The sequence below is a fragment of the Mycobacterium hippophais genome, from assembly GCF_027529605.1.
In the GTDB taxonomy this organism is placed as follows: Bacteria; Actinomycetota; Actinomycetes; order Mycobacteriales; family Mycobacteriaceae; genus Mycobacterium; species Mycobacterium arseniciresistens.
The window spans coordinates 56595-111587 of the sequence record NZ_JAPZPY010000014.1; the positions used below are offsets into that span (position 1 = coordinate 56595).

Annotated in this window: 61 protein-coding genes and 1 pseudogene (1 of these 62 cut by a window edge); 36 read left to right on the top strand and 26 right to left on the bottom strand. The window is 70.9% G+C overall.

All coding sequences use genetic code 11. The features are described from left to right. The 5 genes from O6P37_RS24105 to O6P37_RS24125 form a co-directional block, all read left to right on the top strand. Positions 1-305: the 3' end of a YifB family Mg chelatase-like AAA ATPase gene (locus O6P37_RS24105; RefSeq protein WP_269896447.1), read on the top strand. 1207 nt of this gene lie to the left of the window's left edge; 305 of the gene's 1512 nt are visible here — the last part of the coding sequence; the start codon falls outside the window, past its left edge; the stop codon is at positions 303-305. Beyond that, positions 302-1423: a DNA-processing protein DprA gene (gene dprA, locus O6P37_RS24110; RefSeq protein ID WP_269896448.1), complete on the top strand. Its 1122-nt coding sequence runs from the start codon at positions 302-304 to the stop codon at positions 1421-1423. Before O6P37_RS24105 ends, dprA begins: the two co-directional genes overlap by 4 nt. A gap of 64 nt (positions 1424-1487) precedes the next feature. Beyond that, positions 1488-2363: a siderophore-interacting protein gene (locus O6P37_RS24115; protein ID WP_269896449.1), complete on the top strand. Its 876-nt coding sequence runs from the start codon at positions 1488-1490 to the stop codon at positions 2361-2363. A gap of 46 nt (positions 2364-2409) precedes the next feature. Further along, the gene (locus tag O6P37_RS24120; RefSeq protein WP_269896450.1) at positions 2410-3570 is read left to right on the top strand and encodes a lactate 2-monooxygenase; all 1161 of its coding nucleotides are present in this window, start codon (positions 2410-2412) and stop codon (positions 3568-3570) included. Positions 3571-3613: 43 nt separating this feature from the next. Next, positions 3614-4516, top strand: a complete 903-nt coding sequence (locus O6P37_RS24125) for a tyrosine recombinase XerC (protein WP_269896537.1) — start codon at positions 3614-3616, stop codon at positions 4514-4516. A gap of 36 nt (positions 4517-4552) precedes the next feature. On the opposite strand, the gene O6P37_RS24130 is transcribed toward O6P37_RS24125, so the two are convergent. The 3 genes from O6P37_RS24130 to O6P37_RS24140 are packed head-to-tail and all read right to left on the bottom strand — an operon-like array spanning position 4553 to position 6388. Then, entirely contained in the window at positions 4553-4852 is a 300-nt protein-coding gene (locus O6P37_RS24130; protein ID WP_269896451.1) for a hypothetical protein, read from the bottom strand. A gap of 48 nt (positions 4853-4900) precedes the next feature. Further along, positions 4901-5860, bottom strand: coding sequence for a TIGR03621 family F420-dependent LLM class oxidoreductase (locus O6P37_RS24135; RefSeq protein WP_269896452.1), 960 nt, complete (start codon positions 5858-5860; stop codon positions 4901-4903). 39 nt (positions 5861-5899) lie between these two features. Beyond that, entirely contained in the window at positions 5900-6388 is a 489-nt protein-coding gene (locus tag O6P37_RS24140) for a M23 family metallopeptidase (protein ID WP_269896453.1), read from the bottom strand. A gap of 293 nt (positions 6389-6681) precedes the next feature. Between O6P37_RS24140 and rpsB the strand changes: the two genes are divergently transcribed. The 3 genes from rpsB (at position 6682) to O6P37_RS24155 (ending at position 9860) form a co-directional block, all read left to right on the top strand. Further along, a complete protein-coding gene (rpsB, locus tag O6P37_RS24145; RefSeq protein WP_269896454.1) occupies positions 6682-7554 on the top strand; it encodes a 30S ribosomal protein S2 in 873 nt (290 codons plus the stop codon). An 11-nt stretch (positions 7555-7565) separates the two neighbouring features. Beyond that, the gene (gene tsf, locus O6P37_RS24150; RefSeq protein WP_264015334.1) at positions 7566-8381 is read left to right on the top strand and encodes a translation elongation factor Ts; all 816 of its coding nucleotides are present in this window, start codon (positions 7566-7568) and stop codon (positions 8379-8381) included. A 66-nt stretch (positions 8382-8447) separates the two neighbouring features. Beyond that, positions 8448-9860 (top strand): amidase, encoded by a 1413-nt coding sequence (locus O6P37_RS24155; protein ID WP_269896455.1) that lies wholly within the window; start codon positions 8448-8450, stop codon positions 9858-9860. Here the strand turns inward: O6P37_RS24155 and O6P37_RS24160 are convergent. The 3 genes from O6P37_RS24160 to O6P37_RS24170 are packed head-to-tail and all read right to left on the bottom strand — an operon-like array spanning position 9857 to position 12371. After that, on the bottom strand, positions 9857-10966 hold the full coding sequence (locus tag O6P37_RS24160) for a glycerate kinase (protein WP_269896456.1): 1110 nt from the start codon (positions 10964-10966) through the stop codon (positions 9857-9859). The genes O6P37_RS24155 and O6P37_RS24160 overlap by 4 nt on opposite strands. Continuing rightward, complete coding sequence (locus O6P37_RS24165) at positions 10963-11922, bottom strand: 2-hydroxyacid dehydrogenase (RefSeq protein WP_269896457.1); 960 nt, start codon at positions 11920-11922, stop codon at positions 10963-10965. Before O6P37_RS24165 ends, O6P37_RS24160 begins: the two co-directional genes overlap by 4 nt. Positions 11923-11948: 26 nt before the next feature. Beyond that, positions 11949-12371: a MarR family winged helix-turn-helix transcriptional regulator gene (locus tag O6P37_RS24170; RefSeq protein ID WP_269896458.1), complete on the bottom strand. Its 423-nt coding sequence runs from the start codon at positions 12369-12371 to the stop codon at positions 11949-11951. Between the two features lie 45 nt (positions 12372-12416). Between O6P37_RS24170 and O6P37_RS24175 the strand changes: the two genes are divergently transcribed. Beyond that, positions 12417-13112, top strand: coding sequence for a class I SAM-dependent methyltransferase (locus O6P37_RS24175; protein WP_264015340.1), 696 nt, complete (start codon positions 12417-12419; stop codon positions 13110-13112). Positions 13113-13121: 9 nt separating this feature from the next. Here O6P37_RS24175 and O6P37_RS24180 read toward each other — a convergent pair whose 3' ends face one another. Then, a complete protein-coding gene (locus tag O6P37_RS24180) occupies positions 13122-13562 on the bottom strand; it encodes an SRPBCC family protein (protein ID WP_269896459.1) in 441 nt (146 codons plus the stop codon). A 160-nt stretch (positions 13563-13722) separates the two neighbouring features. Between O6P37_RS24180 and pyrH the strand changes: the two genes are divergently transcribed. Genes pyrH through O6P37_RS24195 form a run of 3 tightly spaced genes read left to right on the top strand, consistent with a single transcriptional unit; the run spans position 13723 to position 15949 of the window. Beyond that, positions 13723-14466, top strand: a complete 744-nt coding sequence (gene pyrH / locus O6P37_RS24185) for a UMP kinase (protein ID WP_264015342.1) — start codon at positions 13723-13725, stop codon at positions 14464-14466. Positions 14467-14513: 47 nt separating this feature from the next. Next, positions 14514-15071 carry a ribosome recycling factor gene (gene frr, locus O6P37_RS24190; RefSeq protein WP_264015343.1) on the top strand — a complete coding sequence of 186 codons (558 nt, stop codon included), beginning with the start codon at positions 14514-14516 and terminating at the stop codon, positions 15069-15071. Next, positions 15071-15949: a phosphatidate cytidylyltransferase gene (locus tag O6P37_RS24195; RefSeq protein ID WP_269896460.1), complete on the top strand. Its 879-nt coding sequence runs from the start codon at positions 15071-15073 to the stop codon at positions 15947-15949. Before frr ends, O6P37_RS24195 begins: the two co-directional genes overlap by 1 nt. Here the strand turns inward: O6P37_RS24195 and O6P37_RS24200 are convergent. Then, the gene (locus O6P37_RS24200) at positions 15857-16819 is read right to left on the bottom strand and encodes a DMT family transporter (protein ID WP_269896461.1); all 963 of its coding nucleotides are present in this window, start codon (positions 16817-16819) and stop codon (positions 15857-15859) included. The two genes, O6P37_RS24195 and O6P37_RS24200, sit on opposite strands and share 93 nt — an antisense overlap. Positions 16820-16897: 78 nt before the next feature. On the opposite strand from O6P37_RS24200, the gene rlmN reads away from it, so the two are divergent. Continuing rightward, positions 16898-18022, top strand: coding sequence for a 23S rRNA (adenine(2503)-C(2))-methyltransferase RlmN (gene rlmN, locus O6P37_RS24205; protein ID WP_269896462.1), 1125 nt, complete (start codon positions 16898-16900; stop codon positions 18020-18022). On the opposite strand, the gene O6P37_RS24210 is transcribed toward rlmN, so the two are convergent. From O6P37_RS24210 to O6P37_RS24225, 4 genes are all read right to left on the bottom strand, one after another. Continuing rightward, complete coding sequence (locus tag O6P37_RS24210) at positions 18001-18441, bottom strand: nuclear transport factor 2 family protein (protein ID WP_269896463.1); 441 nt, start codon at positions 18439-18441, stop codon at positions 18001-18003. The genes rlmN and O6P37_RS24210 overlap by 22 nt on opposite strands. Then, positions 18438-19928 carry an aldehyde dehydrogenase family protein gene (locus O6P37_RS24215; RefSeq protein ID WP_269896464.1) on the bottom strand — a complete coding sequence of 497 codons (1491 nt, stop codon included), beginning with the start codon at positions 19926-19928 and terminating at the stop codon, positions 18438-18440. Before O6P37_RS24215 ends, O6P37_RS24210 begins: the two co-directional genes overlap by 4 nt. 77 nt (positions 19929-20005) lie before the next feature. Next, positions 20006-20551 carry a TetR/AcrR family transcriptional regulator gene (locus O6P37_RS24220; RefSeq protein ID WP_264015349.1) on the bottom strand — a complete coding sequence of 182 codons (546 nt, stop codon included), beginning with the start codon at positions 20549-20551 and terminating at the stop codon, positions 20006-20008. Between the two features lie 81 nt (positions 20552-20632). Continuing rightward, entirely contained in the window at positions 20633-21769 is a 1137-nt protein-coding gene (locus tag O6P37_RS24225) for a phosphotransferase (protein ID WP_269896465.1), read from the bottom strand. Positions 21770-21880: 111 nt separating this feature from the next. Between O6P37_RS24225 and O6P37_RS24230 the strand changes: the two genes are divergently transcribed. Both O6P37_RS24230 and O6P37_RS24235 read left to right on the top strand, forming a co-directional pair. Then, positions 21881-23059: a CaiB/BaiF CoA transferase family protein gene (locus O6P37_RS24230; protein ID WP_269896466.1), complete on the top strand. Its 1179-nt coding sequence runs from the start codon at positions 21881-21883 to the stop codon at positions 23057-23059. Positions 23060-23208: 149 nt separating this feature from the next. Continuing rightward, positions 23209-24444, top strand: a pseudogene (locus O6P37_RS24235) (cytochrome P450). A 9-nt stretch (positions 24445-24453) separates the two neighbouring features. Here the strand turns inward: O6P37_RS24235 and O6P37_RS24240 are convergent. Genes O6P37_RS24240 through O6P37_RS24250 form a run of 3 tightly spaced genes read right to left on the bottom strand, consistent with a single transcriptional unit; the run spans position 24454 to position 26502 of the window. Next, a complete protein-coding gene (locus tag O6P37_RS24240; protein ID WP_269896467.1) occupies positions 24454-24828 on the bottom strand; it encodes an NYN domain-containing protein in 375 nt (124 codons plus the stop codon). A 26-nt stretch (positions 24829-24854) separates the two neighbouring features. Continuing rightward, positions 24855-25667, bottom strand: coding sequence for a thioesterase family protein (locus tag O6P37_RS24245; protein WP_269896468.1), 813 nt, complete (start codon positions 25665-25667; stop codon positions 24855-24857). Beyond that, positions 25660-26502 carry an SMP-30/gluconolactonase/LRE family protein gene (locus O6P37_RS24250; protein WP_269896469.1) on the bottom strand — a complete coding sequence of 281 codons (843 nt, stop codon included), beginning with the start codon at positions 26500-26502 and terminating at the stop codon, positions 25660-25662. Before O6P37_RS24250 ends, O6P37_RS24245 begins: the two co-directional genes overlap by 8 nt. A 95-nt stretch (positions 26503-26597) precedes the next feature. Here O6P37_RS24250 and O6P37_RS24255 point away from each other — a divergent pair, with 95 nt between their 5' ends. Genes O6P37_RS24255 through O6P37_RS24285 form a run of 7 tightly spaced genes read left to right on the top strand, consistent with a single transcriptional unit; the run spans position 26598 to position 33476 of the window. After that, positions 26598-27302 (top strand): NIPSNAP family protein, encoded by a 705-nt coding sequence (locus tag O6P37_RS24255; RefSeq protein ID WP_264015356.1) that lies wholly within the window; start codon positions 26598-26600, stop codon positions 27300-27302. A gap of 5 nt (positions 27303-27307) precedes the next feature. Then, entirely contained in the window at positions 27308-28534 is a 1227-nt protein-coding gene (locus O6P37_RS24260; protein WP_269896470.1) for a cytochrome P450, read from the top strand. A 2-nt stretch (positions 28535-28536) separates the two neighbouring features. Next, positions 28537-29505 carry a zinc-binding dehydrogenase gene (locus tag O6P37_RS24265; protein ID WP_269896538.1) on the top strand — a complete coding sequence of 323 codons (969 nt, stop codon included), beginning with the start codon at positions 28537-28539 and terminating at the stop codon, positions 29503-29505. Continuing rightward, a complete protein-coding gene (locus tag O6P37_RS24270) occupies positions 29502-30284 on the top strand; it encodes an HpcH/HpaI aldolase family protein (RefSeq protein ID WP_269896471.1) in 783 nt (260 codons plus the stop codon). Before O6P37_RS24265 ends, O6P37_RS24270 begins: the two co-directional genes overlap by 4 nt. After that, positions 30281-31012, top strand: a complete 732-nt coding sequence (locus O6P37_RS24275) for an SDR family NAD(P)-dependent oxidoreductase (RefSeq protein ID WP_264015359.1) — start codon at positions 30281-30283, stop codon at positions 31010-31012. The genes O6P37_RS24270 and O6P37_RS24275 overlap by 4 nt, the downstream gene beginning before the upstream one ends. 11 nt (positions 31013-31023) lie before the next feature. Further along, positions 31024-32520: a flavin-containing monooxygenase gene (locus O6P37_RS24280; RefSeq protein ID WP_269896539.1), complete on the top strand. Its 1497-nt coding sequence runs from the start codon at positions 31024-31026 to the stop codon at positions 32518-32520. A gap of 5 nt (positions 32521-32525) precedes the next feature. After that, positions 32526-33476 carry an alpha/beta hydrolase gene (locus O6P37_RS24285; RefSeq protein WP_269896472.1) on the top strand — a complete coding sequence of 317 codons (951 nt, stop codon included), beginning with the start codon at positions 32526-32528 and terminating at the stop codon, positions 33474-33476. On the opposite strand, the gene O6P37_RS24290 is transcribed toward O6P37_RS24285, so the two are convergent. Beyond that, positions 33458-34462, bottom strand: a complete 1005-nt coding sequence (locus O6P37_RS24290) for a 1-aminocyclopropane-1-carboxylate deaminase (RefSeq protein ID WP_269896473.1) — start codon at positions 34460-34462, stop codon at positions 33458-33460. The genes O6P37_RS24285 and O6P37_RS24290 overlap by 19 nt on opposite strands. An 86-nt stretch (positions 34463-34548) precedes the next feature. Here O6P37_RS24290 and O6P37_RS24295 point away from each other — a divergent pair, with 86 nt between their 5' ends. Then, on the top strand, positions 34549-35214 hold the full coding sequence (locus tag O6P37_RS24295) for a GntR family transcriptional regulator (RefSeq protein ID WP_269896474.1): 666 nt from the start codon (positions 34549-34551) through the stop codon (positions 35212-35214). 19 nt (positions 35215-35233) lie between these two features. Here the strand turns inward: O6P37_RS24295 and O6P37_RS24300 are convergent, their stop codons facing one another. Continuing rightward, a complete protein-coding gene (locus O6P37_RS24300; RefSeq protein ID WP_269896475.1) occupies positions 35234-36052 on the bottom strand; it encodes a MerR family transcriptional regulator in 819 nt (272 codons plus the stop codon). Between the two features lie 101 nt (positions 36053-36153). Between O6P37_RS24300 and O6P37_RS24305 the strand changes: the two genes are divergently transcribed. The 4 genes from O6P37_RS24305 (at position 36154) to O6P37_RS24320 (ending at position 39952) form a co-directional block, all read left to right on the top strand. Beyond that, positions 36154-36516: a nuclear transport factor 2 family protein gene (locus tag O6P37_RS24305; protein WP_269896476.1), complete on the top strand. Its 363-nt coding sequence runs from the start codon at positions 36154-36156 to the stop codon at positions 36514-36516. Positions 36517-36519: 3 nt separating this feature from the next. After that, positions 36520-37368: an SDR family NAD(P)-dependent oxidoreductase gene (locus tag O6P37_RS24310; protein ID WP_269896477.1), complete on the top strand. Its 849-nt coding sequence runs from the start codon at positions 36520-36522 to the stop codon at positions 37366-37368. A gap of 126 nt (positions 37369-37494) precedes the next feature. Continuing rightward, positions 37495-38337, top strand: coding sequence for an alpha/beta fold hydrolase (locus tag O6P37_RS24315; protein WP_269896478.1), 843 nt, complete (start codon positions 37495-37497; stop codon positions 38335-38337). A gap of 49 nt (positions 38338-38386) precedes the next feature. Beyond that, positions 38387-39952, top strand: coding sequence for a GMC family oxidoreductase (locus O6P37_RS24320; RefSeq protein WP_269896479.1), 1566 nt, complete (start codon positions 38387-38389; stop codon positions 39950-39952). On the opposite strand, the gene O6P37_RS24325 is transcribed toward O6P37_RS24320, so the two are convergent. From O6P37_RS24325 to O6P37_RS24340, 4 genes are all read right to left on the bottom strand, one after another. Next, positions 39949-40419, bottom strand: coding sequence for an SRPBCC family protein (locus O6P37_RS24325; RefSeq protein ID WP_269896480.1), 471 nt, complete (start codon positions 40417-40419; stop codon positions 39949-39951). The genes O6P37_RS24320 and O6P37_RS24325 overlap by 4 nt on opposite strands. Positions 40420-40498: 79 nt before the next feature. Beyond that, entirely contained in the window at positions 40499-40792 is a 294-nt protein-coding gene (locus O6P37_RS24330; RefSeq protein ID WP_269896481.1) for an NIPSNAP domain-containing protein, read from the bottom strand. A 20-nt stretch (positions 40793-40812) separates the two neighbouring features. After that, positions 40813-41706 (bottom strand): SDR family NAD(P)-dependent oxidoreductase, encoded by an 894-nt coding sequence (locus O6P37_RS24335; RefSeq protein ID WP_269896482.1) that lies wholly within the window; start codon positions 41704-41706, stop codon positions 40813-40815. 31 nt (positions 41707-41737) lie between these two features. After that, positions 41738-42523: an SDR family NAD(P)-dependent oxidoreductase gene (locus tag O6P37_RS24340; RefSeq protein ID WP_269896540.1), complete on the bottom strand. Its 786-nt coding sequence runs from the start codon at positions 42521-42523 to the stop codon at positions 41738-41740. Between the two features lie 92 nt (positions 42524-42615). On the opposite strand from O6P37_RS24340, the gene O6P37_RS24345 reads away from it, so the two are divergent. Continuing rightward, positions 42616-43194 (top strand): TetR/AcrR family transcriptional regulator, encoded by a 579-nt coding sequence (locus tag O6P37_RS24345; RefSeq protein WP_269896483.1) that lies wholly within the window; start codon positions 42616-42618, stop codon positions 43192-43194. A gap of 72 nt (positions 43195-43266) precedes the next feature. Then, positions 43267-44445, top strand: a complete 1179-nt coding sequence (locus O6P37_RS24350; protein WP_269896484.1) for an acyl-CoA dehydrogenase family protein — start codon at positions 43267-43269, stop codon at positions 44443-44445. Here the strand turns inward: O6P37_RS24350 and O6P37_RS24355 are convergent. After that, positions 44440-45372 (bottom strand): LLM class flavin-dependent oxidoreductase, encoded by a 933-nt coding sequence (locus O6P37_RS24355; RefSeq protein ID WP_269896485.1) that lies wholly within the window; start codon positions 45370-45372, stop codon positions 44440-44442. The genes O6P37_RS24350 and O6P37_RS24355 overlap by 6 nt on opposite strands. Positions 45373-45478: 106 nt before the next feature. On the opposite strand from O6P37_RS24355, the gene O6P37_RS24360 reads away from it, so the two are divergent. After that, positions 45479-46399 (top strand): LLM class F420-dependent oxidoreductase, encoded by a 921-nt coding sequence (locus tag O6P37_RS24360; RefSeq protein WP_269896486.1) that lies wholly within the window; start codon positions 45479-45481, stop codon positions 46397-46399. Here O6P37_RS24360 and O6P37_RS24365 read toward each other — a convergent pair. Further along, a complete protein-coding gene (locus tag O6P37_RS24365) occupies positions 46396-47094 on the bottom strand; it encodes a DUF427 domain-containing protein (protein ID WP_269896487.1) in 699 nt (232 codons plus the stop codon). The two genes, O6P37_RS24360 and O6P37_RS24365, sit on opposite strands and share 4 nt — an antisense overlap. A gap of 118 nt (positions 47095-47212) precedes the next feature. Between O6P37_RS24365 and O6P37_RS24370 the strand changes: the two genes are divergently transcribed. Next, a complete protein-coding gene (locus O6P37_RS24370; protein ID WP_269896488.1) occupies positions 47213-48646 on the top strand; it encodes a WS/DGAT/MGAT family O-acyltransferase in 1434 nt (477 codons plus the stop codon). Positions 48647-48779: 133 nt separating this feature from the next. Next, positions 48780-49358, top strand: coding sequence for a hypothetical protein (locus O6P37_RS24375; protein ID WP_269896489.1), 579 nt, complete (start codon positions 48780-48782; stop codon positions 49356-49358). Between the two features lies 1 nt (position 49359). Here the strand turns inward: O6P37_RS24375 and O6P37_RS24380 are convergent, their stop codons facing one another. Continuing rightward, positions 49360-49614, bottom strand: coding sequence for a DUF2631 domain-containing protein (locus tag O6P37_RS24380; RefSeq protein WP_264012916.1), 255 nt, complete (start codon positions 49612-49614; stop codon positions 49360-49362). A gap of 105 nt (positions 49615-49719) precedes the next feature. Further along, positions 49720-51069 (bottom strand): cryptochrome/photolyase family protein, encoded by a 1350-nt coding sequence (locus tag O6P37_RS24385; protein WP_269896490.1) that lies wholly within the window; start codon positions 51067-51069, stop codon positions 49720-49722. Positions 51070-51132: 63 nt separating this feature from the next. On the opposite strand from O6P37_RS24385, the gene O6P37_RS24390 reads away from it, so the two are divergent. From O6P37_RS24390 to O6P37_RS24405, 4 genes are read left to right on the top strand one after another with little or no spacing between them, the layout of a single operon-like run. Then, positions 51133-52014, top strand: a complete 882-nt coding sequence (locus O6P37_RS24390) for a TIGR03619 family F420-dependent LLM class oxidoreductase (RefSeq protein ID WP_269896491.1) — start codon at positions 51133-51135, stop codon at positions 52012-52014. 31 nt (positions 52015-52045) lie between these two features. Continuing rightward, positions 52046-52954, top strand: coding sequence for an allantoinase PuuE (gene puuE, locus O6P37_RS24395; RefSeq protein WP_269896492.1), 909 nt, complete (start codon positions 52046-52048; stop codon positions 52952-52954). A gap of 37 nt (positions 52955-52991) precedes the next feature. Continuing rightward, positions 52992-53468 carry a histidine kinase gene (locus O6P37_RS24400; RefSeq protein ID WP_269896493.1) on the top strand — a complete coding sequence of 159 codons (477 nt, stop codon included), beginning with the start codon at positions 52992-52994 and terminating at the stop codon, positions 53466-53468. 23 nt (positions 53469-53491) lie between these two features. Next, positions 53492-54295 carry a DUF4097 family beta strand repeat-containing protein gene (locus tag O6P37_RS24405; protein WP_269896494.1) on the top strand — a complete coding sequence of 268 codons (804 nt, stop codon included), beginning with the start codon at positions 53492-53494 and terminating at the stop codon, positions 54293-54295. 82 nt (positions 54296-54377) lie between these two features. Here the strand turns inward: O6P37_RS24405 and O6P37_RS24410 are convergent, their stop codons facing one another. Continuing rightward, positions 54378-54968, bottom strand: a complete 591-nt coding sequence (locus tag O6P37_RS24410; protein WP_269896495.1) for a fasciclin domain-containing protein — start codon at positions 54966-54968, stop codon at positions 54378-54380. Positions 54969-54993 lie beyond the last annotated feature (25 nt).

The window sequence follows — 54993 nt, forward strand, 5'->3', positions numbered from 1 at the left end:
CCACCGGCGAGGTGCGGGCGCGCGTGGCCGCCGCTCGTGCCGCGGCCGAGGACCGGTGGCGAACGCACGGAATCCGTACCAACGCCGAGGTCAGCGGCGCGCTTCTGCGCCGCAGGTTCCGGTTGTCCCCGCCGGCGATGAAACCGCTGCGCACCGCCGTCGACAGCGGCCGGTTGTCCATCCGGGGGATGGACCGCACATTGCGGGTCGCGTGGACGCTGGCCGATCTCGCCGGCCGCGCCTCTCCGGAGATCGACGATGTCAGCACGGCGCTGGGCTTCCGCCAGTTCGGCGGTGCGCGATGAACGCCGACGCCCGCGCCTGGGCCTACCTGTCGCGGGTGGCCGAGCCGCCGTGTCCCGAGCTCGCCGATCTCGTCACCCGCGTCGGCGCCCGGGAGGCGGCCGACCGCGTTCGCCGCGGCGCAGTCGGCGAACGGTTGGCGTTCCACACCGAGGCGCGCCGCGACATCGATTGCGCGCAAGACGATCTCGATGCCGTCGAACGGCTGGGGGGCCGCATCGTGACGGCGCGCGACGACGAGTGGCCTGCGCTCGCATTCTCGGCGTTCGGCCGATCGGCGCGGCCGCGGGAGTGCCATCCGCCGCTGGTGCTGTGGGTGGTGGGGGAGGTCCGCCTGGACGAGGTGCCCGGCCGGGCCGCCGCGGTGGTCGGGACGAGGGCGGCGACGGCCTACGGGGAACACGTGGCCGCCGACCTCTCCGCGGGGTTGGCGGCCCGCGACGTGGCCGTGGTCTCCGGTGGCGCGTACGGCATCGATGGTGTGGCCCACCGGGCGGCGCTGGCGTCCGACGGGCTGACGGTCGCGGTGCTGGCCGCGGGCGTCGACGTGCCCTATCCGGCGGGCCACACCGCGCTGCTGCGGCGGATCGCCGAGGAGGGCCTGGTGGTCAGCGAGTACCCGCCGGGCGTGCGCCCCGGCCGGTTGCGGTTCCTCACCCGCAACCGGCTGGTGGCCGCGCTGTCGGGCGCCACCGTGGTCGTCGAGGCCGGCGCCCGCAGCGGAGCCGCCAGCACCGCCGGGTGGGCACGGACACTCGGCCGGACGGTGTGTGCGGTGCCGGGACCCGTCACGTCGTCGGTGTCGGTCGGCTGTCACCGGCTGCTTCGCGACGGGAATGCCGAGCTGGTCACCCGGGCCGAGGACGTCGTCGAACTGGTGGGCCGGATGGGCGAGCTGGCCCCCGAGGAGCAGCGGCCGACGTCGCCGCTGGACGGGCTGGACGAGGCGCAGCGGCGGGTGTACGACGCGCTGCCCGCCCGCGGCGCCCGCACCCTCGACGAGGTCGCGGTGGCGGCGGGCCTGCCGGGGCCGCGCGTCATCGGCCCACTGGCGGCGATGGAGATCGCAGGCCTGGTCACGCAGCGCGACGGCCGCTGGAAACTGGTCCGCCATCGGTAGCAGGCCGCAGGGACGGGCACGCTCGTATAGTCGAGGCGACCGCAAGACGTAGTGGAGGAACACAGTGGCTGGACGTCCGATACACACCTTCGAGGTGGTGAGCAGCGAACAGCTGTCACCGCACATGGTCCGAGTGGTGCTGGGCGGCAACAACACCGATGGCCGAAACGGGCAGAGCCGCGGCTTCGGCACCTTCACGCCCGGCGAGAACACCGACTCCTACGTCAAGCTCGTCTTCCCGCCGTCCGGCGTCGACGTGTCGGCGCTGGAGACCCCGCTGACGATGGACAGCTTCTCCGCGCTGCCTCCCGAGCAGCAGCCCACCGTGCGGACCTACACCGTGCGCCGGGTCGACGCCGAGCGCGGCGAGATCACCATCGACTTCGTCGTGCACGGCGAACACGGCGTGGCGGGCCCGTGGGCGGCCGCGGCCGAGCCCGGCCAGCCGGCGTACCTGATGGGGCCGAGCGGGGCGTTCTCACCGGACCCGGAGGCCGACTGGTACCTGTTCGCCGGCGACGAGGCGGCGCTGCCCGCCATCGGCGCGGCGCTCGAGGCGTTGCCCGCCGACGCCGTCGGGCGGGCGTACATCGAGGTCGCGGGCCCGGACGATCAGATCGAGCTCACCGCGCCCGAGGGGATGTTCGTCATCTGGGTCTACCGCGGTGGCCGGGCCGACCTGGTGCCCGAGGAGAGGGCGGGCGACCACGCGCCCCTGATCGCCGCGGTGAAGGAGACGCTCTGGCTGCCGGGCCAGGTGCAGGTGTTCATCCACGGCGAGGCGCAGGCCGTGATGCACAACCTGCGGGCCTACATCCGCAAGGAGCGCGGCGTGGACGCGAAGTGGGCGTCGTCGATCTCCGGGTACTGGCGGCGCGGCCGCACCGAGGAGACCTTCCGGCAGTGGAAGGCCGAACTCGCCAAGGCCGAGGCCGGCTGACACCCGGGCTGGCCGACGGCCTGCACCGGCTGGCACGCTGGCCGCCATGACCTTCGGTAACTACCAGTTCGAGATCTACCTGCAGGGCCTGTCCGGCGTCCTGCCGACGATGCCGATGACGTTCGCGGACTGGGAGGCCAAGGCCGAGGCCGCGATGCCGCCGTCGGTGTACTCCTACGTCGCGGGCGGCGCCGGCGACGAACGCACCCAGCGCCTCAACCGCACCGCGTTCGACAACTGGGGACTGATGCCGCGGATGTTCCGCGCGACCCGCGAACGCGACCTGTCGCTCAACCTGTTCGGACTCGACCTGCCGTCCCCGGTCTTCATGGCGCCGATCGGCGTGATCGGCATCTGCGCCCAGGGCGGCCACGGCGACGTGGCCACCGCCAAGGCCGCGGCGCGCACCGGCGTCCCGATGGTGGTCTCGACGCTGACCGAGGACCCGCTCGAGGACGTGGCCGCCGAATTCGGCGACACCCCGGGCTTCTTCCAGCTGTACTGCCCGACCGACCGCGACCTGGCCGCCAGCCTGGTGCACCGGGCCGAGGCCGCCGGCTACAAGGGCATCATCGTCACCCTCGACACCTGGGTGCCGGGCTGGCGGCCCCGCGACCTGTCCACGTCGAACTTCCCGCAGCTGCGCGGTAAGTGCCTGGCCAACTACACCAGCGACCCGGTGTTCCGCGCCGCCCTGGCGCAGACGCCCGAGGAGAATCCCCAGGCCGCCGTGCTGCACTGGGTGTCGCTGTTCGGCAACCCGGTCACCTGGGACGACCTGCCCTGGCTGCGCTCGCTGACCGACCTGCCGCTGATCGTCAAGGGCATCTGCCATCCCGACGACGCCCGGCGCGCCAAGGACGGCGGCGTCGACGCCATCTACTGCTCCAACCACGGCGGCAGGCAGGCCAACGGCGGCCTGGCCGCCATCGACTGCCTACCCGACGTCGTCGCCGCGGCCGACGGGCTGCCGGTCCTGTTCGACTCGGGCATCCGCAGCGGCGCCGACATCGTCAAGGCGCTGGCGCTGGGGGCCACCGCGGTCGGCGTCGGCAGGCCCTACGCCTACGGCCTGGCGCTCGGCGGGGTCGACGGCGTCGTGCACGTGCTGCGGTCACTGCTGGCCGAGGCGGACCTGACGATGGCCGTCGACGGCTATCCGACGCTGGCCGATCTCACTCCGGACACGCTGCGGCGCGTCGGCTAGACACCTGCGGGCGCTCTGCGACGGTAGGGGCGTGACGGCCACGATCGATGAGGTCCTCGACGAATTCGACGAGTACCTCGAACTGCAGTGCGGGCGCTCGGCGCACACCCGCCGCGCCTACCGTGGCGACCTGCGATCGCTGTTCGCCTTCCTCGACCGGCGGCTGCCCGGCGCCGGTGTCGCCGGGCTGAGCCTGCCCGTGCTGCGGTCCTGGCTCGCCGAGCAGGCCGGCGGCGGCGCGGCCCGCACCACGCTGGCTCGGCGGACGTCGGCGGTCAAGACATTCACCGCGTGGGCTCTGCGGCGCGGCCTGCTCGCCACCGACCCGGCCACCCGGCTGCAGCTGCCCAAGGCCCGTCGCACGCTGCCGTCCGTGTTGCGCCAGGACCAGGCGCTCGACGCCATGGCGGCCGCCACTTCCGGTGCGCAGCAGAATGATCCGCTCGCCCTGCGGGACCGGTTGATCGTCGAGATGCTGTATGCGACCGGGATCCGGGTCAGTGAGCTGTGCGGCCTGGACGTCGACGAGGTCGACACCTCGCGACGGCTGCTGCGGGTGCTCGGCAAGGGCGACAAGCAACGGACGGTGCCGTTCGGGGAGCCCGCCCAGCTGGCGCTCTCGTCGTGGCTGGCCGACGGCAGGCCCGCACTGGCCACTGCCGACTCCGGGCCCGCTCTGCTGCTCGGCGCCCGCGGCAAGCGGCTCGACCAGCGGCAGGCGCGCACGGTCGTGCACCAGACCGTCGCGGCGGTGGACGGCGCACCCGACATCGGCCCACACGGTCTACGGCACAGTGCGGCAACGCATCTGCTGGAGGGCGGTGCCGACCTGCGCATCGTGCAGGAGCTACTCGGCCACTCCACGCTGGCCACGACGCAGCTCTACACGCATGTCACCGTCGCGCGGCTGCGCGCGGTGCACGACCAGGCGCATCCACGGGCGTGATCCGCGCCCGGTCCGATCCAAGCGGCGGTGGGTCGCCTAGGCCGACTGTTCGACGGCGTCCGGCGGCATCCACCGCACCACGAGCTCGCCCCAGTTGACCGGAGCGCTCCACCGCTCGCCGATGACGGAGAACGACACCCGCTGGAAATCGCGGACCTCGCGGTAGCTCTCGTCGGGCTTCATGCTGCGGAAGATCAACCAGGGTGCGTCATCGCCGACCTCGACGCGCCAGCCCGTCATGTCGGCGGTCGGGGAGTCGATCGTCAACCACCGGAAACCCTCGTCGTCGGGGAGGTATTCGATGGGCAGATCGATGTCGGCCTCGTGCTCCGTCATGATCGCCGATTTTATCGGTGTCGCGCGCGAGGGATCGGCGCCGCCCTGTCAGCGCAGCAGGGCGATGACCTCGGTCAGGTCCGGCATCGCCGACGGCCTTCCCGGCCACTCGTCGAACACCGTCCAATAGCTGATGCCGAACCGGTGTTGGCGTTCTGTCAGCGCTTCCGCCATCTGTTCATGGGTCCCGATCAACACGAACGGCGACTCCAGCAGCGGATCGGCCGTCAGGCCGAACGGTGCGGCGAGTTCGGCCGCCGCCGCGGCGCGGTCGTCGGAGCGGACCACGAACTGGATCAGGCCGTTGAGCTCGATCTCGGGGAACCGGTCACCCGCCGCGTCGCGCACCACCGCGATGCGGTCCAGCACGCCCGCGGCGTCGAAGTGACTGAGCCGCACCGCAGTCGCGTCGCGATTGTGACTGATGCCCGCCAGGCCGGCGATGTCGGCGAGACGACCGGCCAGCGCGAGCACGCGGGTTCCGTTGCCGCCGATCAACAGCGGCACCGGCGCAGGCGGCGCGGGTGCGAGTTCCCCGGCGCCGGCGTGCACCCGGTAGTGGGCGCCCGCGACGTCGACGGCGTCACCGCGCAGCAGTGCCCGGATCACCGCGGCGGCCTCCTCCAGCCGGTCGACGCGGACGCCGCCACGGTCGAACGTCAGGCCTGCGGCGTCGTACTCCGACTTCATGTGCCCGGCACCGAGACCGAGTTCGAAGCGGCCACCGGAGATGTCGGCGATCGTGACGGCTTCCCGCGCGGTGTCGACCGGGTGCCGGAAGTCGTTGTTGAGCACCAGGGTTCCGGTGCGCAGCCGCGAAGTGGCCGCGGCCGCCGCCGACGCCGCCGCGAACGGGGACAGCGACGCGACGAAGTGGTCCGGCACGGTCAGCACGTCGAAACCGGCCCGCTCGACCGACCGCGCGAAGTCGGTGAAGTCGCTGCCGCGGGGCAGTGCGGTGTGCAGCCCGAAGCGTGGCCGTCGTGATTGGTGGGCATCCGTGGTCACGGTCTCGACGTTAAGCGCACTCCCGCTCGCCGGGGGAGGTCAGCCGGCGACCGGCTTGAGGCGGATCGCCGTGCCCGCCAGCAGACCGAGCGGATCGACGTAGTCGGCACGCGCGGCCGGACCCCACATCGCGCCCCAGTGCAGGCACGCCGCGGCCGGGCAGCCCGCGTGGCCGGCGTCGAGCACACCGACCGCCGTACCCTTCGCGACGAGTTGGCCGGGCCGCACCGTCGCCCGCACCGGCTCATAGCTGGTCCGCAGGCCGCCGGGGTGGGCGATGGACAGCAGCGGGCGGCCCGCCAGCTCACCGGCGAACACCACGGTGCCCGCCCCCGCGGCGTACACCGTCGCGCCGGGCGCGGCGGCCAGGTCGACACCGCGGTGCCCGCGCTGCCAGTTGGGCGACGGCGCGTCGAACACCCGCACCACCGCGGGGCGCGGCCGCAGCGGCCAGTCAAGGCGTCCGCCGTCGGCGTGCGAGGGCGCGGCCAGGGTCAGCGCCACGACGATCAGCATCAGCCACCGCATCGGTCCAGCTCAGCGCATGACACGCCCGCTGCGCCAGGCCCCTCGCCGAAGCTGTGGATGGCCAGGTCACCGTGGCAAAAGCACCCCGTCGGACGGTGTAAACTGCTAACCGCAGCTCGCTTGCGCGGGCTGACTTCGCGTGTCTGCACAGGCCGCCCCATGGCGGTTCTACCCGGATGCCGGCGGTCCCGTCCCGAAGTTCACTTCGGCCGGGTCCGGCAACCAGCGGGCACCAGGGCCTGGCATCACCCCGACGCCGGGCGACAACCGACAAGTAAAGGCTGGGTACACCCATGGCCGTCGTGACCATGAAGCAGCTGCTGGACAGCGGCACCCACTTCGGGCACCAGACCCGTCGCTGGAATCCCAAGATGAAGCGGTTCATCTTCACCGACCGCAACGGCATCTACATCATCGACCTGCAGCAGACGCTGACCTACATCGACAAGGCGTACGAGTTCGTCAAGGAGACCGTCGCCCACGGTGGCTCGATCATGATGGTCGGCACCAAGAAGCAGGCGCAGGAATCGATCGCCGCAGAGGCCACCCGCGTCGGCATGCCCTATGTGAACCAGCGCTGGCTGGGCGGCATGCTCACCAACTTCTCCACCGTGCACAAGCGCCTTCAGCGGATGAAGGAGCTCGAGACCATGGAGCAGACCGGTGGCTTCGAGGGTCGCACCAAGAAGGAAATCCTGATGCTGACCCGCGAGAAGAACAAGCTCGAGCGCAGCCTCGGCGGTATCCGCGACATGGCGAAGGTGCCGTCGGCGATCTGGGTCGTCGACACCAACAAGGAGCACCTCGCGGTGGCCGAGGCGCGCAAGCTCAACATCCCGATCATCGCGATCCTCGACACCAACTGCGATCCCGACCTCGTCGACTACCCGATCCCGGGCAACGACGACGCGATCCGGTCGGCCGCACTGCTGACCCGCGTCATCGCCGCCGCGGTCGCCGAGGGGCTGCAGGCCCGGTCCAACGTCGGCCGCACGGGTGACAAGCCCGACGCCGACGGCGCCGCCGAGCCGCTCACCGAGTGGGAGCAGGAGCTGCTGGCGTCAGCCACCGCGACCGCCACCGCGTCGCCGACGGCCGCGGGCGCCGAGCCCGGCACCCCCGAGGCCGACATCCAGACCGAACCCACGATCGCTCAGAACCCCTGAGGAAGGCTGAAATGGCGAACTACACCGCTGCCGACGTCAAGCGACTTCGGGAGCTGACCGGCGCCGGCATGCTCGCGTCGAAGAACGCGCTCGTCGACGCCGACGGCGACTTCGACAAGGCCGTCGAGTTGCTGCGCATCAAGGGCGCCAAGGACGTCGGCAAGCGTGCCGAGCGGGCCACCGCCGAGGGCCTCGTCGCGGCCAAGGACGGCGCCCTGATCGAGCTGAACTCCGAGACCGACTTCGTCGCCAAGAACGCCGACTTCCAGTCGGTGGCCGACCAGATCGTCGCGGCGGCCGCCGCGGCCAAGGCCACCGACCTCGACGCGCTCAAGGCGGCCCCGGTCGGCGACACCACGGTGGAGCAGACGATCGCGGACCTCAGCGCCAAGATCGGCGAGAAGCTCGAACTGCGCCGCGTCGCGTACTTCGACGGCACCGTGGAGACCTACCTGCACAAGCGGGCTGCGGACCTGCCGCCCGGTGTCGGCGTGCTCGTCGAGTACACCGGTTCGGACAAGTCGGCCGCCCACGCGGTGGCGCTGCAGATCGCGGCGCTCAAGGCGAAGTACCTGTCCCGTGAGGACGTCCCCGAGGACATCGTCGCCAACGAGCGTCGTATCGCCGAGGAGACCGCCCGCAACGAGGGCAAGCCCGAGCAGGCGCTGGCCAAGATCGTCGAGGGTCGGGTGAACGGCTACTACAAGGACGTCGTCCTGCTCGAGCAGCCGTCGGTGTCGGACAGCAAGAAGACCGTCAAGGCGCTGCTGGACGATGCCGGTGTGACCGTGACGCGGTTCGTCCGCTTCGAGGTCGGCCAGGCCTGACGGCTCACCACAGCTGACGCGACTCAACTCTCATGCGCCGGCGGTACCACTTGGTACCGTCGGCGCATGAGTCGTATCTGGGCCTTCGGCGACGACGCCCTCGGTGACCACGACGCCGTCGGCCTGGTCGACGCGCTACGGGCGGGCCGGGTGTCGGCCGCCGAACTCGTGGACGCGGCTATCGCGCGCGTCGAGGCGGTCAACCCCCGGCTGAACGGCCTGGCCTATCGCGCTTTCGACCGTGCCCGCGAAAGGGCAAGGGCCCGAACGCCGTACGGTGGCTTCTTCGACGGCGTCCCGTCATTCCTCAAGGACAACGTGGCCGTCGCGGGCATGCCCACGATGGAGGGCACCGACGCGTGGGACCCCCGCCCGGAGAAGCTCGACGGCGACTTCGCGCGAGCGTTCCTGGCCACCGGCCTCGTCCCGTTGGGCAAGACGCAGCTCTCGGAGTTCGGCTTCAGTGCCGCCGCCGAGCACCCGCGGCTGGGCCCGGTGCGCAACCCGTGGAACCCCGAGCGCACCGCAGGCGCCTCGTCGTCGGGTTCTGGGGCGTTCGTGGCCGCGGGTGTGGTGCCGATCGCACACGCCAACGACGGTGGCGGCTCCATCCGGATCCCCGCCTCCTGCAACGGGCTGGTCGGGCTCAAGCCATCGCGCGGCAGGCTTCCGCTCGACCGGCAGATGCGCCAGATGCCGATCCGCATTGTCGCCAACGGTGTGCTCACCCGGTCGGTGCGCGACACCGCGGCGTTCTACCGGGAAGCCGAACAGGTGTACCGGCACCCGAAGCTGTTGCCGGTCGGCGACGTCACCGGACCGGCGCGGCAGCGGCTGCGGATCGCGGTGTGCACCCGCTCGATCGACCGCGACTCGAGCCCGGAGGTGCGTGACCTGACGCTGAAGACCGCCACGCTGCTCGAGGAGCTGGGCCACCGGGTGACGCACATCGAGAACCCGCCGGTGCCAAGCACATTCGGCGACGACTTCCTGCTGTACTGGGCGCTGCTGTCGTATGCGCTGGTGCGCGGCGGCCGCCGCGCGTTCGGCCCGAGCTTCGACCGTGACAAGCTCGACAACCTCACCCTCGGCCTGGAACTGCACGCCGCACGCAACCTGCACCGGCTGCCGCTGGCCATGGCACGGCTGTCCCGGGCCCGCCGCATCACCAACCGGCTCGCCGCCGACCACGACGTCCTGCTCACCCCGACGCTGGCACAGGTCACGCCGCGGATCGGGCATCTCGACCCGACCGCGGACTATCAGCAGATCATCGACCGGCTGATGGACTGGGTGGCGTTCACGCCGCTGCAAAACGTCACCGGTGACCCGGCGATCTCACTGCCGCTGGCCGAGTCGTCGGACGGCTTGCCGGTCGGGATGATGCTGTCGGCCACCCTCGGCCAGGAGGCCCGGCTGCTCGGGCTGGCCTACGAACTCGAGCAGGCCCGGCCCTGGGCGCGGATCCAGGACGTCTAGAGCCGGCGGCAGACCTCGGCGCACGCCCGCGCCAACGACTGCGGGCCGGTGCGCAACGCCTCGGGAAGCGGTGTGCCCGGCGCGGTGATCCCGACGATCTCGTCCACCCCGTGGTCGAGCAGCACCGCCGCGTCGTCGCCGACACGGCCTGCGAAGATCACCACCCGCGCCCCGGCGCGCGCGGCCACCTGCGCGACGCCGAACGGCGTCTTGCCGAGCATCGTCTGCGCGTCGACCCCGCCCTCGCCGGTGAACACCCAGTCGGCGCCGGTCAGCGCCGCTTCGAGGCCGACGGTCTCGCCGATCACCTCCACCCCGGGCCGGGTCTCGGCGCCGAGGAACTGCAGCAGGGCGAAGCCGAGGCCGCCCGCCGCGCCGGCGCCCGGCGTGTCGACGTGGGTGGCGCCGACGACCGCGGAGAACCGGGCCAGCGCCGACTCCAGCCGCTCGACGTCGGCCGGCCCGGCGCCCTTCTGCGGCCCGAACACCGCACTCGCGCCGCCCGGCCCCAGCAGCGGCGCGGTGACGTCGCACGCCAGCCGGAACTGCGCGTCGGCCAGGCGCGGGTCCAGTCCGGTCGTGTCGACCCGGTCGAGGCGCTCGAGCGCGGCGCCGCCCGGTGGCAGGGGAGCGCCTTCGGCGTCGAGGAGCACCGCTCCCAGGGCGGTCAGCATCCCGGCGCCCGCGTCGTTGGTGGCCGAGCCGCCGAGGCCGACCAGGAACTCGACGGCGCCGCGGTCGAGCGCCGAGGTGATCAGCTGGCCGACGCCGAACGTGCTGGCCCGCAACACGTCCCGCTCGGCGGTCGCGATGCGTTCCAGCCCGGCGGCCGCGGCCATCTCGATGACGGCCAGGCCGCGGTCGGCGACGTAGCCGTACGTGGCGGGCACCGGCCGGCCGAGTGCGTCGGCGACCTCGACGGTGACGTGGCTGCCGCCGAGTGCGTCGACCACCGCGTCGACGGTGCCCTCGCCGCCGTCGGCCATCGGGACACCGACGCACTCGGCGTCGGGAAGCGCGGCCGTCACGCCGTCGCGCATGGCGGCGATCGCCTCGGCGGCGGTCATCGACTCCTTGAACGAGTCCGGTGCGAGGACGATCTTCATCGGACCGGTGTCAGCGCTTCGCGACCGGACAGCACGGCGTCGACGTTGTCGGCCGCGAGGATGCCCATGGCATCGCGCGTCGCCTCGCCGGCGCTGGCGATGTGCGGGGTGAGGACGAGGTTGGGAGCGTCGAGCAGTGCGGGATCGACATGGGGTTCATTCTCGAACACATCCAGCGCGGCGCCACTCAGACGGCCTGCGTGCAGCGCTTCGACCAGTGCGCGCTCGTCGACAATGCCGCCGCGCGCGGTGTTGATCAGGTAGGCCGTCGGCTTCATCGCGTCGAGTGCTGCCGCGTCGATCAGGTGGTGGGTCCGCGGTGTCAGCGGCGTCAGCACGGTCACCACGTCGCTCTCGGCGAGCAGCGTGGCGGTGTCGACGAACGTGACACCGTCCTCCTCGGTGCCCGGCGTGCGACTCCGGGCCACCGCAAGCACTCTCATGTCGAAGGCCTTCGCGCGGGAGGCGACGGCGCGCCCGATGCGGCCGTAGCCGAGTACACCCAGCGTGGCGCCCGCGCTGACGTCGAGGCCGACCAGCATCCGCGGCCCCCAGACCCACGGCTGCCGGGAGCGGATCAACCGGTCGCCCTCGAGCACCCGCCGGGTGGCCGCCAGGATCAGGGCGAAGGTGTGGTCGGCGGTTGCGCGGTCGAGCACGCCGGGGGTGTTGGTGACGACGACACCGGCGTCGGCGGCCGCCGTCAGGTCGATGTTGTCGTAGCCGACGGCGACGTTCGCGACGATCCGCAGGGCCGGGCCTGCGGCGGCGAACACCTCGGCGTCGATGCGCTCGGTCAGCGTGACGACGGCCGCGGCGGCGCCGGCGATCCCGGCGGTCAGCTCGGCGCGGGTGGGCGGGCCGTCGCCGCCCGCGCGGACCGGCGGCCCCAGTGCGCGCAGCCTGGCCATCGCCCGGTCGGTCAGCAGGCGGGAGACGTAGACGTGCCCGGTCATCCCCGCCGACCCTACGTGTCGGCGGGTCAGTCGGCGCCGAGGGCGGCGAGGATGCGCTTGAATTCGCGGCGCTGCGCGTCGCTCAGGTTCGCCATCAGCCGCTGTTCGGCGGCGCGCACCCCGGTGTCGGTGCGCGACAGCGTCTCCCGGCCCGCGGTCGTCAGCTCCGCGGGCAGCGAGCGGCCCGACGCCACCGACGCCGGGCGGGTGACCAGACCGCGGTCCTGCAGGCTGCGCACGACGGTGTTCATCGCCTGCGGGGAGACGTACATGTCACGGGCGAGTTCGGCGTTGGAGCGGCCGGGCGACTTCGACAGCACCCGCATGCACAGGTATTGCGGGAAGGACAGTTCGAGCTGGTCCAGCACCGTGGCGGTCACCTCGGTGCGCAGCGCGTAGGCCACCCGGTGCAACAGGTAGCCGAGCGGCTGGTCCTCACGCGCATCCATATCAAGCATATTGACATATATCAACCATGTTGATAAACCGGGGGTATGACGAATCCTCCCGAAGAGCTGAACGTGATGTTCGAGTCGGCCTACCGCCGCGACGCCGGCGACCTGGGCGCGGGCAACCGGCCGCCCTGGAGCATCGACGAACCGCAGCCCGAGATCGCCGCGTTGATCGAGGCGGGCAGGTTCCACGGCGACGTGCTCGACGCCGGCTGCGGCGAAGCGGCCGTGTCGCTGCTCCTCGCCGAACGCGGCTTCACCACGGTGGGCCTCGACCAGTCACCGACGGCCATCGAGCTGGCCCGCGCCGAAGCCGCCCGGCGCGGACTCGCCAACGCCACCTACGAGGTGGCCGACATCAGCTCGTTCACCGGCTACGACGGCCGGTTCGGCACGATCGTCGACTCGACGCTGTTCCACTCGATGCCGGTCGAACTGCGCGAGGGCTACCAGCAGTCGATCGTGCGCGCCGCCGCGCCGGGTGCGTCGTACTTCGTGCTGGTCTTCGACGCCTCGGGCATGCCGGCCGAGAGCCCGATCAACGCCGTCACCTCCGAGGAGCTGCGCGACGTCGTCGGCAGGTACTGGGAGATCGACGAGATCCGGCCCGCCCGCATCCACGCCAACCTGCCCGCGGAGATGCCCGTCGCCGATGTCTTCGGCGTGACGGATCTGCGCGACGAGGCCGGTGGCCGCAAGTCGATGCCGGCGTGGCTGCTGACGGCGCACCTGGGCTAGGCGCGTCGGCTATCCGGTTTCGGTGCGACGGGCCATCCCGGCGAGCATCCCGTCGGACTTGCGGGCCATCACGCGGGTGACCACCCACTCGATGACCTTCGACACCGGCCCGGCGCTGACGCGCACGGAACTGGTCACCGTCACGTCGGTCGACCCGTTCCCGGGCCGCAAGGTCCACCGGTTCGACACATCCCGCAGGATCTTGGGCAGGCCCTTGATGTCGTAGGCCAGCGCCCTCGGCGCGTCGAACTCCGTGATCGTCTCCACGAGGGTGTCGCGGCCGACCTTGACCCGGCGGCTGGTGCCGAGCGGGCCGTCGGACCCCTGGTCGAGCACGCTGGATTCGGCGACATCGTCGGCCCAGGTGCTCAGGGCGCCGAAGTCGGCGAGGACGTCGAAGATCACCTGCGGAGGCGCAGCGATCGTCCGGCTGCGGGAGATGGATGCCACGGGGCCAATCCAACCGCAGCCGGGCGGGGATCGCCGCCGAATCCACCGCCGCGCCCGCCCGTCGACGATCGAAGCCGTACGATTTGGCAGGATCAGGGGAGCCGTCCCCCCGCGCATGTGTCGGGATGGCTTCCTCGCGCGAGCACCTCGAAGGAGTCGGATGGCGGCAACAAGCGACATCTCGACACCGCCGATCCGGCCGATGTACACCCGTGTCCTGCTCAAGCTGGGCGGTGAGATGTTCGGCGGCGGGCAGGTGGGCCTCGACCCCGACGTGGTGGCCCTGGTCGCCCGGCAGATCGCGGAGGTGGTGCGCAGCGGCGCGCAGGTCGCCGTGGTGATCGGCGGCGGCAACTTCTTCCGCGGCGCCCAGCTGCAGCAGCGCGGCATGGAGCGCACCCGCAGCGACTACATGGGCATGCTCGGCACGGTGATGAACAGCCTTGCGCTACAGGACTTCCTGCAAAAGGAAGGCATCGACACCCGGGTGCAGACCGCGATCACCATGGGCCAGGTCGCCGAGCCCTACATCCCGCTGCGGGCCCGCAGGCACCTCGAGAAGGGGCGGGTGGTGATCTTCGGCGCGGGCATGGGGCTGCCGTACTTCTCCACCGACACCACCGCCGCCCAGCGCGCCCTGGAGATCGGCGCCGAGGTGGTGCTGATGGCCAAGGCCGTCGACGGGGTGTTCACCGCCGACCCGCGCGAGGATCCCGACGCCAAGCTGCTGACGGCGATCACCCACCGCGAGGTCATCGACCGCGGACTACGGGTGGCCGACGCCACCGCGTTCAGCCTGTGCATGGACAACGGCATGCCGATCCTGGTGTTCAACCTGCTCACCGACGGCAATATCGCCCGGGCGGTGGCAGGTGAGAAGATCGGGACACTGGTCACCACCTGACCGGGTGTGCGTGTGACGAGCAGCGAGCGACAGAGGCGGGAGCCGGAGTGATCGACGAAACTCTCTTCGATGCCGAGGAGAAGATGGAGAAGGCCGTTTCGGTGGCGCGCGACGATCTCGCGTCGATCCGCACCGGTCGCGCCAACCCCGGCATGTTCTCGCGGATCAACATCGACTACTACGGCGCGATGACGCCCATCACCCAGCTGTCGAGCATCAACGTCCCCGAGGCCAGGCTCGTCGTCATCAAGCCCTACGAGACGAACCTGCTGCGCAACATCGAGGACGCGATCCGCAACTCCGACCTCGGGGTGAACCCGACCAACGACGGCAACGTGATCCGCATTTCGATCCCGCAGCTGACCGAGGAGCGCCGGCGCGACCTGGTCAAGCAGGCCAAGGCGAAGGGCGAGGACGCCCGGGTGTCGATCCGCAACATCCGCCGCAAGGCGATGGAGGAGCTCGGCCGGATCAAGAAGGACGGCGAGGCGGGTGAGGACGAGGTGAGCCGCGCCGAGAAAGATCTCGACAAGAGCACCCACACCTACACCAGTCAGATCGACGATCTGGTCAAACACAAAGAGGGCGAGTTGCTGGAGGTCTAGTGACCGATCAGCACCCGAATTCCGTGACAGACACGCCGGTGGACGAACCGCCCAAGAAGAAGTCGCGTGCGGGTCGAGACCTGCCCGCCGCCATCGGTGTCGGCGTCCTGCTCGGCGGGATGGCCATCGGCGTCCTGCTGTTCGCGCCGATCGGATGGCTGCCTGTCCTGGCGGTGTTCATCCCGGTCGCCACGTACGAGGTGATCCGCAGGCTGGGCGAGGCCGGTTACGACCTCCCGGCGATCCCGCTGTTGATCGGCGGCCAGGCGATGATCTGGCTGACGTGGCCCTTCGGCACGACCGGCCTGGTCGGCGCCTACGGCGGCACGATCGTGGTGTGCATGGTGTGGCGCCTGCTCAGGCGCGGGCTGCGCACGCAACCGGTCAACTACCTGCGCGACATCTCCGCGGCGGTGCTGCTCGCGACGTGGGTGCCGCTCTTCGCGAGTTTCAGCGCGCTGCTGATCTTCCAGGACCACGGCGGGGGACGGGTGTTCACCGTGATCCTGACGGTGGTGCTGGCCGACATCGGCGGTTACGTGGCCGGGGTGCTGTTCGGCAAGCACACCATGGCGCCGGCGATCAGCCCGAAGAAGTCGTGGGAGGGGCTGGGCGGCTCGCTGGTGTTCGGCATCACCGCGGCCGTGCTGGCGGTGACGTTCGTGCTGGACAAACCGGCCTGGGTCGGCGTGCCGCTGGGCTTGATGCTGGTGATCACCGGAGTGCTCGGCGACCTCGTCGAGTCGCAGGTCAAGCGCGACCTCGGCATCAAGGACATGGGCACGCTACTTCCGGGGCACGGCGGGATCATGGACCGCATCGACGCGATGCTCCCGTCCGCCGTCGCCGGCTGGATCGTCCTGACGCTGCTGGCGTGACGCCGAGCTGTTCAGCCAGCAGGCCGCCGCCCCGACCACCAGCCCGACCGCGATGCCGACATCCGGACGCTGACCCAGCATCAGCCACGACAGCAGACCCGCCACAGCGGGGATGACCGCGAACAGCATCGCGACCGCCGCCGCCCCGTAGTTGTTGACCGCCCGGACGAACAGCGTCATCCCCAGCACCGCGTTGAGCAGCACCACGGCGGCCACCGCGCCCGCGGCCTGCCACGGGTCGCCCACCGTCAACGGCATCACCGCCGCCAGCGCCGCGACGGGCAGCAGCGACACGCCGTTCTGCAGCGCCGCGGTGGCCCGGAAGTCGACGTCGGAGCAGAACCGCTGCTGATAGACCCCGCCGACGGCCAGCCCGAGCAACGCCACCACCAGCAGCAGCACCACCGGGTCGACGCCGCCGACCGCGACGAGCCGGCCCGCGCACGCCGCGAGCACCGCGACGATGCCCAGCGCCAGCGCCGCGACCCGCCGCCAGGTGAGCCGCTCACGCAGCACCGCCGCCGCCAGCAGCGCCGTCACCACCGGGTTCATCGACACGATCACCGCGCCGAGCACGGCGGGCGCGCCGTGCAGCAAGGCCAGATACAGGCAGATGAACTGCACGGCCTGGGTGAGCAACCCGCTGACCAGCACGTGCACCAGGGCTCGGCCGGTGGGCCACGTCACTTTCGACGCCCATGCCCAGCCGCCGAGGATGCCGCCGGCCAGCCCGAACCGCAGCACCAGCACCGCCATCGGCGACATCACCGAAACGGCATGGGCGCCAATCGGATAGCCGAGGGCGTAGAAGAACGTCAGCACCGTCGCCGAGCGGACGCCCATCGTGGGCGCTGGAGTCGCGGTGGCCATGAGGCCATCGTGGGGGATGGGTCGCCGCGCTCGCCATATAATTTTCGCCACGTGCAGGTGAGATACTGATAGTTGCCCATGCCTGGATCCCTCCCCCTCGTCTTCGATGCGCCGCGCCGCGCCATGCCGCCGCGGCACCTCGCCGACCTCGACGAAGCGGGGCGTGCCGCCGCCGTCGCCGAACTGGGGCTGCCGGCATTCCGGGGAAAACAGCTGGCCAACCAGTACTACGGCCGGCTGATCGCCGATCCGCACCAGATGACGGACCTGCCCGCCGCGGTGCGCGACGACGTCGCGGCGACGCTGTTCCCCGCCCTGATCGACCCGGTGCGCGAGATCGAGTGCGACTCGGGGGAGACCCGCAAGGTGTTGTGGCGGGCGGTCGACGGGACCACCTTCGAGTCGGTGCTGATGCGCTACGCCGACCGCAACACCGTGTGCATCTCGTCACAGGCCGGCTGCGGGATGGCCTGCCCGTTCTGCGCGACCGGCCAGGGCGGGCTCAAGCGCAACCTGTCGGCCGCCGAGATCCTCGAGCAGGTGCGCGCCGCGGCCGCCGAACTGCGGGACCGCGACGGCGAGGGCATCACGCCTGCAGCGCGCGGCGGGCGGCTGTCCAACATCGTGTTCATGGGCATGGGCGAGCCGCTGGCCAACTACAACCGGGTCCTGGCCGCCGTGCGGCGCATCGTCGCGCCGCCGCCCAACGGGTTCGGCATCTCGGCGCGGTCGGTGACGGTGTCGACGGTGGGGCTGGCGCCTGCGATCCGCAAGCTCGCCGACGAGCGCCTCAACGTCACGCTTGCGCTGTCGCTGCACGCGCCCGACGACGAGCTGCGCGACACCCTCGTCCCGGTGAACAACCGCTGGAACGTCACCGAAGTCCTCGATGCGGCACGGTATTACGCCGACACCACCGGCCGCCGGGTGTCGATCGAGTACGCGTTGATCCGCGACGTCAACGACCAGCCCTGGCGGGCCGACCTGCTCGGCAGGCGACTGCACGGCGCGCTGGGACCGTTGGTCCACGTCAACCTGATCCCGCTCAACCCGACGCCGGGCAGCAAGTGGGATGCCAGTCCGAAACCGGCCGAGCGCGAGTTCGTCCGCCGGGTGCGCGAACGCGGCGTGTCCTGCACCGTGCGTGACACCCGCGGCCGCGAGATCGCCGCCGCGTGCGGTCAGCTGGCCGCCGAGGGCTGAGTCGGCGCGGGGCGGTTGACGAACCACACGTTCTCCTCCCGCAGGGACCGGCTGCGCCAGCCGTCGGGCGTGCGGACGAGTCGATGGTGGTAATAGCCGCCGCACGAGGACATCTCGGTCATTCCCGGCAGCTGCATCGGGTTGTAGAACATCGCCCGGACCGTCGCGGCGTCGCCTTCCGACTCGAGGATCTCGATGTTGGTGATGTAGTGCATGCTCCACGGGATCGCCGCGAAGCTTTGGGCGAGGAAGTCGGCGACCCGGTCCCGCGGGCCCGCCGGAATGCCCATCGCCGAGTAGTCGACGACGGCGTCCTCGGTGAACACCGAGCGGTAGAGCTCCCAGTCCTTGGTGTCGACCGCCCGGGCGTACCGGTAGAGCAGCGCCTCGATCTCCCGGGGGTCGATGACCTGGTTCACGCCGGGTCGGGCATGCCGATGGTCTTGGACTCGAAGTACTCCTTGAATCCCTCGTCGCCGTTGCGCCGGCCCAGCCCGCTCTGCTTGGTGCCGCCGAAGGGGCTGGTGATGCCGAAGTGGCTCTTGCCGTTGATGGTCACGTTGCCGGTACGCATGCGGGTGGCCACCGCGAACGCCCGGTCGACGTCGCCGCCGCTCACCTCACCCGACAGTCCGTAGATGGAGTTGTTGGCGATCGCGATCGCCTCGTCGTCGCTGTCGTAGGGCGTGACGGTCAGCACCGGGCCGAAGATCTCCTCCTGGGCCACCTGGCTGTCCGGGTCGACGTCGGCGAGCAGGGTGGGCTGGGTGTAGTAGCCCGTCGGCAGGTTCTCCGGGATGCCGCCACCGGTGACCAGCCGGGCACCGGAGTCGATGCCGCTCTTGATCAGCCCGAGCACCTTCTGGCGCTGGCCCTCGCTGATCTGCGGGCCCTGCATGTTGCCCGGGGTCCACGGGTCGCCGACCGGGAAACCCTCCATCATCGACTTGAGGATCTCGAGTCCCTCGTCGTACCGGCTGCGCGGCAACAGGATTCGCGACGGCAGGATGCAGCTCTGGCCGCTCATCACGCATGCCATCATCGCCGCGAGCGGCAGTGCGGAGTTGAAGTCGGCGTCGTCGAGCACGATGTGGGCCGACTTGCCGCCGAGTTCGAGCAGCGTCTTCTTGACCGTCGCCGCGCCCGCCGCCAGGATCGCCCGCCCGGTGGCCGTCGAGCCGGTGAAGGTGATCATGTCGACGCGCGGATCGGCCGACAGCGCCGCACCCACCTCGTTGGCATTGGACACCACGACGTTGAACACCCCGGGCGGGATGTCGGTCTCCTCGGCGACGATGCGGCCGTACTCGCTGCCCGACCACGGCGTCAGTTGCGCGGGCTTGAGCACCACGGTGTTGCCCGCCATCAGCGCGGGCACCGTCTCGGCGATGTTGAGGTAGAACGGCACGTTCCACGGGGTGATCGCGCCGACCACACCGACCGGCTCGTAGTGGATCTTGCGACGGGCCGGGCCCATCTGTGTCTCGTGCACGCCGGTGTCGACGAGGTAGTCGAAGCTTCGGCCGTGTTCGGCCCAGTGCTTGACCTCGGCGATCGGGCTCTCGATCTGCGAGCCCGACACCGTCACCGGACAGCCCACCTCGGTGATCAGGATGCGCCGCAGCCGTTCGGCGTCGCGCTCCAGCGCGGCGTGCAGCTGCATCAGGCAGTGGTAGCGGAACTCGACGTCGCGCGACCAGTCGGTCTCGTCGAACGCCCGCCGCGCCGCGGCCACCGCGCGGCCCATGTCCTCGACGGTGCCGTCGGTGGCCTGCCCGGCCACCTCCTCGCTGGCCGGGTGGATCACGTCGAATGTCGCGCCGCTGCTGGTGTGTTGCAGCTCGCCGTCGATCAGCATCCGCTCGTCGCCGGCCAGCACGCCCGTCTCGCTCTGCACACTCGTCATGGCTCTAGCCTTACAAATCGCGGCCCGAGTGTCAGCCCTTTTGGGCGATCGCTCAGCGCCGGGTGTGTCGGCGCGGGTCAGTCGGCGGGCCGGATGCCGACCGCGTGGCGTAGCTGTGCGAGGAACTGGTCGCCGTCGTCGCTGCGCACGATGTAGTGCGACACCGCGACGCGGATGGCGGTGGCGGCCTTGACGCCGGCATTGGTGCCCACGAGCAGCTTCTCCAGCCGAGCCCGCATCAGGGGCACGATCCGGGACAGCTGCGCGATGACCACCTCGGGCTCGATGTCGATGAGCCGCACGCCGGAATAGGACTGCTGGTACTCGACGATGAAACGCAGCGCCGCGTCCAGCTTCTCGGTGCCGCGCAGCCCTGCGGTGGCCCGGCTGATCCCGTTGTCGAACAGATCGCGCTCGAACCGCCCGAAGGCGTCGAGCAGTTCCTGCTTGGACGCGAACCAGCGGTACAGCGTGGGACGCGAGACGCCGGCCTGCAGCGCCACCTCGGACAGGCTGAGCTTGGTCTGCCCACTGCGGCCGAGCACCTCGGCGGTCGCGGCGAGGATGCGGTGCCGCGTCGACGTGTCGTCGAGGACCTGCTGGTCGGTCAGGGGTTCATTCACGTGGGCGCCTCAGGTGGTGGTGTTGCACAAATCGTAGATGGTGTAACCCGCGGTCACGGCAGCGACGCGGTACGAGTCCGGTCACAGTGCGGCCCGCAGCACGGCGACTGTGTCCAGGTCGTCCAGCGCGGCCACCCCGCGCCGCAGCCCCTCCATCGCGATGCCCTCGGCCTGCATGCCGCCCATGCCCGCCGTGATCAACGGTGCGACATAGGCATACAGCGCGCCCTGGCGGTACCGGTGCCAGAGGTCGTCGCGGTCCCAGTCCGGGCCGCCGCCGGCTCTCAGCGCCCGGCGGTAGAGGTCGAGCAGGTCCCGCTCGGCGCCGCGGCGGTCGGCCGTGGTCAGGCAGGTCACCAGCGTGTACGCCAGCTCCCGGCCGGGATTGCCGCTGCGGACGGCCTGCCAGTCCAGCAGCCCGGCCGCCCCACTGCGGAAGTAGACGTTGCCCGGGTGGGCGTCGCCGTGCATGACCGTGAGCGGAGGCCGGTCGATCAGCGCCGCCACCGCGCGGTAGTTCTCGTCGATGAAACGGCCGCGGTCGACCGGGATGTCGGTGCGTTCGGCGATCCGGCGCGCCGACGCCTTGCACAGAGCGCCCGTCAGCAGCGACGTGTGGTCACCCGATGGGGTGTAGGTCCAGCCCGGCGGCCGCCCCCAGTGCCTCGCGTGCAGCGCCGCGAGGCGTTCGACCACGAGCGCCGCCCGGTCCCGGTCGAGCGGGTGCAGGGTGTCGGGAAAGTCGCACTCGGCGGCGGGCAGGTCCTCGAGCACCAGGACGAAGCGCCCGGTGAGCGGGTCGAAGGCCGAGCCGTACGACGTCGGCACGCCATGCAGTCCGGGCGCCAGCCGGTCGTAGAAGCACACCTCGGTGTGGGCCAGCCGGCCCAGTTCGCCCATCAGCCGGGTGGCCGCCGTCTCGGCCGGCATCTTGACGAACACCGTTGCCGGGACATCGTTTCCGGTGAGCGCAAGACGCGCGCGCGAGGACGTGCCTGCATCCCCGCCGACGAGCCGCACCGACGTCACGGCGCGACCGATGATCGCCGACAACGCCTCGGGCCCGAGGTCGGCCGGCCGGCGCGGCAGCGACCGCGCACCGCCGAACGCGGCATCGGTCACCACCCGCTGTACCCCGCGCCCCAGATGGGCCGCGAGACCGAGGACGGGAACCACCCGGTCGGCGAGTCGCGCCGAAACCCCTGAGGCGATGGTCACCGGGTCGATAACCTCCTAGGTTGGCCGGTAGGTCCGCACAGTTTACAAACTATCGCCGAAGTGTAAAGGCCGAATGGTCTGACGCGATTCGCGCGATTCGGAAGGGGTCACATGGCCGGTCCGCTGACAGGCGTGCGTGTGGTCGAACTCGGCGTGTGGGTGGCGGGCCCGGCCGCGGGCGCCGTGCTCGCGGAGTGGGGCGCCGACGTCGTCAAGATCGAACCACCGGCGGGCGACCCGGCCCGGATGTTCGGCCGCATGCTGGGCATCGACGGCGACGTCAACCCGCCGTTCGAGATGGACAACCGCAACAAGCGCGGCGTCGTCCTGGACATGACGACGGCCGAGGGGCGTGCGACGGCACTCGACTTGATCTGCGACGCAGACGTTTTCCTGACCAACGTGCGGCCGGGGGCGCTGCGCCGGCTCGGCCTGGACTTCGAGACGGTGGCGACCCGCAACGCCCGGCTGGTCTACGGGCTGATCACCGGTTACGGCGAGGCCGGACCCGACGCCGACCGGGCGGCCTACGACGTCGCGGCGTTCTGGTCGCGCGCCGGGCTCGCGCATCTGCTGACCCGCCCCGGCGACAGCCCGCCGTTCCAGCGCGGCGGGCTGGGCGACCACATGGCGGGGATGACGATGGCCGGGGCGGTGTGCGCCGCGCTGGTGGGGCGCGCGGCGCGCGGCACGGGCCAGCTGGTGACGACCTCGCTCTACCGCCAGGGCGCCTACGCGGTGAGCTTCGACCTCAACACGTTCCTGATGACCGGGCACCAGATCGCCATCGGCCAGCGCGAGACGATGGCCAACCCGTGCATGAACAACTACACCGCGGCCGACGGCAGGCGGTTCTGGGTCGTCGGCCTGCAGGGGGAGCGGCACTGGCCGGCGCTGTGCCGCGCGGTGAGCCGGCTGGGATGGCTGACCGAGGAGAGGTTCGCCACGCCACGCGCGAGGGCGCGCAACGCGACCGAACTGATCGGCCAGCTCGACGAGATCTTCGCGACCCGCCCGCTGTCGGAGTGGGCCGAGGTCTTCGCCGCCGATCCCGACTTCTTCTGGTCGCCGATCAACACCATGGAGGACGTGGTGGCCGACGAGCAGTTCCACGCGGCAGGCGGGGTGGTCTACGTGCCCGACGGCGAGTCCGCCGCCCCGATGGTCGCCACACCGGCCGACTTCCACGGCACTCCGTGCGAACAACGAAGCGTCGCACCGGCGCTCGGTGAGCACACCGACGAGGTACTCGCCGAGCTCGCGGCGCGGGCGGCGCAGGGTCCGCGCTGACGCCGGACCCGCGGGCATGGGCGCCCTCCCGGGCTAGCTTTACAAAATCATCGGCCGGTGTCACGCTGATCACATCTGGGCGCGACGGACCAGCGGTCGCGGAGTCGAGGGGAAACGGTGTGACGAACGGTGATTCAGCTGCTGGGACGGTGCCCACCCGCGCGTTCAGCCAGGTCGACATCACCTCCCAGGCGTTCTGGAGCCTGCCGTTCGCCGAGCGCGACCGGTCGTTCGCGGCCTTGCGCGCCGGCGACGGGCTGACCTGGCACCGGCCGCTGCCGTCGCTGTTCCCGATGGAGGAGGACGGCTTCTGGGCGCTCACCCGGCGCGCCGACATCGTGCACGTCAGCCAGCATCCCGAGTTGTTCACCTCCGCCCGCGGTGTGGCGCTCGACCCGATGCCCGCCGAGGTGCAGCGGATCGCCTCGTTCTTCCTGACCATGGACCCGCCGGAGCACACCGTCTACCGCCGGCTGATCAGCGCGGCGTTCACCCCGCGTAACGTCCGCAGGATCGAACAGCAGATCCACGACAACGCGGTCGCGGTGGTCGACGATCTGGTCGGGGCGGGCGAGGTCGACTTCGTCGAGGCCTGCTCGGCGCGGCTGCCGATGCTGACCATCTCCGACATGCTGGGGGTGCCGCGCGCCGATCAGCCGGCGGTGGCGAAGGCCGCGGAGAAGTTGTTCAGCATGAGCGACGACGAGTAGTCGTCGCTGGAGGAGCGCGCCGCCGACACCATCAACGAGATCATGCTGCTGTCGGCCACCGGGGTCGAGTTGGCGAAGTTCCGCCGCAAGAACCCCGGCGACGATTTGATGACCGACATCGTCAACGCCGAGGTCGACGGTCACCGGCTGACCGACGAGGAGGTGGGTGCGTTCCTCATCCTGCTCGCCTCGGCCGGCAACGACACCACGAAGCAGACGACCTCACACGCGATGCTGGCGCTGAGCCGCAATCCGGCCCAACGCGACTGGCTGCAGGCCGATTTCGAGAACCGCATCGGCCCCGCGGTCGAGGAGTTCGTGCGGTGGGCGTCGCCGGTGATGCAGTTCGCCCGGTTCGCGACGGCCGACACCGAGATCAACGGCGCACCTGTGGCGGCGGGCGACAAGGTCGGCCTGTTCTACTGCTCGGCCAACCGGGACGAGGCCGTGTTCGGCGATCCGCACGAGTTCGACGTGGCCCGCTCACCCAATCCGCACCTCGGCTTCGGCGGTGGCGGCCCGCACTTCTGCCTCGGCAGCAACCTTGCGCGGGTCGAGCTGCGGGTGCTGTTCCGTGAGTTGCTGACCCGGCTGGACGTCGAGTTCGGCGAGCCCGACCTGCTGCACAGCACATTCGTGCACGGCATCAAGCGGCTGCCCGCCGTGATCCGCTGAGCGCGGCGCTCAGCGCGGATCGATCCTGTCGCGCAGGCCCTTCGCCGCGACGACGGCGGCGCCCGCCGCGCGCACCCGGTCGGTGAGTGCCCGGTCCGAGGTCGCCACCAGGATGTCGCCGGGCCGGTCGTCGGCCGCGACCAGCCGCACGATCTCGTCGTCTGCGGAATTCGGCGCCGCCACGGGCGCGTGGGCGATGGTGATCACGCCGGACTCCAGCGGTGGTGACAGCGGCTTCTCGAAAACCACCGTCACATCGAGGTTCTCCGCACACGCCCACCGTTCGAGGTCGGCGACCAGAACCGCCATCGCCCGCCGCCGGTCGCGCCACCACCCGTCCGGGCGTGAGCCGATGACGTTCATGCCGTCGACGATCCAGCGCACGGCGTCAGCCTAGGCGGCCAGGGCGTTCAGCGCGGCCGCGGCCGCACCAGCACCGACTGGGCGATGGCGCCGACGGGTCCGGTCTGGTCGAACAGGGTGCCGATCGTGGTGCCGATGCCGTCGGGCCCGTAGTCGGTCTCGGCGCGGATGCCGATCCACCGGCCTTCGGGAACGCGATGCACGTGCACCGCGAGGTCGGTGTTGAGGAACGTCCACTGGCGCGGGTCGAGCCGGGTGCCGATCCCGTTCGCGCAGTCGGCCACCGAGAACAGCCGCTGCAGGGGCGTCATCGTCTCGTCGGCGACGAGGTCGACGGTCGGCGTCAGCCACGATTCGCCCGCGCCGGCGTTCAGCGGGTCGGTCAGCCAGCGCCAGTCGAGGCTGTGCACGTAGTTGCGGTCCCAGTCCTTGGCCAGGTCGCGGCTGCGGGCCCCGTCGATCGGGCGCAGCGGCGGCGCCGCGGCGTGCTGCAGCGCCGAGGTGTCGAGCCGCTGCAGCCGCCATCCGGTCGCCCGGGCGACGGGCCGCGGTGCGCCGTCGGGCCCCGGCGCGAGCATCTCGGCGGCGACGAGTTCGATCTGCCTGCCCCGCCGCTCGATCCGGGACCGCAGCCACAGGTCGCCGTCCGCGGGCACCGGGCCGAGCAGGTCGACCAGCACCCGGCTCAGCCGGGTGTCGGTGCGCTGCTCGCGCTGCTCGAGGGCACGCACCAGCAGCGCCGAGACGGGCGCGGCGTGCTGGATCGACGCCGACCAGGTGCTGCGTACGAGGTCGGTCGCCGAGAACCGTTCGCCGGCCGGGTCGTCGGCGTCGACGAGTTCGTAGTACGCGTCAGACATGTCCGTGCACCCCCGTGCCGTGCACCCCGGCGACGTCGACGGCCACCGCGTCGACCCGCGAGTCCTTCGTTCCGGCAAGTCGTTCGGGGTAGGCGCCGGTGCTCGTCAGCAGGAACAGCACCCGGTCCTCCGGGCCGCCGAGCGCGCAGGCGATCGCGGTCCGCCCGGCGGTGTCGATCCGGTCGGTCACCCGGGCCCCCTGGCTGCCGCCGTCGACGATCCGAACGAACTCGTGCGCCAGCGTCAACGACGTCCACACCCCGCCCTCGGCGTCGATCGCGAGCCCGTCGGGCGGGCCGGCCAGGTTCTCGGCGAACGGGCGTCGCTCTCCGAGTGTGCCGTCGCCGGACAGTGGAAACGCCGTCAGGCGGCGACCGGTCGACTCCGCCACGATCAGGGTGGCGCCGTCCGGCGTGATCACCATGCCGTTCGGGAAGTCGAGATCGCCGGCGACGACCGTGACGCTGTCGTCGGGATCGAGTCGCAGGATCACCCCGCCCGACCGCGCCTGCGACCCGATGTAGGCCCGGCCCGCATCGTCGATCACCATGTCGCCCAACGCCGCCGGCGCCAGGTCGGCCAAAGTCGCCACGGTGACCACGGTGTCGCCGTCGTAGGCCAGGATCTCGCGCCGCTGGGTGGACGCGATGACCAGCGTCCCGTCCGGCCGGAAGCCGAGACCCGACGGCGCGTGCCCGGGAACCGGCAGTGTGGTCATCGAGCCCGCCATGTCGACGGTGTGAACCGCTTCGCCGAGCAAGTCGGAGAACCACAGCAATCCCTCGAACCACCGCGGCCCCTCGCCGAAGCAGAAGCCGGATGCCAGCGGTGTCACTGCGCACCTTTACAAATCACGGCACAAGTGTCACGCTCGCTGGGTGCCACTGTCAACCGTCCGCACCTGCTCGCGATGACCACCGGCGGCAGGTCATGAAGAAGTACCACAGCCACACACTGCTCTATCTGCACGAGACCATCGCACTGGGGTCGATGTGCAGCGATCGCTTCACCGAGGCCTTCAGCGCCACCTATCATCCGATGATGGCCGAGCTCGGGGCCCGGCTGTTCGCGATGTGGGAGACGACGCCCTACAACGGGCACTGGCCACAGGTCACCGTCATCTGGGAGGTCGACGCCTTCGCCGACTACTCGCGCATCGGAAAGGCACAGTCGCGCGGCGGAACCCACGAGGCGCAGGCCGCGGAGTGGGCGGCGTTCCTGGCCGGCGCAGGCGCCCACGGCGAGGGCCGGATCATGTACGCCGGCCGCAGCAACCGCACGCTGACCGAGCTCACCTCGGCGGGCTTCGGCGCGGGCCTGGTGATCCAGGAGATCATGCAGACCAAGCCCGGCCGCCAGGACGACTACATCCGCGAACTCGAACGGCTCTACGTGCCGTGGTCCGAACGCACCGGCAAGCGGTGGCTGGGCTCGTTCATCACCACCTTCCGGTTCAACGAGGTCATCCACTACTGGGCGCTCGACGGCGACTGGGACTGCTTCGCCGAGCACTACCCGTCGTGGAAGGACAGCCCGCCCGCCGAGATCGTCACCTGGATGAGCGTCGCGCCCGCACTGCGCGACGGCTGGGAGGATTCCATACTGCAGGCCCTGCCGCCGTCCCCGCTGCAATGACCGCGATGGAAACCCCTGTGGAGAAACGGTTCTCGTACCACCCGTTCGACCCGGCGGTGATGGCGGACCCGACGCCGTACTACCGGGTGCTGCGCGACGAGCATCCGCTGTACTACGTGGCGGACCTGGACACCTATGCGGTCTCGCGGTTCGCCGACGTCTGGAATGTGCTGGGCGTCAACGACGGCACGTTCGTCGCCTCGGAGGGCACGCTGCCCGCCGCGGCGGTGCTGGCCCAGCGCAACAGCGGGCCGGTGGCCGACCCGCCGCTGCACCCGATGCCGTTCCACGCCAACTTCGACACCCCGGTCTACGACACCGTCAGGCGGTGCACCTCGGCGCCGTTCCGGCCGCGCTCGGTGCCCCGGTTCGCCGACAGGATCCGGCAACTGGCGAACGAGCGTCTCGACGAACTGCTGCCGCGCGGCCGGTTCGACCTCACCCAGGACTACGGCGGCATGGTCGCCGCGTCGGTGGTCTGCGACGTGCTCGGGCTGCCCGTCGAGTTGGCCTCCGACGTGCTGGGCACCGTGAACGCAGGCAGCCTGGCGCAGCCGGGCAGCGGTGTCGAGGTGGCCAACGCCCGGCCAGGCTATCTGGAGTACCTCGTGCCGGTGGTGCAGCGGCGGCGGGCGGGCCTCGGTGAGGAGGTTCCTATCGTCGACAGCCTGCTCGGCCACACCCTGCCCGACGGGTCGCAGTTCACCGACATGGAGGCGGCGGTGCAGATGCTCGGCGTCTTCATCGGTGGCACGGAGACCGTCCCCAAGATCGTCGCGCACGGGTTGTGGGAACTCGGCTCGCGACCGGAGCAGATGGCGGCCGTGCGCGCCGATCCCGACGCGAACGTGCCGACGGCGCGCGAGGAGATGATCCGGTACTGCGCCCCGGCGCAGTGGTTCGCGCGCACCCTGCGCAAGCCGTTCACCCTGCACGACACCACCATCGAGCCCGGCCAGCGGGTCATCACCCTGCTCGCCTCGGCGAAGTTCGACGAACGCGAATACCCCGACCCCGAGGAGTTCGTGTGGGACCGCCGGGTCGAACGGCTGCTGGCATTCGGCCGCGGACAACACTTCTGCCTCGGCGTACACCTGGCCCGGCTCGAGGTCACCATCCTGGTGCAGGAATGGTTGCGCCGGGTGCCCGACTTCCACATCGACGCCGCGCGGGCGTATCGGCCGCCGTCGAGCTTCCAATGGGGCTGGAACACCCTGCCGGTGGAGGTGTGACGATGTGGTCCTACCGGCTCGTCGCGCCGTTCACCTTCGAACGCACCGACCGGCCCGAGCCCTCCGCGGCGGGCCTGGCCGACGGACAGGTGTTGCTGCGGTTCCTGGCCGCCGGCATCTGCGGCAGCGACCTGCCGGGATTTCGCGGCACCCGCGGCAGACTGCCCGGCGACACCGGGGCCCACGCCGCGGAGATGGACGGCTTCCCGATCCACGAGATCGCCGGCGAGGTGATCGCCAGCCGCCATCCCCGCCACCGCGACGGTGACCGGGTGGTGGGGTGGGCGTCCGGGTTCGACGGGCTGCAGCAGCTGGTGGTCGCCGACGGCGACGGGCTGGCGCCCTTCGACCGGGCGCTGAGCCCGGCGCAGGCCGTCGGGCTGCAACCACTGGCCTGCGTGCTGTACGCCGTCGAGCAGCTGCCCGCGCTGGCCGGGCGGCGGGTGGCGGTCATCGGCCAGGGCTCCATCGGGCTGCTGTTCTCCTACGTCGCCAAGGCGGCGGGCGCAGCAGAGGTGATCGGCGTCGACCCCGTCGACCGGGCCGCGCTGGCAGCGAAATTCGGCGTCGACACCGCGGTGCGCGCCACAAGCGACAGGTGGGTGGGCCACCTCGATCCCGCCGACCGGCCCGACATCGTCATCGAGGCCGTCGGCCACCAGGTGGCCACCCTCAACCATGCGGTCGAAGCCGCGGCGTTCGGCGGCACCGTCTTCTACTTCGGGGTGCCCGACGACGACAGCTACCCGATCAACATGCGGGCGATGCTGCGCAACAACCTGACGCTGAAATCCGGTGTGACACAGGACCGCCGCCGGGTGCTCGAGCGGGCAGGCCGGTTCGCCGCCGAGCACCCCGGCTTGCTGCCCCGCTACCTCACACACACCTTCGGTGTCGACGCCGTCGCAGAGGCGTTCGAGCTCGCCTGCCGGCCCACACCCGGGCGCGTCAAGATCGCGATCGCCGGATGAACGCGTTCCGGCGGGCACTGGCCGACCGGCCGACGCTCTGGGGTGGCTGGGTCGTCGGCCCGACGATCATCGGACCAGAGGAGTTCGCCGCCGCCGGATACGACTACGTCGGATTCGACACCCAGCACGGCTATCTCGACGACGCCGACGTCGCGCTGCTGCTGCGCCGGCTCGAGCACCTCCCGGTCGCCACCGCGGTCCGGGTGCCCGCCACCGACCCCGCTCCGATCGGCCGCGTCCTCGACGCCGGCGCCGACGCCGTCATCGTCGCCATGGTCGAGACGCCCGAGCAGGCAGCCGCCGCCGTCGCCGCGACCCGGTATGCGCCCGACGGGCTGCGCAGCTTCGGCCCGCTGCGCGCCGGCCTGGGTGTCGACACGGCCGCCCTGCAGCACCGCGCGGGCGTGTTCGCGATGATCGAGACGGCGCGCGGGCTCGGCGCACGCGAGGAGATCTGCGCGGTACCCGGCCTCACCGGCATCTACGTCGGGCCCGCCGACCTGGCGATCTCGCTCGGGCATCCGGTCACCGCGGCATACCGTCACCCCGCGGTGCTCGAGGCGATGGCAGACATCCGCGCCGCGGCTGCCCGCGCCGGTCTGGTCGCCGGAGTGCACGCCGGTGCGGGCGCCCCGGGAAAGATGTTCGCAGATATGGAATTCGAGATGATCACGCTGGCGTCGGAATCGCAGGCCCTGCGCCGGGGCGCCGTCGCGCACCTCGCCGAGGCGACCGGCGCGATCGACACCACCGGCGCAGCAGAGGGCGGGTACCGGTGAGCGGGTTGCGCGTCGCGCTGGTGACCGGCGCCGCCCGGGGTCAGGGTGCGGCGATCGTCCGGCGCCTGCACGCCGACGGCTTCCTGGTGGCGGCGTGCGACGTGCTCGGCGACGACGTCCGGGAGACCGCCGCGCAGTACGACGCGGGCACCGTGCTGGCGATACCGCTCGACGTCACCTCGGCGGAGGAGTGGGACGCCGCGGTCACCGAGGTGGTCGGCCGGTTCGGGGCGCTGACGACGCTGGTCAACAACGCCGGTGTGCTGCACCGCGCCGCGATCGGCGACGAGACACCCACCGGCTTCGAGAACAGCTGGCGGGTCAACTGTCTGGGGCCGTTCCTCGGCATCCGCGCCGCGCTCGACCACCTGACCGCCGCCGACGGCGCCGCCGTGGTCAACACCTGCAGCACCGGCGCGGTGCGCGCCTTCCCGAACCACGCCGCCTACGGGTCATCCAAGTGGGCGCTGCGCGGGCTGACGCAGGTCGCCGCGGCCGAACTGGCTCCGGCAGGCATCCGGGTCAACGCGGTGTTCCCGGGCCCGGTGCAGACACCGATGCTCGACGACGCCACCCAGGCGCGGCTGGTGGCGCGGGCGGTCAGCGGCCGGCTGGGCCGCCCGGCGGAGATCGCCGACGCCGTGGCCTTCCTGGTGTCCGAGCAGGCGTCGTTCATCACCGGGTCCGAACTCGTCGTCGACGGCGGCCAGACACTGCAGATCGGATGAGGTCGATGAGCATGTCCGTGGGCATCATCGGCGCGGGCCCGGGCGGCCTCGCGCTGGGAATCCTGCTGCGCAAAGCCGGCTTCCGCGACTTCACCATCTTCGACCGGGAGGACGGCGTCGGCGGCACCTGGCGCATCAACACCTACCCGGGTCTGGCCTGCGATGTGAAATCGCATCTGTACTCCTACTCGTTCGACCTCAACCCGCACTGGTCGAGGCTCTGGTCGGGTCAGCCCGAGATCCTCGCCTACTTCGAGGACTGCGCCCGCCGCCACACCCTCGAGCCGCATCTGCGGCTGCAGACCGAGATCGTCTCGGCGCGCTGGGATCCCGACCGCCGGTCGTGGCGGCTGACGACGGCCGGCGGCGAGCACCACGACTTCGACGTCGTGGTCTCGGCGATCGGACTGTTCACCCAGCCGGTGATGCCGGACCTCGTCGAAGAGGAACCGTTCACCGGCATCGTCATGCACACCGCGCGCTGGGACCACTCCGTCGACCTGGCCGGCCGCGACGTCGCCGTCCTCGGCACCGGATCGACCGCGGCGCAGCTCATCCCCGAGGTGGCGAAGGTGGCGCGCTCCGTCTACTCCGTGCAGCGCTCGGCGACCTGGATCCTGCCCAAGCCCGACCGGCCCTACACCGCGCGCGAGCGGTGGGCGTTCGCGCACATCCCGTTCGCGAAGCGGCTGTACCGCACCCGGCTGTGGCTGCGCAGCGAGTCGAACATCGCGGTGATCGAGCACGGCAGCGACAAGACCCGCGAATTCCGGGACGTCGCGTCCACGGTGCTCGAGAAGACGGTGGCCGACGAGCGGTTGCGCGAGCAGCTCACACCGCAGCACCCGTTCGGCTGCAAGCGGCTGGTGTTCGCCACCGACTACCTGCAGACCCTGACCCGGCCGCACGTCCGCGTGGTGTCCAGCCCGGCGCGCGCACTGCGGGCACGGTCGCTGGTGACCGCCGACGGCACCGAACTCGACGTCGACGTCGTGGTGTGTGCGACCGGCTACGCGGCGGCCGACTACCTGGGCCAGATCGAGGTCGTGGGGGAGGGCGGCGTCGCTCTGCGCGACACGTGGCGCGACGGCGCGTATGCGTATCTGGGCATGGCGGTGCCGGGGTTCCCGAACTTCTTCATGCTGTACGGGCCGAACACCAATGTGGGCTCCAACAGTGTCATCTTCATGCTGGAGGCGCAGGCCCGCTACATCGTGCGGGTGCTGCGTCACCTGCGCCGCCGCCGGCGCACCTACGTCGCGGTCCGCCCGCAGGCGATGGTGGACTTCATCGCCAGGATCGACCGGTGGATGGCCGGGACGGTGTGGACCACGCGCTGCAGCAACTACTTCCGAGCCGCCAACGGCCGGGTGGTGACGCAGTGGCCACGCAGCGCGGGGGTGTTCTGGAGGATGACGCGCCGGTTCACGCCCGCCGACTACACCTTCGACGCGCCGGTGGGCCGGCCTGACATCGCGGTGCAGGCGCACCCGGTGGCCACCCGCTGACGGCGATGACCCCCGAACCGGGCATCGGACACCGGCTCCACCCCGCGCTGCGGCACCTGGCCGGCGCCCGCACCGACCTGTCGCCCGGCGTGCTCGATGCGGTGCGGTCGTCGCTCGACGAACGCCGCCGGACCTCGGCGCAAGCGGTCGACACCGCGGGGGTGGACGTCGGCGAGGAGTCCGTCCCGGCCGGAGGGGGCCGGTCGATTCCGGTACGGGTGTACCGCAGTGGCGGGTCGCCGGCGCCCGCGGTGGTCTACCTGCATTCCGGTGCGTTCGTGCTGGGCAACCTCGACACCGACCACCGGCAGTGTGTCGAACTCGCACGCCGGGGGCGTTGCGCCGTGCTGTCGGTGGACTACCGGCTCGCGCCCGAGCACCCGCATCCCGCCGCGTTCTCCGACGCGATGGCGGTGCTGCGCTGGGCCGTCACGAATGCGGCGGCGCTGCACCTGGATCCGGCCCGGGTGGCGGTCGCGGGCAGCAGCGCCGGCGGTGCGCTCGCGGCGGGACTGGCGCAGCGCGCCGCACGCGGCGATGCGCCTTCGGTGCTGTTTCAGCTGCTGCACCAGCCGGTGCTCGACGACCGGATGACACCGTCGCGGCGGAAATTCGCCACCACACCCGGATTCGACAGCGCGGCGGTCGATCTCATGTGGCGGTACGTGGCGGCCGGGTCGGCGCCGCCGGACGCGGTGCCCGCGCGCACCGCCGACCTGAGCGGTGTCGCCCCCGCCCTGATCACCTGCTCGGAACTCGATCCGCTGCGCGACGAGGCGATCGACTACGCCGCCCGGCTGCTGCGGGCCGGTGTGGCGACCGAGCTGCACGTGTACCCCGGCACCTGCCACGGGTTCGACTCCCTGCTTCCCGACTGGGAGCTCAGTACCCGGCTGTTCGCGTTGCAGGGCGATGCGCTGAGGCGCGCCTTCGAATGTCAGAAGGCGCCGCGGTAGGCGTTCAGCGCGGGTTGACCCCCCAGGTGGGCGTACAACACCGTGGAGTCCGGCGGGATGTCACCTGATGTGACGAGGTCGATCAACGCCGCCATCGACTTGCCCTCGTACACCGGATCCAGGATGACGCCCTCCAGCCGGCCGGTCAGCCTGATGGCGTCCACCGTCGACGCGACCGGGATGCCGTAGTAGTCGCCTGCCCAGCCTTCGAGGACTGTGGTCTCCTCGTCGCGCAGGGAACGCCCCAGTCCGATCAGCTCGGCGGTTCTGTGCGCGATCCGCCCGACCTGCTCGCGCGTCTGCTCCACCTTCGCGGACGCGTCGATGCCGATCACCCGGCGCGGCCGGTCCTGGCCCGCGAAGCCGGCGATCATCCCGGCCTGGGTGGAACCCGTGACGCTGCAGACCACGATGGTGTCGAAGAACACCCCGAGCTGCTCCTCCTGTCGTTGCACCTCGTATGCCCAGTTCGCGAAGCCCAGGCCGCCCAACTCGTGATCGGAGGCACCGGCGGGGATGGCGTACGGGATCCCGCCTGCGCGTTCGACGTCGTCGATCGCGTTGCGCCAGCTGTCCTTGAACTCGATTCCGAAGCCGGCCGGGTCGAGCCGGACGTCGGCGCCCATGATGCGGGACAGCAGGATGTTGCCGACCTCATCGGCCACCGGGTCCGGCCAGTCCACCCACCTCTCCTGCACGAGAACGGCTTTCAGGCCCAGCTTCGCGGCGACCGCGGCCACCTGGCGGGTGTGGTTGGACTGGACGCCACCGATCGACACCAGCGTGTCGGCCCCGCGTTTCAGTGCGTCGGGGATCAGGTACTCGAGCTTGCGTGTCTTGTTCCCGCCGTAGGCCAGACCGGAATTGACGTCCTCGCGCTTGGCCCAGATCTGCGCGCCACCGAGGTGAGCGCTCAGCCTCGGCAACGGATGTACGGGACTGGGCCCGAAGGTGAGGGGATGGCGTTCGAAGTCTTCGATGGGCATCCGCTCTCCTCACATGTGGCGTCGCGACCGGCGACGCCTCTGGTCAGCCGTCCACGGCGGAACGGTCGTGAGATACGATATATTGCATGCCGGTCCCGGACGAAGTCGGTAAGCACAAGAGGTCGCTGCTGCGGGAGAACGCCTACATCTCGCTGCGGGACGCCATCGTCAACGGCACGCTCGCCCCCGGCGAGAAGCTGCGCGACCCCGAACTCGAAGCTTGGCTGGGGATCAGCCGCACCCCGATCCGGGAGGCGATCGCCCGGTTGGAGACCGCCGGGCTGGTCCACACCCTGCCCGGTCGTTCGACGGTCGTGGCGACCATCGAACGCAAGTCGCTGCTCGATGCGCAGGCCGTCGCCGCCGCGATGCACGCGCTCGCGGTGCGCATCGCCGTCCCGCTGATGGGGAAGCGGGAGATCGCCGCGATGGTGAAGGCGAACAAGGAGTTCGCCGCCGCGTTCTCGGCCGGTGAAGCGGAGTCCGCCATTCGCGCCGACGACGAGTTCCACGGAATCGCCGTGGAAGCCAGCCAGAACCGGACGATCCCGGTGATGCTCGAGCAGGTGACCCCGGTGCTGCGGCGACTCGAATTCCTGCGCTTCTCCTCGCTGTCCGGCAGGGAGTCGATCGCGCAGCACAAGAGGATCATCGAGCTGTGTCGTCAGGGCGACGCCGATGCCGCCGCGGAGGCGACGCAGCGCAACTGGGAGACGCTGTCACTCCTGATCGACCGGCAGGAGTTCGCATAGGAGCTCCGGAGCTGCGTGCTCAAGCATCGGCCCGGAAGACCGGCCAGCACAGGTCGGTCGACCACTGCCCGGGATCTTCGGTGTCCCACGAGAAACACTCGTAATACTCCCGCAGCGGAGCTTCGACGCTGATCTCGTGACGCGTGGCGTACTCGCCGAGCGCGCTGTAGGCGAGGTCGACGTCGTCGTGCGCACCGTGGTGACGCACGACCGCCAGTTCGGCGGCGGGGATGGTCGCCGGCCGCACCCGGCCGACGGGACGGACGGCACCGCCGACCGGGATGAACACCGTCGCCGTGCCCCGGCCCTGCGCGAAGATGTCGAAGCCGAACAGGGTCCCCGGCACCCCGGTCGGGGTCAGCGTGCGATCTGCGGCGACCGTCGCGCGCACCTCCGCGACGGCGCCCTGCCACCACGGCAGCAGTTCCTCGAGATCGGTGGTCACCGTGATCGCGGCGGCCGGTGTCGCGGCCACACTGCGGTGCTCGATCCGGGTCGCCTCGGCGGGCCGGTCCAGGATCGCCCGCAGCGACTCCACCGCGCTGCGGGTCTCGGCCAGCTGGTCCTCGAGCCGTCGCAGGTGGGCGCCGATCATCGCGTTGCGTTCCGGCGGTGCGGAATTGAGCACCGCACGCACGTCGGCGATGGGCATGCCCAGGTCTCGGAGCCGTCGCACGACCGCAGCGGTCGGCACCTGCTCGGGCGAGTAGATCCGGTACCCGGTGAAGGGGTCCACCTGGGCGGGTTCGAGCAGGCCCACCTCGTGGTAGTGCCGCAGCGTCTTGACCGACAACTGCGTCATCCGGGAGAAGTCGCCGATCGACAGGGTGGTGGCCATCCGTAATTTCTACGGCCTCCCCCTGGGGGAGAGTCAACACCGCCCGCTGGTCGCGGCGAGGTGCTTGACTCTCCCCTTGGGGGAGACCTCACGGTGAGGTCATGACACAACACAGCACCGACCACCCGGACATCGCGCGGAACGACCTGCCGGCGGCGGTCGCCGCCTACCTCACCGCTCATCGAGACGGAGACGCGGCCACGGCTCTCGCCACGTTCACCACCGACGCCGTCGTCACCGACGAGGGGCACACCTACCGGACCCGTGCGGCGGTGGGGAACTGGCTGACCAGCGCGGGCAGCGAATACACGTACACCACCGAGTACCGCGGCGCCACCGCGACCGCCGCGGGTGTCGACGTCGTCCAGCACCTGGAAGGGGACTTCCCGGGCGGATCGGCCGATCTGCACTACCGCTTCACGCTGGACGGCGGATCCATCAGCCGACTGACGATCGAGCCCTGAGCCATGGCTACGAAGCGATGGTTCATCACCGGTGGAACTCCGGGCGGATTCGGCATGGCGTTCGCGGAGGCGGCACTCGACCTGGGGGACCGTGTGGTGCTGACCGCGCGGCGGCCCGCGGAGCTGGACGAGTGGGCACGGGCCTACGGCGACCGCGTCCTCGTCGTGTCACTGGACGTCACGGACACCGAGCAGGTCCGCGACGCGGTGCGTGCGGCCGAAGAACGATTCGGCGGCATCGACGTGCTGGTCAACAACGCCGGCCGCGGCTGGTTCGGGTCCATCGAAGGGATGGCCGACGGCGACGTGCGAAAGATGTTCGAGCTCAACTTCTTCGCGGTGCTCTCGGTCATCCGAGCAGTGCTTCCCGGCATGCGCGCCAGGGGCAGCGGATGGATCGTCAACATGTCGTCGGTGGCGGGGTTGACGGGGGTGACCGGGTTCGGCCACTACAGCGCATCCAAGTTCGCCGTCGAGGCAGTCACCGAGGTGCTCCGGGACGAGGTGGCGCCGTTCGGCATCCGGGTGATGGCGGTGGAACCGGGGGCGTTCCGCACGCGTGCCTACGCCGGCTTCGCCGACGAGCCCAACCGGGAGGCCGTCGATGCCTACCGGCTGATGGTCGACGAGGTGCGGGCCGCGATGATCGGCCGGGACGGCGCCCAGCCGGGAGACCCCCGGCGCGGAGTCCGCGCGGTGATCGACGCCATGGCTCAGGACGCACCTCCCCGGCGGCTGGTGCTCGGCAGCGAGGGCTTCGACGCCGCGGTCAGCACCTTGGAGGCGTCGCTGGCTGAGATCCGGGATCTCGAATCGCTCTCTCGTGGAGCGGATTTCCCTGCCGAGCAATGAGCCGGACGCGGGCGCGGGCACGGAGGCCGCGCCGTGGGATGTAGCGCTTGACAGAACGCCATCCAAAACGCAATATATTGCATATCAACCGACGGCGGCCGATGGGTCGTCACGTGAGGAGAGATGATGAGAAGGACGTTCTTCACCACGATGACCGCAGCGGTGGCGCTGGCGACTCTCGCAGCGGGGTGCGGCAGCCCGTCGGACGAGCAACGCGCAGCCGAGATCACGGCGGCCGAGCAGTCCCCGGCGGGGGACAAGCCGACGGTGGTGCTGGTGCACGGCGCCTTCGCCGACTCGTCGAGCTGGAACGGTGTGATCGACATCCTCGAGGGCGCAGGCTATCCGGTGATCGCCGCCGCCAATCCGTTACGGGGCCTGCGCTCGGACGCCCAGTACGTCCGCAGCGTGCTGGACAGCGTTCCCGGCCCCGTGGTGCTGGCCGGCCACTCCTACGGCGGCTCGGTCATGAGCGAGGCCGCCGACGGCAGCCCGAACGTCAAGGCGCTGGTGTTCGTCGCCAGCTTCCTGCTGGAACCCGGGGAGAGCACGGGCCAACTGGCCGCAAAGTACCCCGGAGGCGAACTCGGCCCCGCCCTGCACACCGTGACCGTCCCCGGACCCGGCGGGGGGACCGGCGTCGACAGCTACATCAAGCAGGACGAGTTCCAGCGGGTCTTCGCCGCCGACGTCCCGCAGGACGTCGCCGTCCGGATGGCGGCCACCCAGCGGCCGATCACCACGGCCGCACTGGAGGAGCCCGCCACGGCGGCGGCCTGGAAGACGATCCCGTCCTGGAACATGGTGACCACCCAGGACCTCGCCATCCCCGCCGCCTCCATGCGGTTCATGGGCGAGCGCGCGAAGGCCCACAGCGTGGACATCGAGGCGTCCCACGCGGTCACCGTCTCCCGGCCCGACGCCGTCGCCGACCTGATCGAGCAGGCCGCGACCGCTACCACCCGCTGATCGCCTGCCGCACAACGCGGTTGAACCGACCACAGATGAGAGGAACCCGATGGACGTCGCAGGCGTCGACGGCGATGGCCGGTTCGACTACGTGGTGATCGGCGGCGGGTCCGCCGGCTGCGTGATCGCCGCCCGGCTCAGCGAGGACCCCGCCGCCCGGGTGCTGCTGCTCGAATCCGGATCCGGCGACACCAGGCCCGAGATCGCCGCGCCGCCGGCGTGGCCGGCGTTGTGGGGCACCGACGTGGACTACGCGTACCGCACCGTCGCACAGCCGGGCACCGCCGGGCGGGAACATGACTGGCCACGCGGGCACACACTCGGCGGCAGCGGCAGCATCAACGCGATGGTGTACCTGCGTGGGCACCCGAACGACTTCGACAGCTGGGCGAAATCCGGGTGCACGGGCTGGGACCACGATTCGGTGCTGCCCTACTTCCGCCGGATGGAGACCGTCGGCGGCCGGGATCCGCACCACCGCGGAACCGACGGGCCGCTGTCGCCGGCGCCCGCCGCGGCCGCAGACGCCAACCCACTGTCCCAGGTGTTCCTCGACGGTGCGGCGGCCGCCGGGTTCCCGCTCACCGCCGACATGAACGACGCCGACGCCGAGGGCGCGGGCTGGCACGACCTGTCGATCGCCGGCGGGACCCGGCAGAGCACCGCGGCGGCCTACCTGCATCCGGTGCTGAGCAGACCGAATCTGACCGTCGCCACCTCGTCGCGCGCACTCACGCTGCACTTCGGCGGACATCGTTGCACGGGAGTCGATTTTGTGCGGCGCGGCCGACGCATGATCGCACACGCCGACGCCGAGGTGGTGATCAGCGCCGGCGCCGTCGACTCTCCACGGCTGCTGCTGCTGTCCGGCGTCGGCGCCGCCGCCGAACTCGAATCCGTCGGCGTCCGCGTCGTGCACGACCTGCCCGGGGTCGGTCGCAACCTGCACGACCACCCGCTGTGCCCGGTCGTTCACGAGGCGGCGCGGCCGATTCCCGCCGGCCGGACCAACCATGCCGAGACGTCGATGCTGTGGCGCAGCGACGCGTCGCTGGGCGGACCGGACATGCAGCTGATGTTCATCCACGTGCCGTTCCATCCGCCGCACCTGGCCGCCCCGGCGAACAGCTACACCTTCGCCGTCGCCACGGTGCCCGACGCCCGCGGCTCGATCCGCATCGCGAGTGCGGATCCGGCTGTTCCACCGTTGATCGACCCGAACTACCTCGGCGCGGAGTCCGACGTGCGCCGGCTGATGCACGGGATGGAGGTGGCGCGCGACATCGCAACGGGCCCAGCGTTCGCGCCCTGGCGGGCCCGCGAGGTGCTGCCCGGGCCTGCGGTCCGCGATGCGGCGGCGTTACGCGCCTACGTGCGTGACGCCACCAGCACGTACTACCACCCCGTCGGCAGCTGCGCGATGGGCACCGGCCCCGAGGCGGTGGTGGATACGGACCTGCGGGTGCACGGGCTGACCGGGCTGCGGGTGGCCGACGCCTCGGTGATGCCGAAGATCCCGTCGGTCAACACCAACGTCGCGACGATCATGATCGGTGAGAGGGCCGCCGACCTGATCCGGGGCCGATCGCCCGGCCTCGGCCTGCGCGCCGGCTAACCGGCGAGCTCGCGCGCGACGGCCGCGTGATAGGCGTCGATGTGCGCCGGGTTGACGATGCGGAAGAAGTTGTCCGACAACGGCGCGTCGCGATACGCCTCGATCGTCATGGTGCGGGTGAACAGCGTCGTGTCCGGCGCCGGTCGGGTGAAGCGGTACTCGACGGCCATCCGGCCCTCGAGGCCGCCGTCGCCGTCACCGCCGGCTCCCAGGCGGCCGACGGAGTGGAACACCCAGACCCGCGGGCGCGCGGCGACGGCCAGTTGCCACGTGAACACGCGGTCGTGCGTCGGGTGGGCCTCCTGCCACGTGTCACCGACCCGCAGGGGCAGCTCGTCGGGGACACCGCTGATCCGCGGCCCGCCCGGATAGGTCCTGGCCCAGTTGGCCGGATCGGTGACGAAGTCGTACACCGCTTCGGCCGGCTGGGTGAACAGTGTCTCGGAACTGGTGGTCACGATGCCCAATGGAGATGCCTTCCTCGCGCGGTCCGCCGGCGGCCAGCCTATACGAGGCGTTACACTCGCCTTCAGAAGTGTCACATCGTTATCTGAGTGGCGACGCCGCGATCGGTTCGAGTGTCACCGTCTGCTCAGAGATGATCGACGAGACGGCGAACTCGGCATGGTCCTCGGCATAATCTCGACTGGCCCGGTAATCCTCTGCAAGTCGTGTCGGGTCCTCGCCGGGCGGATAGCCGACGAGCGCCACGACTCGGCAACCGTCCGCGGCGGTGTCTGTCCAGACGCCGTGAACGACGATGCCGTACCTGCGCAAGGTGTGGATGTGGCGGGGCCAGAAGATCGTGGTGTAGCGGCGCAACGCGGCTGCGTCGGCCAAGGTGTATGTGCGGAGTTCGGTCATCGCGCCCGCCCATGGCGGTTGTCGTGGCCAAGGGGGTCCGCCTGGTCGGCCGTGATGTCGTCGGCGGCGGTGGAGATGCTGAGTGCCTTCGATTTCTCGTCGGCCGCAAGGAGTTCCCGTCCGGCGGCTGTGGCGTATCGGTAGGCGTCCGGGCCGACCAGGAGCCGGGCGGGCGGTTCGGCCGTGTCGACGATCTGCAGCACGAGCGCGGCGACTTTGACCGGGTCACTGGCGCCGATGTTCGTCGAACTGCTCACGGCGGCAGCGGCACCGACGGTCGACGCGTACTCGTCGCGGATGGTGTCGACGTGCATGGAGGCGCCCGCCCAGTCGGTCCGCATGCCGCCGGGCTCCAGAACGGTGACCTTGATGCCGAGCGGGGCCACCTCCTTCGCGAGCACGCCGGAGAACCCGGTGACTGCCCACTTGGCCGACTGGTAGGCGGCCAGGCCGGGCCGGACGACTCGGCCGCCCACCGAGGAGATCTGCACGATGTGACCACTGCGCTGAGTGCGCATGATGGGCAACGCCGCTCGAGTCAGACGCACCACTCCGAAGAAGTTCGTGTCGATCTGGGTTCGGAAGTCCTCGAAGTCGACATCCTCGATCGCCCCCATGTTGGCGTAGCCGGCATTGTTGACCAGCACGTCGAGCCTGCCGAATCGCTCGACTGCCGTCGCCGTCGCGGTGCGGACGTCATCCTCGTCGGTGACGTCGAGTCGGACGACGGCGAGGGTGTCGGGATACTCGTCGGCGAGATCGTCCAGAGCCGAGGCGGTACGCGCACCGGCGACGACGCTGTGCCCCGCAGCCAGTGCCGCGCGGGTGATGGCACGCCCCAGTCCGCGGGAGGCACCCGAAACGAGGAAGACGAGTGGTGGTGTGGTCATGACAGATCCCTTCGTTGTCGAATGTGTCGGCTCACGAGATGGCACGGACGGTGCCGCCGTCGACGCGGATGTCCGCACCGCTGATGTAGGCGGCGCGCTCACTGGCGAGAAAGGTGACGGCTGCGGCGATCTCCTCGGGCCGGCCGAAGCGTCCGATGTCGTTCGGAAACCAAGAGTTCGACGCCGCTCGTTCCACGTCGTCCCAGTCGGGACCCCAGCCGGCCTCCTCGGCTGCCTTGAGTGTCAGCTCCCGCGCCGGGTCGGTGAGGATTGCCCCCGGCGCCACGATGTTGGCGGTGACCCCGGTCCCCGCGAGTTCGCGGGCGAGCGAGACCGTGAGGTTGTGTCGCGCGGCAAGAGTGGCGCTGTAGTGGGGTGCCGTGGCGGCCGGTTGTATCGCCAACCCGCCACCGATCTGAATGACGCGGCCCCATCCGCGCGTGCGCATACCCGGCACCAGGTGGCCGATCATCCGCACCCCGGAGACGACATTGACCTGGTAGATCTGCGACCACCGGTCATCGGTGAGTTCCCGCCAGGAGAGTCCGTCGTAGCAGCCTGCGTTGTTGACGAGGATGTCGACCTCACCTGCTGCCTCCGCCACGGACGTCGAGTCGGCGGCTGACGTCAGGTCGCCGAGGACGGCCGTGGCATCCCCTCCGTCCGCACGGATGCGTTCGGCGACCGTGTGAGTGCGGTCCGGGTCGCGGCCGTGCACGATCACCGAAGCGCCCTCTGCCGCCAGCATTTCGGCAATGGCGCGGCCCAGGCCTGCACTCGAGCCGGTGACCAGGGCCCGCTTTCCCGTCAATCCCATCTCCACGACGATTCTCCTTCGATCTACAGTTGTAGACTTCGCGTATGTATACATACGTAGACTCGGCTGGTTCAATTCCCTAACGTAGAGGGATGCCGACTGTTCCAGCGCGATCCCGTGACGCCGCCGCCACTCGGGAGGCGATCCTGAACTCGGCGATCCGGCATTTCGCGAGGGCGGGATACGACGGTGTCGGCGTGCGCGAGATCGCCCGCGATGCCGGGGTCACCGCGATGATGGTGAACAGGTACTTCGGCACCAAGGAACGGTTGTTCGCAGAGGCGGTCGACGTCTCGTTCGCACCGCCGGTGTTCATCGCCGCCGGTGTCGACCCCCTGGCCCGGAGCTCCGCCGCTGCGCTGGTCGCTCGTTCCGAGCCGGGTGTCGATGGCCTGGAACCGTTCTTCATCATGTTGCGGTCGGCCTCGAATCCGCGCTGCGCCGAAATCGTTCGCGACGCGATCGAGCGCCATGTGGGGAAACGCCTGGCCGGACGGCTGCCCGAGCCGGGACGCCGCATTCGCGGCGATGTGGTGCTGTCGGTGATCAGCGGGGTGCTCCTGATGCGACGCGTCGTCGGTGCCCGCGGCCTGAACGGCCGACGGGCCGATCGGCTCGAGGACCTTCTGGAGGCGGTGTTCGACGCCATCATCGACACCGACCTGGATTGAGAAGCCACCTGGACCGACCCCTTACACTTGCGCGTAGGTTTGTCACGCTGTGGAAACTGACGGGAGCCGTGGATGGACTTCTCGCGGGTGAAGCTGGACGACGAGGACCGCGCCTTCCAGGACGAGCTGCGGGCGTTCCTGGCCGCCGTGGTGACCGAGGACGTGATCGCCCGCGACCGGCTGACGGGTGAGAACTTCGACGAGGCAGTGCATCTCGCGCTCGGCGCCGCAGGCTACCTCGCCCGCGACTTCACGGCGGCGAGCGACGGTGGCTTCACCGCGGTGCAGCGGCGGATCTGGGAACTCGAGATCGGCCGCGCCCACACACCGTGGTTCCACTGGGGCACCACGGCGATGGTCGCCCACAGCGTCGTCCGGTTCGGATCGGCGGAGTTGCGCGACGAGGTGCTGCCGAAGGTGCTGTCCGGCCACCGCCGGCTGTGCCTCGGCTACACCGAACCCGAGGGCGGTTCGGACGTGGCCACCTGCAAGACGCGTGCGGTCCGCGACGGCGACGGCTGGATCATCAACGGCGCGAAGATGTTCACGTCCAACGCACAGAACGCGCAATACGTCTTCCTGATCACCAACACCGATCCCGGCGCGGCCAAGCACAAGAGCCTGACGATGTTCCTGGTGCCGCTGGACTCGCCGGGTGTGGAGATCCAACCGCTGCGGACCGTCGACGGCGACCGCACCAACATCACCTTCTACAGCGACGTGCGGGTGTCTGACAGGTACCGGGTCGGTGAGGTCAACGGCGGCTGGACGGTGCTGCGCGACGCGCTGCACGCCGAACACGGCACCGTCGAACGTGACGCGGAGGGGCTGTCGAAGCTGGCGACGATGTCGGAACACCTGCTGGTGACGGCCGAGGCGGTCGACGCCGTCGCCGCGGCGGTCTCCGAACCCGGCGCCGACGGGCGCCGCCTCACCGACGACGGCTCGGTGTGCCACCGGCTGGGCCGGGCGATCGCCCGGCTCGAGGCGGCGATGAGCACGCCGCAGATGTACGGGCGGGTGGCCATCGCGCAGACCATGCGCGACATCTCACCCGACCTGATGGACGTCCTCGGCGTGGCGGGCGCCCTGCCGGCGGACACCGCGGGGAACGGGGGAGCGGAGTACATCTTCCGGCTGGCCGGCCCCACCGGCATCTACGGCGGCACCCTCGAGGTGTTCCGCAACATGATCGCCCAGCAGGCCCTCGGGCTCGGCCGGCCGAACTACTCGCCGGCCCGCACGTCATAGCGCGGCGATGACCGAGGAGGCCAGCAGGTCCAGCGTCGCGTCGGACGCCCGGTCGTGAGTGAACAGCACCACCTGGGTGAAGCCGAGCCCCCGCAGCTCGTGCAACCGGTCGACGATGGCGGGCGCGGTACCCACCAGGCCGCCGTCGTGCAGACCGAAACCCGTTCCACCGAAACGTTTCTCGGCCAGCGTCCGAACCTCGGGCAGGGCGGCGTCGTCGGGGGCCAGCGCCATCACCGCCTCGACCGACATGACGATCGACGCCGGGTCGCGACCGATGTCGGCGCAGGCGGACCGCAACGCCGCGACCTTGCGCTCCAGGTCGCCGAGCGCGTACGTCGGGACGTTCCAGACGTCGGCATAGCGGGCGACCAGCGGCAGGGTGTAGCGCTCGCCCACCCCGCCGACCACGATGGGCGGCCGCGGGCGCTGGACCGGCCCGGGCTTCACCGGCATGTCCCGGACCGTGAAGTGCTCGCCGCTGAAGTCGATGCGCTCGTCGGCGAATGCCTGGTGCAGGATCTCGAGCGTCTCGCCCAGGCGTTGCGAGCGCTCCGCGAAGGTGCCCCACGGCAACCCGGTGCGCTCGTGCTCGTCGGCGATGGATCCGCTCCCGATGCCCAGCTGCAGCCGGCCCGCCGAGATCTGGTCGAGCGTGGTGGCCATCTTGGCCAGCACCGCCGGGTGGCGGAACTGGTTGCACAGCACCATGTGTCCGACCCGCAGCCGCTCGGTGCGGCTGAGCAGCGCCGTCGCCAGCGTCCACGCCTCCAGTGACGGGTAGTCCGGAGCACCCGGCCCGTAGAGGTGGTCGTAGAGCCATAGCGTGCCGATTCCCACCTGCTCGCAGCGCTGCGCGCGGTGCAGCACGTCGGCGTAGGAGAAGCCGATCTGCGGCACGTAGACCCCGATGTCGAGGTCGGTCATGACCGGCCGGCCGGAGTGAAACTCTCGTTATTCATCAGCGAGAATCGTATTCTCCGGAGAACGCCCCCACAACGCAGCCGACTCGACGTGTCCCGAAAGGCCGACGATGCATTTCGCGATCACCCATCCGATGCACACCCACCCGTACAACCCGGAGCTGGTGACCGGAGCCGGGGTGGCGAAGGTCGCGGTGGCTGCCGAGGCGGCCGGCTTCAGCGGGTTCGGTTTCACCGACCACCCCGCCCCCACGCAGCGGTGGCTGGAGGCCGGCGGCCATGACGCGCTCGACCCGTTCGTGGCGATGGCCTTCGCCGCGGCCCACACCACGACGCTGCGGCTGGTGCCCAACATCGTCGTGCTGCCCTACCGGAACCCGTTCGTGGTGGCCAAGGCGGGCGCCACGCTGGACCTGCTGTCCGGCGGACGCTTCACGCTCGCGGTCGGGGTCGGCTACCTCAAGCGCGAGTTCGCCGCGCTCGGCGTCGACTACGAGAACCGCACCACCCTGTTCGAGGAAGCACTGGCGACCATCCGCGCGGCGTGGACGTCGGACGACTTGAGCATCGAGGGCAGTGGCTTCACCGCCACGGGCATCACCGCCCACCCGCGGCCGGTGACGCGGCCGCACCCGCCGATCTGGATCGGCGGGAACACCGCGGCCGCGCGCGACCGGGTGGTGCGCTACGGCGACGGCTGGTGCCCGTTCGCGGCGCCCGCCCAGCTGGCCAAGACCGCGCGCACGGCGGCACTCGACTCCGTCGACGCGCTCGGCGCCGCCGTCGAGGACCTGCGTCGGCGAGCGGAGTCGGCCGACCGCGACCCCGCCACACTGGACGTGGCGTTCAACAACCGCGAAGGCGGCGACCCGGGTTCATCCGATTTCGACGCCGACGCCTACCTCGCCGGTGTCGAGAAGCTCGCGGCGGTGGGCGTCACGTGGATCCAGGTGACCGTCCCCGGCGACAGCCTGACGCATGCCTGCGAGGCCGTCGAGCGATTCGGCGCCGAGGTGATCGACCGGGTCTAACACCCGCAGCCGGCACCGGTGTCGGGCAGCTCGGCGAGCATGTCGGCGCGGGAGCCGTCGAAGCTCAGATGGTCGGCGATCGGCAGGCACTCCGGCGGCGGATCCGGGTAGCTCCACGCGACATCCGCCACGAGACCCCCGTCGGCCGTGACCGCCGACCAGTAGGTGGCCCAGCCCTTGTAGTTGCAGTAGCTCGTCGTCTCGCTGCGCCGGAGCTGGTCCGTGCGCACCCGGTCCTGGTGCACGTAGAGCACCGGCGCCAGGGCGGTCTCGAACACGGCGACCGTGTCGACGGTGTCGACCAGCACCGTGCCCGCCACGCTGACGCGCAGGCCGCGCCGGCCCGGGCGGCAGTCGACGCGGTGGTACGGATTGGGCGGGTAGTGCACGAGTTCGCGGCCCTCCTCGATCCACCGGTCGACCGCGTCCCACGGGACATGGACGTAGCCCGGCGCCTCGTCGACCGGATGGTGTGGCAGCGCGTTCACCACCGCCTCGGGGAAGGCGTAGCTCAGCGGCAGGCCGCCGCGATGCACCAGCAGGGCCGCCTCGGTGTCGATCACGGTCTTTCCCTGCGCCACCGCCTGGATGCGGCGAGGATGGGGTTCGACGAACACCGTGCCGGGACTCACCGGCGGGTGGAACCAACCTGCGGGATCGGCGCTGAGCGGGCCGCGACCGGTGACGAGGCTCATGCGCCGAGATTACAGACGGCCGATGGAGTGTCTCGTCGCCGTCGCGTCGGCGCCGTGCGTGCGGTGTAGGCCGCGCCGGTAGCGGGCACACCGTAGTGGGGCGACGAATGGGGGACGCGTGAGACGGCTGAACGGCGTGGACGCGCTGATGTTGTACAGCGAGACGCCCGAAATCCACATGCACACAATGAAAATCGGCATTCTCGACGTGTCCGGTGTGCCGGGCGGGTTCAGCATGGAGATGTTCCGCCGCGTCGCGGGCCCGCGCCTGCAGGCGTTGACACCGTTGCGCCTGCAGCTCGTCGACATCCCGCTGCGGGTGCACCATCCGATGTGGTGCGAGAACGCCGAGATCGATCTCGACTACCACGTCCGGTCGGTGCGGGTGCGCGCTCCCGGCGGTCGCCGCGAACTGGACGAACTGATCGGCCAGATCGCCAGCACGCCGCTCGACCGCAGCCGTCCGCTGTGGGAGATGCACATCGCCGAGGGGCTGGCGGACGACCGCATCGCCATCATCCACAAGGTGCACCACGTGCTCGCCGACGGCACCGCGTCGGCCAACCAGATGGCCAGGGCGCTGGCGCCCGACGCGCCGCCGGAGACGTCCGTGGCCGCCAGCCCGCCGGAGTTGCGGACGACCGGCAGCCTGCTCGCCGCCGCAGGGCGCGACCACGCCCGGCTGCTGCGCCGGCTGCCCAGACTGATGCGCGAGACCGCGGCGGGTGTCGCGCAGGTGCGCAGGCACGTCAAGGAGCGTGGCGGCCATCCCGACCTGGCGCGCAACTTCGCGCCGCCACCGACGTTCATCAATCACGTCGTCTCACCGGTACGCCGCTTCGCCACCACGCCGCTGGCGCTCGCCGACGTGAAGGAGGCCGCGTCGGCGCTGGGCGTCACGCTCAACGACGTGGTGCTGGCGACGGTGTCGGGGGCGTTGCGGGAGCTGCTGCTGCGCTACGACGGCAAGGCCGACCAGCCGCTGATCGCGGGTGTGCCGGTGAGCATCGACCCCTCGCCGGATCGACTGGTGGGCAACGAATTCAGCTATCTGACGCCGTCGCTGCCGACCCACGTCGACGACGTCGGCGAGCGGGTCCGGCTGACGGCGCTGTCCACGTCGATCGCGAAGGAGACCCACCGACTGCTCGGCCCGACGGTCGTCGCGTCATGGCTGAACTACCTGCCGCCGCAGGTCACGCCGCCGCTGTTCCGCTTCCAGGGCAGGCGGGTGGGGTCGAGCACCATCATGAACCTGACCGTCTCGAACGTCCGCGGCCCTGCGCGTCCCGGCCGGGTGGAGGGGGCGGCGGTCACCGAGATCTACTCCGTCGGTCCGCTGGTGGCGGGCAGCGGGATGAACATCACCGTGTGGAGCTACGTCGACCAGCTCAACGTCTCGGTGCTCACCGACGACCGCACGCTGGCCGATCCGCACGAAGCCACCGACGCGATCCGCCGCGCGTTCTGCGAAATCCGCGCCGCGGGCGGTATTTCCAGCCCACTGACCCCGACGGTCGACACCTTGCCGCTCGCCGCGGCCGTGGGCTAGCACCACCGGGGGCGCGCCGCCCCGGTGGCCGTCACGACGTCGCGGGCAGCTGACAAAACTGTAACGGCGCTTTACAGAATGCGGTTCGAATGTCACGCTGAGGGCGCCGGTCGACCAGTGAACGGAGCTGCCCATGGCCACCCAGTCCGCGCGCACAGACGGGGACCTGCGCCGAGGTCGCCCGGATGTGCGCGACATCGGCTCCACCAGCAGGCTGGTGCGCTACCGGCTCGACGTGCTGGCGGTCGACGCGACCGATGCCGCACGATCAGCCGGCGGCTGGCTGTTCGACCGCGCGATGGCCGGCTGGCAGGTCAACGTCCTGGTCGCCGACGCCCGCGAGACCCGGCCGATGCAGATCCTCGGTGCGACCGTCCTCGACCTCGGCGCCGCGCTCGAATCCGTGGTGGCCGACCCCGAGCACGCGGCCGGATTGGCGGTCTCTGCGGCGGCGCTCGCCGACGAGCGCGTCCACGACGCGGTGCGGGAGCTGCTCGCCACGGGCAGGACCGAGGTCGCGATGTGGGGCGGGCACTGGCCGGACCGGTTCGGCGGCGCCGACGCCGTCGGCTACCGGTTGAGTGCCGCGGCGCGGGTGTTCAAGACCCACGCCATGGCGGCGGCGGGCATCGACACCCCGGCCGGGGCCGTCGAGAGGATGCAGCGGGGCGGCTACCGCCCGATCGACTCCGACCTGGTGCCGATCGATTGACTCAGCGGATCCAGCCGCGACGGCGCAGCCACCAGTCCCGCGCCACCCAGGCGACGAGGACGGCGGCGAAGCCGATGACGAACCAGTCCTCGACGCGGCCGACGTGGTTGCCGCGCAGCATCGTCAGCAGGAACCCGGCCGCCAGCAGCAGCCCGATGTGGATGATGCGGTGGTTCTCCTTGCTCCAGCCCCACTCGGCGGAGGGCACATCTTCGACGTCGACGCCGGTGTGTCGTTCCACCTCGGTGCTGGCCACGGAGTGCTCCTCACGGTCGGGCTGGGCAACTGCCCATGATTCTGGCACATCGCCGCGGGCGTACGACAGAGCGTCGTACAGGCCCGGCCGCGGCCGGCGGGCAGGTCACCCGAGATCGGCGTACCGGCGCAGCGCCTCGGCGCGTTCCCTGGCGTGATCGACGATCGGCTCCGGATAACCGGCAGGCCGCCGATCGGCAGGCGTGTGCACGTCGGCGTCCACCGGCAGGTCGGCCAGCTCGGCGACCCAGCGCCGGATGTACGTGCCGTCGGGATCGAACTTCCTGCCCTGGGTGGTCGGGTTGAACACCCGGAAGTACGGCGCCGCGTCGGTGCCGCTGCCCGCGGTCCACTGCCAGCCGTGCTGGTTGTTGGCCATGTCGCCGTCGACGAGCTGCTCGAGGAACCACCGGGCACCCCACTGCCACGGCAGGTGCAGGTCCTTGACCAGGAACGAGGCCACGATCATCCGTACCCGGTTGTGCATCCAGCCGATCTCGGCGAGCTGGCGCATCCCCGCGTCGACGATCGGGAAGCCGGTTCGCCCGTTCTTCCACGCCTCGAAGGCCTTCTCGGCCTCGGCGCCCTCGTCGGTCTTGATCGCGTCGAATCCGCGGTTCCAGTTCCACCACACGCTGTGCGGCCACTCGTGCAGCACCGAGGCGTAGAAGTCGCGGAACGCGAGCTCGCGCAGATAGGCCTGGCCGCCCTTGCCGCGGCCGAGATCGCCGACCATCGAACGCGGATGGATGGTGCCGAACTTCAGGTGCGCCGACATCCGGCTGGTGTTGTCGAGATCGGGCCGGTTGCGGTCGTCGGCGTAGCCGCGAAGCGCGGTGTCCACGAACTCCTTCCACTGCGCGCGTGCGGCGCGCTCGCCCGCGGGCAGATCGAGGGCGACACCGTCGTCGGGGATGTCGACCCCACCGGGCACGTCGGCCGGATCGATCCACTTCGCCGACTCGGGTCCGGTCCGCGCCGACGCCCGCCAGCCGTGCTTGCGCCACGCGGCGAAGAACGGGGTGAAGACCTTGTACGGTTCGCCGTCGCCCTTGGTCACCCGGCCGGGCGCCACGAGATACGGCGAGCCGGACGCCTCCAGCGGCACACCGCCGCCGATGCCGTTCAGCGCATGGCGGACCGCGTCGTCGCGGCGCCTGCCGAACGGCGTGTAATCCGCCGAGACGTGCACCGACGTCGCACCGACGGCCTCGACCAGCGCGGGTATCCGCTCCTCCGGGCGACCGCTGACGACCAGCAGCCGGCCGTCCAGGTTGTCCCGCAGCTCGCGCAGCGCGTCGTGCAGGTACTGCAGCCGCCGCGGTCCGGACGAGCGGGCCAGCCGCGGATCGAGCACGTAGCAGGCGAGCACCTCGCCGTCGGGCTGCGCGGCGTCGAGCAGCGGCGGCAGATCGTGCAGCCGAAGGTCGCGGCGGAACCACAGCAGTGTCGGCATGTCTGTGATGCTGCCCTCAACCGGCGCGCGGGAAACACCGTGGGACTGACGGAAGGATGACGTATGCAGTTCTGGAGCGGGGCGACGTTCCTGGAGACGACCGAGGCCATCGCCGTCGCGAAGATCCTCGACGAGACCGGGTTCGACGGCATGATCTGCTCGGACCACATGGTCTACCCCCGCGAGCTGTCGTCGCCGTACCCGGACTCGCCGACCGGCAAGCCGATGTGGGCGCCGGAGACCGCGTGGCCGGACTCCTGGGTGCTCATCGGCGCGATGGCCGCCGTCACGACGAACCTGCGGTTCGGCAACGCCGTCTACATCGCGCCTGCCCGCCCGCTGATCGAGGTGGCCAAGGTGGTCGCCACCGCCGCGGCGGTGTCACAGGGCCGGGTGTCGCTGGGCGTCGGCGCCGGCTGGATGCGCGAGGAGTACGCGCTGATGGGCCAGGACTTCGCGACCCGCGGCAGGCGGCTCGACGAGATGATCCCCGCGCTGCGGGCGCTGTGGCGCGGCGGCTGGGTGTCCTGGCGGGGCGAGCACTACGACGTGCCAGAACTGATGCTCGAACCGCACCCGCCCGCGCCGGTGCCGATCCTGTGCGGCGGTGAGTCCGAGGCGGCGCTGCGCCGCGCGGCGAAGTTGTGCGACGGCTGGGTCGGCTACGCCTACGCCTGGGACGACGCGGTCCGCTACGTCGACCGGCTGACCGCACTGCGGCGCGAGTACGGCCGCGACGGCGAGCCGTTCGAGGTGCTGCTGGCGTTGCGCGAGCAACCCACCCCCGATCTGTACCACCGTGCCCGCGACGCAGGCATCACCGCGGTGATGTGCGCGCCGTGGCTCGGTCCCGGCGGCGCGGCCGGTGCCGGCGACCACCCGGACGACCGCTTCCGCCGACCGATCGAGCGGTTCGCCGAGGACGTCATCGCCAAGGTGCGCTGACGCCGGCCCCGCCTGCTGCCACAATCCCGGCATGACGCCTGACGGCTACCCGAGGGACATGGTCGGATACGGCGCGCACCCGCCGCATCCGCAGTGGCCCAGCGGCGCCAACATCGCCGTGCAGTTCGTCCTCAACTACGAGGAGGGCGCGGAGAACAACGTGCTGCACGGCGACCCGGCGTCCGAGACGTTCCTCTCGGAGATCGTCGGCGCCCAGCCGTTCCCGAACCGGCACATGAGCATGGAGTCGCTCTACGAGTACGGGTCGCGGGCGGGGCTGTGGCGGGTGCTGCGGGTGTTCGACCGGCGCGGACTGCCGCTCACCGTGTTCGGGGTCGCCGACGCGCTGGCCCGCAACCCCGAGGCCGTCGCGGCGTTCCTCGCCCGCGGTGACGAGATCGCCTGCCACGGCCTGCGCTGGATCAGCTACCAACTCGCCGACCCCGACGTCGAGCGCGACCACATGGCCCGGGCGGTCCGCCTGCTGACCGAGCTCACCGGCGCCGCGCCTGCCGGCTGGTACACCGGGCGCGACTCGCCGCAGACTCGGCGACTGGTGGTCGAGCACGGCGGCTTCCTCTACGACTCCGACTCCTACGCCGACGACCTGCCCTACTGGACCACCGTGGAAGGCCGGGCGCACCTCGTGGTGCCGTACACCCTCGACACCAACGACATGCGCTTCGCCACCCCAGGCGGATTCCCGAGCGGCACCGAGTTCTTCACGCACCTGCGCGACGCGTTCGACGTGCTGTACGCCGAGGGGGCGGCAGGTTCACCGAAGATGCTGTCGATCGGCTTGCACTGCCGGCTGGTGGGCCGGCCGGCCCGCACGGCGGCGCTCGAACGCTTCCTCGATCACGTGCAGGGCCACGACCGGGTGTGGATCACCCGGCGGGTGGACATCGCCCGGCACTGGGCGAGCCGGTTCCCACCGTGACATTGCGGTGACGCCATAGTGGTGTCACCATGACACCATGGATCTGCAGCCCTACGTCGACACGGTGCGCCGCGAGCTCGACGTCGCCGCCCGCGCCGGCGGGCCGGATGCCGCCGAACTCGCCGACCGGCTGACCGCCCCACTCGAGTCCGCGCTGCGCCTGGCACTGCTGGAGGCGCTCTCCGAGGCGGCCGAGCTGATCACCCGCGAGTTGGCGCCCGGCTCCGTCGACGTCCGGCTGCGCGGCCGCGACCCCGACTTCACCGTCACCGCAGCCGAGCCGTCCGAGCCGCCACTGGCGCCCACCGGCCCCGACCCGGACGACGAGGGCGGCACCTGGCGCGTCACCCTGCGACTGCCCGAGAGCATGAGGCCGGGAGTGGAGGCGGCAGCGCGCGAAGCCGGGGTGTCGGTCAACGCCTGGCTGGTGCGTTCGGTGGCAGGCGCGCTCGCGCCGCAGCGGGGCCGGCCCCGCCCGCCTTCCGGCAAGTCCTTCAGCGGCTGGGTCCGCTGACACCCGCGACAAGAGGAGATCCGATGCCCAGTTTCCCGACACCAGAACCGATCGTCGCCCACATCGAGGTGGTCGCCGGGTCGGTACGGCTCACTGCGGCCGACCGCCTCGACACCGTGGTCGACGTCCGGCCCCGCGATCCGTCCCGCGCCTCCGACGTGCGGGCCGCCGAGCACGCGCGCGTCGAGTTCGGCAACGGCCGGCTCACGGTCGCCGCCGGCCCGAAGATGCTCGCGCTGGGCCGCGGCGGAGCAGTGGACGTCGACATCGCCCTGCCCTCGCGCTCACGGCTGCAGGCATCGACGGCCTCGGCCGACGTGCACGCCGACGGCCTGCTCGGCGACTGCCGCTTCTCGTCGGCGAGCGGGCAGGTCACCCTCGACGCCGTCGAGGGAGATCTCAAGGCGGACACCGCTTCCGGAGACGTCGGTGCCACCAGCGTGCTGGGCTGCGTGTCGATCTCGACCGCCTCGGGCGACGCGGTCGTGCAGGCCATCGACGGCGAGCTGAACTTCCAGGCGGCCAGCGGCGGGCTGACAGTCGGGTCGCTGCGCGGCAACGCACGGGCGCAGACCGCCTCCGGCTCGACGGTCGTGACCACCGCCGTCAACGGCTCGCTGAGCGCGCGGACCGGCAGCGGCGACGTCGAGATCGGCGTCCCGCACGGCACCGCGGCCCGCCTCGACGTCAGCACCTCGTCCGGCGCGGTCCGCAACCGTCTCCAGCCGTCGGACGGCCCCGCCGACGGCGACCGCACCCTGGATGTGCACGCGCGCACCGCGTCTGGCGACATCGTGGTGCGTCGCTTCGACCCGGCGATGGGCTGACCGGCTCGTCAGACCTCGACATGAAGGTCCCCCGCCACGCGGGGGAACGTGGCGGGGGACGGGATTCAGTGCCGGGTGGCCATCACGCCGGCGGCATCAGCACCGTGTCGATCATGTAGACGGTGGCGTTGGCGGTCTGCACGCCGCCGCACACCACCGACGCGTCGTTGACCTTGAGGTCGCTGCCCTGACCGGTCACCGTCACGTCGGCGCCCTGCACCGTCTTGTGCATGCCGACCACCTGCGCGGGCTCGGCCCGGCCGGGGACGACGTGGTAGGTCAGGATGTTGGTGAGCAGCGGCCCGTCGGTCTTGAGCTTCTCGATGGTCGCCGGGTCGATCTTGGCGAACGCCGCATCGGTTGGGGCGAACACCGTGAACTCGCCGCCGTTGAGGGTGTCGACCAGGTTCACCTGAGGATTGAGCTGCCCGGACACCGCCTGGGTCAGGGTCTTGAGCATGGGGTTGTTCGACGCGGCCGTCGCGACCGGCTCCTGGGCCATCCCCATCACCGAGCCGGGACCGGTCGGCACCTGCTGCGCGTAGCCGGCGCAGCCCGGCCCCACCAGGCCGGTGGCCGGGTCGGCGGTCGCAACCGCGGCGCCGCTCAGTGACAGACCCACCGCGGCGACCGCCGCACATCCTGCTCCGGCAACCTTCTTCGTGAGATTCATCGACTCGCGCTCCTTTTCATCAGGG

Coding starts and splice junctions, on each gene's coding strand:
- O6P37_RS24200 (WP_269896461.1), bottom strand. CDS start 16,819: ATGGCCACCGCGACTCCAGCGCCCACGATGGGCGTCCGCTCGGCGACG.
- O6P37_RS24405 (WP_269896494.1), top strand. CDS start 53,492: ATGCCCAGTTTCCCGACACCAGAACCGATCGTCGCCCACATCGAGGTG.
- O6P37_RS24295 (WP_269896474.1), top strand. CDS start 34,549: ATGCCGGTCCCGGACGAAGTCGGTAAGCACAAGAGGTCGCTGCTGCGG.
- O6P37_RS24155 (WP_269896455.1), top strand. CDS start 8,448: ATGAGTCGTATCTGGGCCTTCGGCGACGACGCCCTCGGTGACCACGAC.
- O6P37_RS24280 (WP_269896539.1), top strand. CDS start 31,024: ATGTCCGTGGGCATCATCGGCGCGGGCCCGGGCGGCCTCGCGCTGGGA.
- O6P37_RS24120 (WP_269896450.1), top strand. CDS start 2,410: ATGACCTTCGGTAACTACCAGTTCGAGATCTACCTGCAGGGCCTGTCC.
- O6P37_RS24305 (WP_269896476.1), top strand. CDS start 36,154: ATGACACAACACAGCACCGACCACCCGGACATCGCGCGGAACGACCTG.
- puuE (WP_269896492.1), top strand. CDS start 52,046: ATGACGCCTGACGGCTACCCGAGGGACATGGTCGGATACGGCGCGCAC.
- O6P37_RS24360 (WP_269896486.1), top strand. CDS start 45,479: ATGCATTTCGCGATCACCCATCCGATGCACACCCACCCGTACAACCCG.
- O6P37_RS24170 (WP_269896458.1), bottom strand. CDS start 12,371: ATGGATGCGCGTGAGGACCAGCCGCTCGGCTACCTGTTGCACCGGGTG.
- O6P37_RS24310 (WP_269896477.1), top strand. CDS start 36,520: ATGGCTACGAAGCGATGGTTCATCACCGGTGGAACTCCGGGCGGATTC.
- O6P37_RS24165 (WP_269896457.1), bottom strand. CDS start 11,922: ATGACCGGGCACGTCTACGTCTCCCGCCTGCTGACCGACCGGGCGATG.
- O6P37_RS24335 (WP_269896482.1), bottom strand. CDS start 41,706: ATGACCACACCACCACTCGTCTTCCTCGTTTCGGGTGCCTCCCGCGGA.
- O6P37_RS24300 (WP_269896475.1), bottom strand. CDS start 36,052: ATGGCCACCACCCTGTCGATCGGCGACTTCTCCCGGATGACGCAGTTG.
- O6P37_RS24255 (WP_264015356.1), top strand. CDS start 26,598: ATGAAGAAGTACCACAGCCACACACTGCTCTATCTGCACGAGACCATC.
- O6P37_RS24355 (WP_269896485.1), bottom strand. CDS start 45,372: ATGACCGACCTCGACATCGGGGTCTACGTGCCGCAGATCGGCTTCTCC.
- O6P37_RS24365 (WP_269896487.1), bottom strand. CDS start 47,094: ATGAGCCTCGTCACCGGTCGCGGCCCGCTCAGCGCCGATCCCGCAGGT.
- O6P37_RS24160 (WP_269896456.1), bottom strand. CDS start 10,966: ATGAAGATCGTCCTCGCACCGGACTCGTTCAAGGAGTCGATGACCGCC.
- O6P37_RS24350 (WP_269896484.1), top strand. CDS start 43,267: ATGGACTTCTCGCGGGTGAAGCTGGACGACGAGGACCGCGCCTTCCAG.
- O6P37_RS24215 (WP_269896464.1), bottom strand. CDS start 19,928: ATGACGAGTGTGCAGAGCGAGACGGGCGTGCTGGCCGGCGACGAGCGG.
- tsf (WP_264015334.1), top strand. CDS start 7,566: ATGGCGAACTACACCGCTGCCGACGTCAAGCGACTTCGGGAGCTGACC.
- O6P37_RS24345 (WP_269896483.1), top strand. CDS start 42,616: ATGCCGACTGTTCCAGCGCGATCCCGTGACGCCGCCGCCACTCGGGAG.
- O6P37_RS24130 (WP_269896451.1), bottom strand. CDS start 4,852: ATGACGGAGCACGAGGCCGACATCGATCTGCCCATCGAATACCTCCCC.
- O6P37_RS24290 (WP_269896473.1), bottom strand. CDS start 34,462: ATGCCCATCGAAGACTTCGAACGCCATCCCCTCACCTTCGGGCCCAGT.
- O6P37_RS24385 (WP_269896490.1), bottom strand. CDS start 51,069: ATGCCGACACTGCTGTGGTTCCGCCGCGACCTTCGGCTGCACGATCTG.
- pyrH (WP_264015342.1), top strand. CDS start 13,723: ATGGCGGCAACAAGCGACATCTCGACACCGCCGATCCGGCCGATGTAC.
- O6P37_RS24285 (WP_269896472.1), top strand. CDS start 32,526: ATGACCCCCGAACCGGGCATCGGACACCGGCTCCACCCCGCGCTGCGG.
- O6P37_RS24245 (WP_269896468.1), bottom strand. CDS start 25,667: ATGTCTGACGCGTACTACGAACTCGTCGACGCCGACGACCCGGCCGGC.
- O6P37_RS24320 (WP_269896479.1), top strand. CDS start 38,387: ATGGACGTCGCAGGCGTCGACGGCGATGGCCGGTTCGACTACGTGGTG.
- O6P37_RS24315 (WP_269896478.1), top strand. CDS start 37,495: ATGAGAAGGACGTTCTTCACCACGATGACCGCAGCGGTGGCGCTGGCG.
- dprA (WP_269896448.1), top strand. CDS start 302: ATGAACGCCGACGCCCGCGCCTGGGCCTACCTGTCGCGGGTGGCCGAG.
- O6P37_RS24230 (WP_269896466.1), top strand. CDS start 21,881: ATGGCCGGTCCGCTGACAGGCGTGCGTGTGGTCGAACTCGGCGTGTGG.
- O6P37_RS24390 (WP_269896491.1), top strand. CDS start 51,133: ATGCAGTTCTGGAGCGGGGCGACGTTCCTGGAGACGACCGAGGCCATC.
- rpsB (WP_269896454.1), top strand. CDS start 6,682: ATGGCCGTCGTGACCATGAAGCAGCTGCTGGACAGCGGCACCCACTTC.
- O6P37_RS24265 (WP_269896538.1), top strand. CDS start 28,537: ATGTGGTCCTACCGGCTCGTCGCGCCGTTCACCTTCGAACGCACCGAC.
- O6P37_RS24260 (WP_269896470.1), top strand. CDS start 27,308: ATGGAAACCCCTGTGGAGAAACGGTTCTCGTACCACCCGTTCGACCCG.
- O6P37_RS24140 (WP_269896453.1), bottom strand. CDS start 6,388: ATGCGGTGGCTGATGCTGATCGTCGTGGCGCTGACCCTGGCCGCGCCC.
- O6P37_RS24270 (WP_269896471.1), top strand. CDS start 29,502: ATGAACGCGTTCCGGCGGGCACTGGCCGACCGGCCGACGCTCTGGGGT.
- O6P37_RS24375 (WP_269896489.1), top strand. CDS start 48,780: ATGGCCACCCAGTCCGCGCGCACAGACGGGGACCTGCGCCGAGGTCGC.
- O6P37_RS24175 (WP_264015340.1), top strand. CDS start 12,417: ATGACGAATCCTCCCGAAGAGCTGAACGTGATGTTCGAGTCGGCCTAC.
- O6P37_RS24340 (WP_269896540.1), bottom strand. CDS start 42,523: ATGGGATTGACGGGAAAGCGGGCCCTGGTCACCGGCTCGAGTGCAGGC.
- O6P37_RS24410 (WP_269896495.1), bottom strand. CDS start 54,968: ATGAATCTCACGAAGAAGGTTGCCGGAGCAGGATGTGCGGCGGTCGCC.
- rlmN (WP_269896462.1), top strand. CDS start 16,898: ATGCCTGGATCCCTCCCCCTCGTCTTCGATGCGCCGCGCCGCGCCATG.
- O6P37_RS24400 (WP_269896493.1), top strand. CDS start 52,992: ATGGATCTGCAGCCCTACGTCGACACGGTGCGCCGCGAGCTCGACGTC.